This window comes from Sphingobacterium sp. JUb20 (assembly GCF_004342035.1).
Classification (GTDB): domain Bacteria; phylum Bacteroidota; class Bacteroidia; order Sphingobacteriales; family Sphingobacteriaceae; genus Sphingobacterium; species Sphingobacterium anhuiense.
This window is the reverse complement of the sequence record NZ_SLYV01000013.1, coordinates 115,343-168,691: the sequence shown is the minus strand read 5'-3', so window position 1 is coordinate 168,691 and position 53,349 is coordinate 115,343. Positions and strand designations below refer to the sequence as shown.

Below are 53,349 nucleotides of genomic sequence, written 5' to 3'. Positions count from 1 at the left end.
TTCACACCAAAAGATGCGGCCTTTTTTTAATTTTAGCTAATGTAATGGTGAATTACTTTTGCTAAAATCTGTTGATACAAAGTTGCTACTTACAACTTTTCACCAGAGTATGAGTTATGAGGATTTTGTCGAGGGGATTAAGCCCCTTAAACCAATGCCTAGTGATACATTTGTGAAATATGACGTGCAACCAGGCATTTTTAGAAACATATGCAAGGCAGCTGAAACAAATATTACATTAAACTTATCTATTAATAGATTAAAAAAACCATTTGAAGAAGTATTTGATAAATTGAAACTAGACTGGGAAGATGATAACACGATCGCTTTTCCATTAAAGACAGCAGGGTACGATTATTCAATCATTGGATTTACGAATACCTCCATCCAATTTAAGAAAGCGAGTGGAGGCACAGGTCATACTTTGAGTATAAAAACTCTTGAAGATCTTTATTACGGGAAGAAATACGACTTTAAAGCTGGCGTAGGTATATACTATCCCGCAATTTTAAACAGATTACAAACCTATAATGATTTAAAAGTAGAACGGGGCGTAAATAAAGTTGCGCAGGAACAAAACTATGTACTTATAATTGACGAAATCAATCGTGGTAACGTGTCAGCTATATTTGGAGAGCTTATTACTTTGATAGAGGAATCTAAACGATCAGGAAAGTATGAAGCTCTTGAAGTTACTTTACCCTATAGCAAAGAAACTTTATCGGTGCCAAGCAACCTCTATATAATAGGTACGATGAATACAGCAGATCGATCTGTTGAAGCATTAGATAATGCTCTTCGCAGGCGATTTGCCTTCACAGAGCTGATGCCGGATCCAATATTAATACGTACAGATGGAGCTTTGAAAGACTGCGAGGGTATTTTAAAAACTGATGAAGGTCAATTGATAGATTTAGCTTCTATATTAACGCTTATTAATATGCGTATTGTAGCCTTATTAGATGTTAATCATCAGATAGGTCACTCATACTTCATCAATGTTAAAACTTTAGAGGATCTAGCGAGTGCTTTTAAAAATTGTATTGTTCCTTTATTGCAGGAATACTTTTACCACGATGAAGAAAAGATCGCATTAGTATTGGGTGAAGGCTTTATCAGTTTAGATAACAAGGATATTCAAGCAGACGAATTGTTTCCTAGTTTGTCTTTTGTAAATCGATTACCTAATTTGAAGCCAACTTATCAATTTAACGAAATTACAGCTGATACAATAGTTGAAGCAGTGAATAAACTCCTCCGTTAAAGTGCATCAAGTCATTCAAGTATATGAGCACGACGTGCTTTTATTAAACCACGTTTATAAAAATATAGGTGGACAGCTATTTCGTTTTGAAAAGCATTATTTTGATGCTTTACTTAAATTCAATGAATTGCATGGCGCAAAGTATTTTATACCCATTTATGACGGTGTGAAATTCAAGAGTTATGTTGGTGTTCTTCAGATAGATAATCTTATCATTGAGGTGTTGCCAAAAATAGAACGTGTCACAGTACAGGTTAAGTGGCGAGATGTATTGATCCAGATGCTTCAGCAAACAGAGCATCTTCGTGTAGAGCAAGTGGGTAATGCTTTCGTTGATAAACAGGACATCCATCTTTTGGATATCTATTTTGACTGGTTTCTTTCTGAAGTAGAGCATTTACAGCATCGTGGCCTAATCAAAAAATACTATTCCGAGACTAAAAATACTTTAGCACTGAAAGGTAAATTAAAATTTTCAGGCCATATTCAGCGTAATAACGTTCATCAAGAACGTTTTTATACAACACATCAAGTTTATGGCACAGACCATTTGCTCCATCAAATTATAAATATCGCGTTAAAAGTTGTCGGAAAACTATCTAAGGGCACCTACCGCTATGGACGTTGTAAAACTGTTCAATTACACTTCCCTGAAGTTAAAGATGTAAATATTACCAAGAAGACCTTTGAATCGTTGAGTTATTCACGTAAAAACGAATCTTACCGAAGAGTTATTGAAATCGCTCGTTTGATTATCCTTAATTATGCTCCTAATGTAAATTCAGGTTCTGAAAATATGCTAGCACTTATGTTTAACATGAACAATCTATGGGAGCAATATTTGTTGGTGAAAATTCAGCAAGCATCGAAAGACTGGCTGGTTACAAGTCAAGTGGAAAGGAAGTTTTGGAAGAACAAAATCATTCGACCCGATATCATCTTACAACATAAAGAAACTAAGCAAGTTTATATTATTGATAGCAAATGGAAGAATTATAGCTATGAAAGTATATCTTCGCAAGATTTAAGACAAATCTATGTCTACTCAGATTATTGGCAAGCAACAGGAGGAATGTTACTCTACCCGCACCATATAACCTTAGATGATACAAATCTACATGCTGTTTATAACGCAAGACAGTTTCACGCTAAGATCGGTTTGTTTTCTATCTTAGATGAAGCAGGTGAATTGAATCAGTATATTGGAACCGAAATATTAAAATCAATTTAGTCTGAAATTGAGAGAGTAATTTAAAATGGATAAGCAGGTTCGCAAGACTATTTACCGCACTTCTCCTATTGAAGGAATGCACCGTCAGGTCCGTAAAATTACGTAACCGAGCATAGCGAGCTCATGAATACCTATAAAAACAAATACGAATGAATAAACTAAAAGTACATTCAGTTCTGAGCAGGCTCTTATGAAGTTGATGTTCTTGATAATAAAGGACATCTCTAAAAAGTGGACAATGCCGATGCAAAACTGGGGTTTGAAGATATCTCAACTTTATATTAAATTTGGAGATAGGCTCAAGCTGGATAGAGGCTTTTAGAATTAGGTTAATTATCCAATGACACAGTTTAAGTTACACAACCGAGAATATCAATTTTATTTATTGTCTGGATGTTTTTATTTTTGTTTCATCTACCGTATGCTTAAGTAAACTATCTGTAGCTTCAAATTCTAATTTACTTTTAATTCTTTTTTTTATCAGTGCATCAACAGATCTATTTTCAAAATTCACTAAGGAATATGCTGTTACAATGAAAATAAAAGTGATGACAAATGCTATCATTTTATTTCTAAATGAAGAATATATTTCACCAAAACCTCGCGTGAAACCGAAAATTACTATTATAAATAAGCCTAAGGACGCTGCCAATGCTAACATGAATAATGATGCCTGGTGAACAGTTTCAACGAATTTAAATGCTGGTATGGATGAGAGTACAAAAGTTATTATTGCAGTAAATAAGCTAATAATTTCAATTGATTTCAAATCTTTTTTATCAAATTCTTTATTTAAGTGTGCAAGATCTTTCAAATCAGTTTTGAGATTTTTTATAACATTTGAAAGGGACTTTACTTCTCTAAATTTTTGTCTAATTTTAGAATAATCGTGCTCAATAGTATCTTTGTAATCTGGAAGAACAAAACTTGTGAAAAACAAAACTTTAGGTAGATCCTGATCTAATTCTGAAAGATCAACAAATGACTCTGCTGAGGGTAAAATAAAAATGTAGTTGTTATGTACTTTTGACCATTCTTTATTATTCCAATATTCGTCTAAAATTTGATTACATTCATCATTTATTACTTTTGAATAGTCTTCATATGTTTTAATTATTGTATCACTTGATGATTTTTCAAATTCTTTGTCAATTTTATCCAATACGTATTCTAAATATTTTTTTTGAAGAAAATAATTATTGCTGAAATGATTTAGTTTAGCCTTGCATTTGTGATAAATGTCGCGATATGCTTCTAGATTTAATTTTTTTGTTTCCGTAATTAATGAGAAATAATTATTTATTGCATAATTTCTTATTATTTCGATACAATATTGGTCATATTTATTTTTCGATTTATCAAATAATAAAAGATGATCTAAAATTTCTTTCAAATCCTCTTCACTGGGGACAATATCTTTATAAAATTTTATTAGCGAGTGGATTTCTAAAAAGCTTAATTTAACAAGTGACTTTCTCTTTTTTAGCACGATATCATGAATGTACTTTTTGTATCTATTTTTATCAGTACAAAAATCGTAGTGAAAGTGAATTTTTTCTTGCCAATCTTTGAGTTTAGTAATTTTTTTACTCGTATCACTAGAAGATTTAAGTTTATTTCCCACTCTAAATTGTATATCACCTTCTGGATTTTTTCTTTTATAACGTTGATTCCACTTATAAATTAAGAAATTAAGCTTGGTGTCTAAAGCAAGAGCTATAGATTTATGAACATGAGAGAGTTTTTCAAGCTGATGAGAAAGAGCTGCTAATCTTTTTAAATCAGATATGTCACTATTAATTTGAAGATCTTCCCTGGTTATGGCTAACAGAAGAAGAAAGAGATTGACAAAATCTCTTATTTTAGGTATTAATAAATTTAATTGATCAACTATTTCATCTTCAATATGAAAAAAATCTTCAATTCTGTCTTTAGTGAAATTAGCTGCAAAGAATACGTGGAAACTTTTGTAGGATGTTAAACAATGTGTTAATGGAATTATAAATTTTATTACTTGATCATTAACAGCTTCTGTTTCATCAGTTATTGATAGTATTTCTTCTAACTTTTTGATTAATTTTTCAATTTCTAATTCAGGATTATCGAGATTTAGAAATTCACCAGAGAAAATACTGTAACATAAATATGTTATTGCATCTATAACTAAATTCTGACCGTTTTCAGCAAAAATTGCAACATCGACTTCAGTTGGTGATGTTTGAAGATTTGGGCCAATAGCAATATTCTTTGTTTTTGTACTGACAGAAATAAATGATCCGTCATCAGCAATTAATGTGTCTTTAGTATCAATTATTGATTTTGCTGGTATCTGTTCTAATAGAGTGGGAGCTTGTGACTTTAAATCCTCTTTTATTAAATTATTTTCCTCTGTGGGAATTTTGTGAATTCCATCTGTGTCTTGAATATTTGGATTTGTAGAATTATCACCCTCTATATCCGGATTTAAAATGTACGAAAGCTTTGAGATAAACTTTTTTATAGTATCATCTACAAGATCTAAATATTCAGCCATACTTATTAAAACAAATAGATTTTATTCTCTGTTTTAACAACCTCTGTAGGAATTTTCATTTTTAATAGTGAATTTTTTTTAGCTTCACTATAAAAATATCGCCATGAAAACCATTGATGACTTAGTTCAACAAGATCATATGCAGACATAAAAAGTAAATTTGGATTCTTTGTTAGGAGAATTTGAAATTTTCTATCTACAATAATTTTAATCTCTTGATCAAAATTATCAAATGATAAACGGTCAACTTTAAGACTTGTTTTTACTCTGTCAAATGAAAAAAATCTATAATTATCATTTTTCATAGCACTGTATATTGATGCCTCTACATGACCTAAAGGCATTGCATATATGTCGTTGAATGTTTCAAGTAATGAGTCACCTTCTTCATCTTCAACTGTTGAGAAAAAGAAACATAATTTGACGCATTTTAAAATACTCAAATCATTATCTTTTCCATTTGTTTGTAAATGAATTAAAGATTTAAAAATAAAGTATTCAAAGATATCAAATTTCATATTTTCCTAAGTCCTTTTAAAGGTGCGCAAAAGTACATAATTAGCTTTATAAATATAGTAAAATATTTATATATTTTTACTAAAATTATTTTTTTTGTTTCTTTGATAGTTGTTTAGGATTTTTCTAATTTTTTTGGAAAATTAATCCAAAATGAAACTTCTATTTCAAAGTTAGAATCTGGTAAATTAGGAATTGTAAATTTATGTTTCATATAACTTTAACCTTCTCTCGACCTATTAACCAGTAGAAAAGACATCCAAAAATATTCAAGAGTAGTACTGCCGCCATCCATATAATCTTTTTACTACCAGACAAATCATCTTGGTTTATGATATGATAAATAGTATATATGACTACTAGAAGAGGAGGGATAACAAGAAGTGCCATTTTGACCTCCTCCCAAAAAACTGGACATTTTAAAAGTATAGAATTCGGACCAGAATTACTAATTTTAAATAGGAGGAAAAACGATGAAAAGATCGAAGTTTACCGAGGCACAGATTGCTTTTGCTATCAAGCAGTCCGAGACCGGGACCCGAGTGGAGGAAGTATGTCGCAAGCTGGGTATCAGCGAGGCAACATTCTACAATTGGAAGAAGAAATACGGTGGTTTAGGGGTTTCTGAACTACGAAAGTTACGTCAGTTAGAAGAGGAGAACGCACAACTTAAGAAACTTGTTGCAGATCTGAGCTTGGATAAGCAGATGTTGCAGGATGTATTAAAAAAAAAAGTATTGAAGCCTTTCCTGCGTCGTAAAATAGTCAAAGGCTTGATTTCCGATTATCGAGTCTCCTTAAGCAGGGCCTGCCATATCTCACTTTTGAACAGATCCATGTGGTATTACAAAAGTTGTAAGCGTGCAGATACTTCCCTACGTTTAAGAATACGAGATATTGCTGAGACTCGAGTACGTTATGGGCTTTGGCGGATTTATATACTTTTACGGCGTGAGGGATGGCCAGATAATCATAAAAGGATTTATCGCATCTATAAAGAAGAAGGGTTGAACTTGAGAAGTAAACGGCCCAGACGCTGTCGGGCTGCTTCGCATCGCTCTGAAAGACCTTCATTTTCCAATTTACATGACTGCTGGAGCATGGACTTTGTCTCCGACGCACTGTTTGATGGGAAGAAAATCCGTTGCTTAACTATAGTGGATAATTATAGCCGTAAATGTATTGCAATCCATGTTGGACAGGGTATAAAGGGCTATCAGGTTGTAGAAGTTCTTGAAGAACTGAGGTTGTTTAAAGGAGCTAAGCCAAAGAAAATTCAAGTGGATAATGGATCAGAATTACAAAGTAATCATGAACACCAATAAAAAATAAAAAAAAGTGAATAATTTATCTCAAAAGAAATGGACAGGTGGGCCTACGAACAAAAAGTTGAACTCGTTTTCTCCAGACCTGGAAAACCAACGGATAATGCGTATATTGAGTCGTTCAACGGAAGCTTCCGAGACGAATGTTTAAATACCAATTGGTTCCTTTCATTGGAGGATGCCAAGCAGAAAATTGAAGACTGGAGACACGAATATAATACCTTCAGACCCCATAGCTGTTTAGGGGATTTAACGCCTGAAATGTTTATTGAAAATCAGGTCAAAACAGCAAATTTTTCTACTTTACAATGCTCCTAAAATTGGGAGGAGATCAGTAAATTAGAAAAGTCCAATTCTAGCTGTAGGAAAAATGGGGTACTTACAATTTCCGTTGTTCCTATGTTAATAAAGGATAGATCCATTTGTTTTTTGGTTATATAATTGATTATTGTAATTCTTTAAATTTGGTCAGCTTGCAGATCAAACAATCTTATACTTCTTTTTGTAGGACTCGCTATTGTGAATTCTATTTACATTTCTATCTAGCCACTTTTCAATATGTGGTTTAAATAAAGTAAACTTATACTCATCTATTTTAAACTGCTCTATGGGAAAATCCCATACATTTTTTTTAATAAAACTAGACACATATGTTAGGTCTTGATTAACATCAAAAAGCTCAACTGTACCATTTTCATGATTGCCTTTTATTAAAAGAAAAGGAGATTTTTCCCAACGATTAATTAGGCTATTGGATTTATTACTAATCGATACGATCATATAAAAAGGAAGATCAGGTTCAAAAAATCTAGTACTATTTTTTATATGCGATTCGGTTCTTATCACAATTTTTTTTTCCAGAAGAGGTTTTTTTAAACTACTCGCTAGTTTTTCTACATCAGTTAGGATTAGTCTCTCAAAATCTGCTTTAAATTTCTTGAATTTAGCCCAGTAGATTTCATACTTTAGATATTCCTTTTGTTTTTTTTCTTTTACTGTTAGCTTCCTCTTAATGCTTTCCCTATCAAGTTCTAAAAGATTTTTTTCCAGTGATTTAATAAGGTATTCCATATTAGTATAATATTTTATTGTGTATTTCCCAGCCTACTAATCGCAAAGTAAATGTCGTATATCCAGCTACTCAAGCCACTTATTGCTCCTTATAAGATGTATTTGTTGATATTTTCTTCATTTATAATTGTTAATTTGATCTTCTAAATTTTATTACCATTTTGTAGAATGTAATAGCTCTCTAATGTCTATTTTTAAGTATTCAGCTATTTTGTAAAATTTTAAAAGATCTGGTTGTTGCTTATTATTAACCCATCTAGACACAGTGGATTCTGATACATTGAACAATTCAACAATAGTTAGGTTAGAGATACCCTGTTCAATAAAAACTTCCTTAAGACGATTAATTTTTATCATAAAAAAATATTTGGAAATAACTTGCTGTTTAAAATCAATTATTGTATATTTGTGTTAATAATAATAGCGAAGCTTAATTAACAGGTAACTGTTAATTGAACGAGTCTCTCTATTTGGGAATAAATCCGGCTAGAAATAATCCCTAGAGAGTACACGTGGATCGTCTATGTAATGCTGGAATATTGTATCTTTATCGATCATATGCCGGCAAGACGGTCCTTGCGTTTGTACTTCTGTGGGTAAGAATATTAATTTATTAATATTCCAAGGTTTTTCTTTAGCCGGATTTTCCTCCAAAACAGAAGGAGTGAGGACCAGTCTTCTGGTAATTCATTTATCTCTTCTCTAGACGGCTTGTTCACATAACCAAAACAATTATGATTGAACAAAAAGTAACCACCAACAGAACCACCACTCACCAGATCCAGGATCATGGTTATCGGTTCGCCTTTTTAAAACTTTTAAAGAACGTTATACGAGCACCACAATAGCTCGCTAATAAAAAACATACTGCCAATATAGGTTAGGGGAAACTAGTACCAAATCAAAAGGTGCGCAGATAGTAGAAAGCATGGTGTGATGACCATACCTGATACTAAAAAATGCGAGCTCTTGATCGGTTATTATCAGCTTCTTACCATTCCTGAATGGTTTTATGTTACCGACTTTTATTTTATTAGTGCACAATTATATATGCTCCAAAAAAAACAGGATCGGAGGCCTACTTTTCTTTTTCCACTTTAAAAGTACAATCTTTCCTTTAGTAAAGCAAATAATGTGCGTTAATATTTTATCGTAATACATTAATATTATAAAAGTCGGTTTTGTTCTTTAATCCAAATTATGCAATAGCGGAGACTACAAATAACCAATTGACGAAGACTATATAATTGCATTTTCATTCTTTATTTTTTTAACCTGGTTTCCTTAATGCCCAAGTTATGTCCAATCGGGTAGGGTATAAGGGAACCAATTTAAACCTTAAAATAATGCAAAAAACTTGCAAAGGGGACGGCTATGCGCTATCCCGAGAGGAAGAAATGTTTTCGTATTTGAGTGAAAATCCGGTCGACGTTATCAAAAAACGAACTATGATAACACTTTTACCAGAACGATTTTTTAAGAAGCCTGAGTCATCATCTACTAAGAGCTCCAAGCAGTCGGCGATGAAATATCTGATGCAGGAAAGACCGCCACAGCGCTATTACTCGTTGATGATACGCTTGTTAGAACCGTCGGATTCCTTTAGCTCAGTGGTTCGAAATGACAGTACCGATGTGCTTCGGATATCACTGGTCAATATGGCCATTTATGAGATCTATCTATTTGCACTGGGACTTCCTGCAAACTTTCCGACCGATCAGATACTGATATTAGGGGAGCATACTGAGCAGTTTTTACCAAAGTATAAAGGTGACCCCATATCCACATACTGTTATGAACTGACTGTACCTGCTCGAACAGAACGGGAAGAATACTGCCAAAGGATATTGAACGATCTGAATGAGCACTTTGGGATTGATGTACGGGTTGAAAAACTGACTATTGTCAAAGACAGTAGAAAAGTACTGACCATCCGTGGCGAGTCTGTCGAATTGCTGTGGGAAGAACAGCTTATGATGATCATAAAAGCTAAAGCTGCAGTAGAAAAGAATCAAGAACTCATATTAGAAAAAAAATAAATAAAGTTTCACTACCTGTGGATTCCGATTCTGCCGAGGGATAGCATTGACAAGCATGTCAACCCTCGGTAAGGAACGGGGATAGGGGAAGCTTTATCCAAAAATTAACAACAATGAACACATATATATTATATATAAACAAGCTCTGGGGATATCTCCGGAAGCAATGCAAGCCACGAGGAGCAGACATACTGCTGATCAGTAAGGTGCTCTTACTGTGCTTATTCATGACCTTTCATATGTTGAGTAGTGCTCAGAAGCCCCGCAAGGACAGCGGGGCTGATGGGCCTATGAATCATGTGTTGCGTGGTACGGTTGTATCTGCAGTAGACAACAAACCATTAGATGGCGTATCGGTCCGAGTCGAAGCCGAAAAGGCTAGAACCTCCACCAAGAAAGATGGAACTTTCAGCCTTTCTGTCGGGAGTCTGAAAGGACTGGTAAAGTTTACCTATGTTGGCTTCAAAAGCCAAGAAATCAATTATACCTCAGGAGTATCAATTATTGTAAAATTGATACCTGATGATAATAAACTTGAAGAAGTAGAAGTTGTGTCGACTGGATACCAGAAGATTCCAAAAGAACGCGCTACCGGAAGTTTTGAGTTTGTCGATAACAAGCTTTTTAATAGAAAGGTGTCTACCGATTTTGTGAGTAGGCTAGAGGATGTGGTGCCGAGTATTTCTGTTTACAAAGGTTTCTCAAATTCAAAAGGTGCTATTATGAATATGAATATTCGTGGAATGAGTTCTTTTAAGATTGATAACAGTGTTCCTTTAATAGTTATAGATGGAATTCCTTATGATAGCAAATTAGCTGATTATGGATTGGGAAATTTTAATAATATCAATCCAAATGATATTGAAAATATTACAGTATTAAAAGATGCTGCCGCAGCCTCCATATGGGGGGCACAATCCGGTAATGGTGTAATTGTCATTACTACAAAAAGAGGTAAGTTTGCGAATAAAGCTGAAGTCCTTTTCAATACGAATATCAGTGTAACTGATAAGCCAAATCTATATTACTTTCCACAAATTAATACATCGGATTATATTGATCTTCAAAAGTTAATCTTTGATAAAGGAAAGTACAATACAGGTTTCAATAGATGGAATACGAGCTTACAGCCAATCCTATGGATGATGAAAAACCAAAGAGACGGAAAAATTTCAGAGGAACAGTTAAATGCTGAATTGGATAAGTTAAGGGGAATTGATATGCGTGATGATTTTACGAAGTACATCTATCGGAAGGCTATTAACCAGCAATATAATGTGCAATTGAGAGCAGGTGGTGAGAAGGTAAATACATTATTCTCTGCTGGATATGATAAGAATAAAAATGATGTTGTGACATCATCTTACGAGCGTCTCGTGTTGAAATCTGTTTCGCAATTTAAACCAGTAAAACGTCTCCAATTGGAGATGGGAATAACTTATACTGAAGCTAAAGGAAAAGAAAGTGCTATTCCAGTTGAATATAATCAGCTTGGGGCTGGCCTTGCTAATTTTCCTTATTTACGCTTAGCAGATGACAATGGAAGTCCACTTAATGTAGGCATTGGACAGAAACACCCTGTATTTCAGGATACCGTAGCGGGAGGTAAACTGCTTGACTGGACTTATAATCCGCTTAATGAATTATATGAATCCCAAGAGGTCCAAAAGATTAATGAAACACTTCTTAACTTATCTGCCAATTATTCATTTGATTTTGGATTGAGTTTGCATGGGTTATATGGCTATCAACGAAATTTTAACCCTATAAGTAATTGGAAAGGAATTGGAACTTTTGCAGTCAGGGATGAAATCAATTACTACTCCAATTGGAATTCAAACACTGTTACTTGGAACCTTCCCGTCGGTGATCAGTTGGTGAATACGGACTGGAACAGTCTTGTTCATCAAGGACGGCTGAATGCCCAATACAATAAAAGCTGGAAGGAAAAACATGAATTAAATGCTCTAGTGGGATTTGATATTAGAGAGATGAACAAAGAACTGAAAGTATCACAATACTATGGATTTGATCCAGAGACAGGTTCTTTTCAATCTGTTCAATACGGTAAGGAAGTACGTGTATGGAACGGTAAGCAGGGCGTCAATAATCTTATTGACCGTAATAGCTATCAATCTTACACTAATAGATTTCTTTCATCCTACGGAAATTTCTCCTATTCCTATTTACAGCGATATATTGTGAGTGGCAGTTTTAGAAAGGATGCTTCAAATCTTTTTGGCGTAAAAAGTAATGATCGAGGCCAACCTTTTTGGTCCGTTGGAGGTGCTTGGCTTATGAGCAAAGAAAATTTTTTAAAAAGCACTGTCCTGAACCTGCTGAAATTGCGTGTCACATATGGTTATAATGGCAATGTAAATAATTCAGTTTCTGCCTATCCAATAATGAATATATCCAGTAATGCAAATAATATAACGGGACAAAATTATGCAACTATTGGAACACCACCCAATCCAAAATTAAGGTGGGAGCGGGTTGCTAATACCAATTTCGGAGCTGATTTTGGTATTTGGAATAATCGTTTAAGTGGAAGTATTGAATATTATAAGAAGTTATCAAAAGATCTAGTTTCTCCATCTCCGATAGATCCTACTTCGGGATATAATTTATTAAGCATTAATTATGGTAATATACGTTCGAGAGGTTGGGATGTCTCATTACATGCCATACCATTGATATCCAAAGATTGGGAATGGCGTAATGATCTTGTATTTTCTTATTGCCGCACTATTGTGACCAAGTCTTATATCGATCCCAGTGCTTCTTCTTCTTTATATATGGTCAGTGCGGATGCAAGATTGACCACACCAGTGGAAGGAGCCGATATCTTTAGTTTATTGACTTACAAGTGGGCCGGATTAGACCCTGTAGACGGAAGCCCAAGGGCGTATTTAAATAATGAGATTTCAAAAGATTATGTTTCTATTATTAATAGTAAAATTCAAGATCTCCAAAACAATGGGTCTACTGTTCCGCTTTATTTTGGATCATTCCGCAATAGCGTAAGATATAAAATAGCCGAATTGTCTTGGAATATTTCTTACCAGTTGGGACATAAGTTTTTACGGTCGACTTTTAGTAATGACCAATTTTTAACTAATGGATCAAGTCATTCGGATTATGCCCTGAGGTGGCAAAATCCAGGTGATGAATTGCTTACGGATGTTCCTGCTTTTATGTATCCAAATAATGCCTTTTCCAGCCAGGTCTATTATAGATCGTCAGCTCTTGTAGAGAACGCTGGACAAATCAAACTTCGGGATATACAGTTTAGTCTAGAATTACCATGGGCAAAGCGTATTGGACTTAAAGATATGCGTGTTTACGGATATTTTCAAAATGTATGTACTATTTGGAAAGCAAATAAAAAGGGAATTGATCCAGAATTTGGAAATAGTTTTCCTAGTCCATTTATGACTTCTTTCGGTCTTAATTTTAAAATTTAATCTGATCAATTATGAAACTGACTTTCGTGCCTTTGTTGGCCTCATTTATAACATTGGGTTCTTGTAATAATTTCTTAGATAAAAAGCCTGACATCCATATGGTTGTTCCTAAATCTTTAAATGACGCTCGGCTTTTGTTAAATGATTATGCAAATCTCAATACTTCCTATCCACTTTATGGTGAGTTGGGAACTGATGATTACTATGTAACAAAGGAAAATTGGGAAGGTGCTTCTTCACCGGATCAAAGAAATGCCTATATCTGGAAAGATGAACCTTACACAGATGTGGTACAATGGCAACGTCCCTATAAGACAATCTATATTGCTAATCAGGTGTTAGATATTTTAAAAGAGATTAACCAAGATCTAAATTCTGAAGAATATAAACGAAATTTAGGGGGAGCTTTTTTTTATAGAGCTTTTGCGCTACATCTTCTAACTGAAGTACATTGCTCTGCCTATTCAGAATCCACAGCAGATAATGATCAAGGGTTGCCACTTCGTTTAAATTCTGGAATTGACCAGATTTCGCAACGTAGCAGTTTAAAAGATACCTATCGGCAGATAATAGATGATTTTAAAAATTCTGCAAATAGCCTTCCATCATTAGAAGCCATAAAAGGAAGACCATCAAAAGCATCTGCATTTGCTGGATTAGCACGTGTATATCTCAACATGGGCAATTTTCAGTTAGCTTATGCTTATGCAGATTCGTGTTTAAAGATAAATTCCGATCTTTTAGATTATAACTCTCTTAAACCATCGGATGCTTTGCCTGTTCCTCGTTTTAACACCGAAGTGTTGTTTCCAGCGTTGAGTGTCAATTTGGGCATTATGGGTGAAAATTTTGCCATTATAGACACGACATTGCTATCAAATTATAATGATGATGATTTACGAAAGGAAATATTCTTTAATCCTAATACTACTGTGGCCAACTCGTTCCGTTTCAAGGGAAGCTACGACCAATCTTTATCCAATCTTTTTGTAGGTATCACAAAAAGTGAAATTTATTTGATCAAAGCAGAGTCTGCATGTCGAATTGGTAGAATATCGGATGCTTTGGTATCCTTAAATACACTTCTAAAAATGCGCTACAAAACAGGGACATATAAAGTGGTTACAGAAAATGACAAAGAGGCATTGTTACAATATATTTTAGAGGAGCGACGAAAAGAATTGATCTTTAGAGGTAGACGTTGGTCAGATCTTAAGCGACTAAATTTGGAAGCCTCTTATAAAAGAACTTTGATAAGGAACATTGGCGGAGAGATTTATATGTTAGAACCAAATAGTCCTAAGTATGCTTTTCGATTATCGGAAACATTGATTAATATTTCTGGCATGACACAAAATAAACGATAATAATAACACATCATGAAAATAACATATTTATATACTCTATTTTTCTCTGCTTTAACATTAGTTGGTAATGCACAGGATAAAAAATCCAATACAATGGATGTACTTGGACCTCTACAGATCGGGGATCACTTTACTGGACCCGAGAATATTTCAGTTATGAGGGGGGATGTCAAGTCAATTAAATGGAACACACTTCAAGATAAGGTGGTAATTCTAGATTTTTTCGACACTTTCTGTAGTACTTGTATTCAGTCGATGCCACATTTACAGAAATTACAAGAACAGTACGGTAATAAAATTCAAGTAATTAATGTAACCTGGCAAGATCAAAATACGCTGGAAAAGTTTTTTGCAGGTAATCAATTTGTAAAAGAGAATAATGTTAATCTTCCTGTGATATATCAGGATACAGAGCTCAGAAAAATGTTTCCTTATAAAGCAGCTCCACACTTAGTTATGATCTATAAGGGAAAAGTTCAGGCCATTACCTTTAATAGGATGTTGACAGTTGAGAACTTAAATAAACTTTTGGAACAGGGATGGATTAAATTACCTTTGAAAAATGATTTTGGAAAATTGGATTTGAATCAAGGTACTACAAATATTAAAGTGGGAGTTTGGTTATCAAAATATCAAGAAGGTGTACCAAGCCAATCTTTAAAAATAAAACATGATTCGCTTACGAACCACTATCAGAGTACTATTACTAACCGTTCAATTTTACGGACACTACTAAATGTTTGGAGCAGTATTCAAAAACCTGATTTTTTAGTAAACTCATATCGAATACATTGGAAAGTAAAGGATTCAACACGTTTTGATGATCTGTTGGGAGAAGGTGAGAGGTGGTTGGTAGAAAATGCAATATCTTATGAACGATGGGATAAAATTAAAAGATCTGATTCTCTTCAGGCACGAATCATTTTAAATGATATTGATAATTTATTGGGTATTAAATCATATTGGAAAAAGGAAAAGAGATCTTGCCTGATTTTACAAAAATGTGCCCCTATGAAAAATAATCAAATTATTGAGAAAAAACAAAGTATAGCAGGAACTTCTGTGTTGGCAGGTCTCATGGCTTTTTCTGGAAAATATAAACCCGTAATTGATCACGTACGTAATGAAGCGTTATTAGAGATAGGTTCATATGACAATTTGGAAGATCTTAATAAACAGCTTCGTACTTATGGGATGGAAATTGTAGATGGGACTGATATGGTTGAAATGTTTGTGGTAGAAGAAAAAAACTAACAGAAAGGGTACGGAAATATCCGTACCCTTTTACCAATAGGCATATGCCTATTGAATAGAGAATAATAATCCACTAAACCCTATCTTTTAACTTTACATTAGTCGTTGCAGCACCATCGTGTAACGCTTCCACCATTTCTGCTAGTAAAGCAGTTGTGATTTCTGGTTGCGTACCATTTTGATTTGCTTGTATAGCACAGATTTGTTCTGCACCTGGACAAGAAGGTTGGCTACCTTGTAATGTATAGTTAGTAGGATCAGTTGGATTACCACTTGCGTTTAAAATAAACCAAGCCATAATGACCTCCGTTTTTTTACTATATTTATATTAGGTTTATGAATTGATCACAATACGTTATCAGCGTATTGGCCCCCTGCAGTTGCCAAATGGGAACTGCTTTTTTTGGCTTTAGGACTCCTTATTCGACCAAAAACTTTTTCCCCGTACCATTTTCTGGGGAATAAGGTATATCTACGTCCATGTGCATCACGCACTGGACCTGCGCAACAGCAGCTCCCCAGTAAAGACCTGCGATTTACCGCAATCTGTCCAGCAGTCCTGCAGCTCATAGCTGTAGACCCGTAGCTCATCATAGAGCTAGCAAAGCGTCTTCCTTTTGGCTGCCTTCCAGATTGTCCTGTACTATTTTTCTGCTGTCGCTTCATGTTTAAAAATCTAGTTTATAATTTCAGATGCTTTGGGTGAACTGGGTTCTGCTTGTTTCATATTGGTATCGCTCTCGTTGGCGTCCACCCGTTGCATCTTTTATTTTGATCAATCTGCTAACCACCAATGGGAGAGGAGACATCCGTAATTATTGTACCGATCAACTAAAGTAAAGTTAGGGGCAGAAAGGGCGGTTTGAATCTTTAAGATTCGAGATATGCAACATGAAATTATGAGATTTGCATCATTAAATTTGATGAAATAAATCTTTGAATTTCTCACAAGTCATGAATTGATAATCCTTAACGTGAGTCTATTTTGCTATTCAGATTGATGAAATGCGTGGTTGATCAATCTGAATAGCGCTAATAGCTGCGTATCGTTTAAATGTTAATATTGCTATAGTATGCAGCGGTCATTCCTAAAAAGGAACTTTTATCATTGACACTACAGTGCTTGTAGGCTTCGGGATAATCCTCTTTAAATTTCAAGATCCGTTCCCTGGCCGTGAGGTGAATGAGTTTGCCTCGGTAACTGCGTCTTAACAATACTTCGCCAAATAAATGTTCGAGATGGTTGAGAAATATTGGGTGCTTCTCTAAGACTTTGGACAGGTTACTGTTCCTGATCAAAATAACCGTCGAGTCGACATCTGCTTCAAATTGGCTATGATCCATCTTTTCGATATGATAGATCAATTGGTTGGTGCTGATAAAATCGACGACCTCTTCGTGTGGTTCACTGGCATTTTCAATGCGCTTGATGATCATACCATCCAAGATAAAATGCAGATCAAATTGCTCCGCAGTGAGGTATCTATTTTTCTTGATTTTTTTAATTTCCAACACGGTTTTAAGTTCCTGCCACAACTGTGGTGGGATCGGGTAATTTTGACTCATAAATTCAAAAAAATGCTGCTCATGATCAGATATATTCATAATGGCTTTAATGGTTTTAAAGGGCTTAAACTTTTAAATATATAAAGATTGCGTCCGGGTATTGAAAATAATCGCACACAGGCATTTTTTTGGTATCAATCTCGCTTTTTTTGGTATGAGCGGCTTCAGGGATAAGCTTTTGGCGTTCAATCTCCTTTATTGCCTATGTAGGGTTTTATTTGGTTTAGTCTCAATTTCATACCCATTTTTGACATGTGAATTCACAATAAACATTGTCTTTCCGCTATGGCCAGGGGAAGACTATTTTAAAAATTTAAACGACTAATATTATGAAATTGAAAAATATAGAAATCAGAGATGTGCGTCAGATGAATGGGTTGACATGCATGGAATGGACAGAATTATCAGCTATGCTAAGCAAAGATAAAGATGATGAGATGGAGTTAAAATGTCCAATCTTATTTTAAGAAACGATAACACTTGCGCTTTGCCTCAGTTCTGAGGCAAAGTGCTTAAATAAAACCGTTATGAACAATACACTGAATACTTGGGGTTTTGCATTATTCTCTTCGCATCTGCATCATTTTATACCGGATATAGCTTGGGAACAGCATATTGTTATTTTTCAGGAATGGCAGCACTATCACAGCCCAAAAAATAAACTTCTTGATTTACAAAGTATGCGTCTATCTGATCAGATCGATTGGTATGGATTGCCGGCTGGCATTTTGGTACTTTTCCATTTGGGCGATCACTTGTTCTGGCCACAGAAATTGGCAGATGAGGGTATTGCATTTGATCTTGTGATGGATCGGGCTGTATGGGAGAAAAACACAGCTGTTCTGACAGCTTTGCAAAGAAAATGCACCGTAAATGGAGCGAAATGCTGTTATTTTTTTAGTGACGATCCGATGCTGATCTTTAAAATCAAAGCGAGTCTGAAACAGCATCGTCACGTGTTGATATTTGCCGATGGTACCAGCGCTGCTTCTGCGGTTGACAAACGTGTTGAAGTTGATTTTCTTGCTGGGAAACTAGCCGTGAAGCCAGGCATTGCTGTGATCAGCTATCTGCTCAAATGCCCGATTTATGCCTTGCATTCTCATATGATAGAAGATGTATTGATACTGGATCTTATGCATATTTCTCTTCCTAATACTCCAATATCAAGAGAAAGTTACGTCATGCAAACCATGCAGAGCCTGTTTGCTGGTTTCGCCGCAGTGATGCAACAGCAACCTTACCGTTGGGAATGTTGGGGGTATCTGCACAGGAATGGCATGTGGAATCCTAAAAATGTTAATTTAAGCGAAGATGAAAAGATCCTCGTTCATTTCGTGAAATTGCCTATTCAGGATGGCTGGGCCTACTTTGATCGTGTAAATTATATGCTGTATCATTAATATTATTTTCTAAATTGATTTTTAGGAAATATTTTATAAATTGCTTATTGATCAACGACCAAAGAACTTAATGAAATTTATACTCCCTAAATGGATAAGTTTTACTTTTATTTTTATCGGGATAACCTTCTTTTTTTCGACTTTGAACTGGTCGGTGAAATTGAAAGATATTCAAGAGAGTAAATTTATCATCATTGGCTTGCTGTATACGGGTTATGGATTTGGGTTTTACCGCATATTTGATGGTCTTTTCCAAGCAGAGCATTGGAATAAAAAGAAGTTATTTTTGTGGGCTTGGCTGAAGCTCATGTTATCCATCCCATTATTGGTATATGTATTGGTTTATATCTTGCTACCACAGATCGGGATTTATTTTGATAGCGGTAAATATCCTTTTTCTTTCATTCAATTTTTATTCCGGTTATTATTTTCCTCGATTTTAGTCAATATAGTTCCGTTAGCGATATGTGGAATAAAATCTTTTTTTCATTTTCAAGCTTCCAGACACAGGGAAAAAAAGTTGCAAAATAAAATTGAGCGCTATGTACTTCAATTGGAATCAAGACATATTGCTCCTCATTTTGTCAAAAACTTTGTGGCTTTGAGCTACCAACAAAATCTAAAGAATGATCCCAAATTGATGGAAGCATATTTTATGGAATTTACTAGTTTGATGGGTTATATGTTGGACTCCGATAACCTCAATGATGGAGTTGCGGCGGAGGAAGAATGTGATATGTTCTTAAGCTTTACAAAATTAATCTGTTTGGTGTACGGAGACCAGGCAGTTCAATTTAATAAACCGTTGCAGGGATGGGCGGGGCGCTTACCAGCTGGCTTATTGCTCTTACCAATAGAGAATGCACTCAAATATGGGATATGGAGAAAAGGACACTGTGGTTTACAGGTCAATTGGGAGCAAGATGGAAATCATTTAATCATGACATTTACAAATCCATATGATGCTGTTAAAAGGAATAGCATACAATCGCTCGGGACCGGGTTTTCTTTGATGCAGCATAAAATAGAGGCCGATGATTGGCCCATATCCATCAGCTATCGGGATCAGAAAGGCGTATTTATTTTTCAGATTAATATACAGAATAGATGAAACAGGAGTTATATCAGGTGCTACTTGTAGATGATCTGCCAGATGCTGTAAGGGTATTGCGCGATCGGCTAAAAGCCTTTGATTTTTTAAACGTTTTGCCTATCCAGTCGGATCCATTTGAAGCACGATCTTTTATCACGCAGAATAAGGTCGACATTCTTTTTTTGGATATGGATATGCCGGGAATGGACGGGTACACCTTGATACAATCATTACCCGATCCACCGGTGGTGATCATCTGTTCAGGGCATAACAGTTATGCGTATGAATCATACGATATGCAGGCCGTGGGGTATGTGGATAAGATGGTCGGCCATGAGAAATTGGTAAGAACTTTAAATCTTGCAGTCGCAGAGGTGGATAAATGTGCTGCTTTGCGCGTCCGAAAATCCACCACGATATCTTTGCGCTGTATGGAAACAAAAGTGATGAAGATCATTGATAAAGCACATATTTATATAGCCGAAATTAATGGGAAGGAATTGACTGTTTATTTGAAAGGTGCGGATAATCAAATTGAAAAGTTGCAATCCAATATTACGTTAACAGAACTGTACAACCAGTTGCCGTTACAAGATTTTATGAGAATAGGGCGAAGCTATGTCATCCATCGTAAGGCCATTGAGGGCTATACACATTCGAAAATTTTAATAAAGGATCTCAAGATGAAGATCCCTGTTTCAGCGTTGGATTATCAGGAGTTGTTATCTTTTATAAATCAACCGGAATAGATTGATCAATTTTTGTTTAGAAACAGTCCTCTCCAGCTGTTATTTAATTGCATTTTCTCGATTTATTTTTTTAACCTGGTTTCCTAAATGCCCAAGCTATGTCCAATCGGATAGGGTAAAAAGGACCCAATTTAAACAAAAAAAATGAAAAAAACTTGCAAAGGGGACAACTATTCGCTGTCTCCAGGAGAAGGACTGTCCTCGTATTTGAGTAAAAATCCGGTCGACGTTATCAAAAAATTTCCAATATTAATTTTTATTATTCTCATCATTTCGTGTGAAAAGTCCTTTATATCTAAAGAGACTCAAATAGAAAGTAGGCTTAAATTGACTCGAACTGAACTTTATGATATAACATCAAAATTTTGAATATTTTAAACGGGTTCAAGAAAACAATTCATATAACCCGCTGTTAAACTTGAAATCGATCAGTGGGCCTGTGGAATTTGTTTAATGGCAGGAGTGGCCACATTCGCAGGATGTGGAGCAGGTCTTATTGAACTTGCAGCCTGTATATCTTGTTATTATAGTTTAAAGGAATATCATGCTTGTAAAGAAGAACAATCAGCACCAAATGAATAAAATAATTTTTAAACCGAATTTTAAAATAAATGCCTTAGTTATAATTATTGCTATAATAGCACTAATTATTATAATTGTTATGGCAATCATGTTTTAGAGCATTATGTATTTTTACGTTGTTATTTAAATACTTGGGAAGTTTCGGCCGATCGATTTGTCAGTGATCGATAAAATCGTATAAATCGGAAGATCTGGGCCGAAAAACCTGTCACTTTTTCTTATGTGCGTTTCGATTTTAAGCAGGATATTTTTTTCTAAAAGAGGGACTGTAAAACTATCCGAAAGTTTTTTACCATCATTGAAGATTAGTCTCTCGAAATCTGCTTTAAACTTCTTGAATTTTGAAAAAATACTCTATTTGCTAAAATGTTAGTTCTTCTTGTCATTCTTTTAATTTTCTAACCAATCCGTTCATTAATAATCATTGCCAATAAAAAATATATTGCAAATGCAGCACATGTTACACTAATTACTTTTAGATATTTACCAATTCCAGATCTATTATCTCTTAACAGTTGCATGTTATATAATGATGCTACTGCACCGATGCCACCGCCTATTCCACCACCAGAGAATACTAATAACATGGGTAGGAGTGAAAATACTGTATGGTGCCAAGGAAGTTTCTCTACGATGTTGTATTTATGATTATCGATTTCTTATTCAGGTGGAATGTCAGGGTATGAGGGTTTAGGGTGAATCGGGAAAACTAGGCAGTGTAAATTGATGTTTCATTTATTGGCACTATTGATATTTGTTGGGATCGCTTACTTTAGCTCCTCAGCTATTGGAATTCTTTCATTTAGGATGTTATCTATCCATTGTGTATTAGATATACTGCTTAATTTTTTTGTGTAGTCATATGCTCTTGTCTTTAAATTAAAGGTGGAAAGTCTTTCAGGCTGCCTGTAAGATTCAAAATAGAAGTCAAATGAACCGCCCACTATACCTTTGCCTGGTATATATATAAAACGATCTATACCGCGGGGGTAATTCCATCCGTCCACAATATTCCATGACGCATATGTCCAAAATTTATAAGCTTTCTCTTTTCCAATTGTAAATATATCTGACAGATACATCCTCATATATTGTTCGTTTGTTCCAAACGGTACCATTGAGCTTACTTTTTGGTTATAAAAGAATTCTGTCATGATATAAGGTTGTTTAGGGAAATCTTTCTTATAAATTTTCTCCATATCACGGATTGAAAGCATACTTTGTCCGATATTGATTACATTAATAGGTGTATTAAAAACGCTACTGTGGTTCGCAAGACCGAAATACTGAGTAAAACAAAAGTTAGCTAAATAAAAACCATCTTTTTCCTTCTTGACTATAAGTATATCAATGCGCGGTTCAAGGTTTAAGTAAAGCGCAAAAGGTCTTTTAAAATATTTAGTATAATCGGCAGGTTTTATGAAATCGTCTGATGCAATATTTTCAATATTAATTTTTGTCCATAAACCTTTGTCATTTAGATTTGGGGGTAAAACAGATATTAATACCAAACCTTCTTGTTCTGGCAATATAATATTGAAAAGTTCAACTGTACTCGCAACACGATATAATGAATCCATCTTTAAAGTGTACCTTTCTACATTATAGGAGTGTTTCAGACTATCTAATAGGAGGTATTTCTTCTTTCCATACGATGAATGTCCTATTGCACAAATAAAACATACAACTATTATAATTTTCTTTATGATAATTTGACTATAATTCATCCCTTTTTTTCTTCCCTTTTTTGAATTTTCTACCTTGTAAAAGCAAAATAAATCACATAAAACCAGCTTAAGATACCCTGTGAAATGGCCCATAGGATTGATTTGTTGCGATCCCATGAGGCTACAACAGCGATAACCGATCCTAAACCTACCCTTGAATGGGTTATTGTTTTTGTATTACTTTGCGTAAACTCTTGTACAAAAAAAATTGTTATTATTGATACAATAATTCCTCTTTAGCTCTTTTATCAACATTTTTTTCATTCTAGCTTGGTCAGCAAATAGACTTCTCAAAGATTGAGTAACATCAGGCTCCAAATTTTCAAGAAAACATATTACTTCATCCGCAATAATATCCTTAATATCTTCGCTGATTTTCAGACTATTGGTGCCTTCTGAGGCCATAATTTTTTGTGTAAAAAGTACCCGATCTTTCATGATAGCCGCCATACTATCGATTACTTTATTCTCTATTTCCTGCCTCCGTTTATGCTCTAACTCTTTTCTAGCAGTTTCTTTTTTGTCCTGTAAGCTTCGAGATTTTATATTATTTACGTAAATAATAATAATTAGAACCAACGTAAAGATGATTGGGATTAAGTTTTCTATCATAACTTTAGATTATAATTGTTAGCATTATTTCTTTTTCCTTGTTTCCTTAATAGTAGTTTTAGGATTTTTTGAATTATATTCTTTCGTAGTATAGCGACCCGTATCAGCTCTTCTATATTTTATAGTTTTTTTTGGTTTTTGAGCAAAACAACTAAATATCACAGTTGTCATAATTATGAATGATAATAACTTTTTCATTTTATTTTTTTTATAGTTGTGAGTGAAGAAGCGAAATCCTTTAATGGGCGCAGAATTATTAAACTCATTTGATTTGCTATCTTCTTGATTTGTCGTTTAAAAATTAGGTAATGTAAATTGGTGTTTCATATGGCTTTAGTCTTCTCTTTACCTAACAACCAGTAGAAAAGGCATCCAAAAATATTCAAGAGTAGTACTGACGACAGCCATAGGATTCTTTTGCTACTAGACAGATTATCATTGTTTATAATATGATAAATTGTATAAATGACTACTAGAAGAGGAGGGATAACAAGAAGTGCCATCTCCGTTGTTCCTATGTTAATAAAGGATAAATTCATTAGTTCTTTTGGTTATAGAATCGATTATAGTAATTCTTTAATTGGTTAGCTTTTCAGATCAAACAATCTTATTATTCATTTTGTAAGACGTGCTGTCAAGAATTCTGTCTACAGTTTTATCTAGCCAGTTTTCAATATGTGGTTTTAATAAGGCGAACTTATACTCATCTATTTTAAAATGCTCTATTGGAGTACCCCATATATTTTTTCTAATAAAATTAGACACATATGCTAGATCTTGATTGCAATCATACAGCTCAATTGTACCTTTTTCATGATTACCCTTTATTAAAAGAAAAGGTGATTTTTTCCAACGCTTATCTATGATGATCGCTTTGTCACCAATCGATATAATTATATAAAAAGAAATATCTGGGTTAAAATATCTGGGACTATTTTTTTTATGCGTTTCGGTTTTTAGCACAATGTTTTTTTCCAGAAGAGGGGTTTTTAAACGACTCGCTAGTTCATTAAAATCAGTGAACATTAACCTCTCGAAATCTGCTTTAAATTTCTTGAACTTAGCCCAATAGATTTCATACTTTAGATATTCCTTTTCCTTCTTTTCTCTTTTTGTTAAGTCTTTTTCAATACTTTCTTTATCAAAGTTTAAAAGACTTTTTTCTAGTGATTTAATAAGGTCTTCCATATCAGTCTAATATTTTATTTTATCCCAAAATCTTTCTCGTTTTCTTAGGATTGTAATCCTCTAGCAGAGATTAATGTCTAAATTCTGTCAGCTCTACTGTTAATAAACGTTCCCCCTGAAGATAAACTTTCCAGTCACCAACGAAATTTCATGTTGTGTAAGTAACACTTTTAGGGTCAAATAATGTTGTTATTCGATTTGTAATTTTCAGTCTTAAGAATTCTGTCCAAATTGCGATCTAACCACTTTTCAATATGAGGTTTCAATAAAGTAAACTTATAATCCTCGATCAGAAACTGCTCTAATGGGTTATCGAGTACATTGTTCTCAAAAAAAATAGATATATATTCTAAGTCCTGATTACAATCATAAAGTGAAATCGTATTTTTTACATGATCACCTTTTAATAAAATAAAGGCTTGTTTATTCCACCTATCACTCACACATAGTGATCGGTCACTAAGTGAGATCAATGCGTAAGTATAAAACTTTAAATCAAAATATTTGCGACCAATATTTCTATGCGATTCGTTTCTAATTACGATATTTCTTTGCATGAGAGGGCCTTTCAAAGCACTATAGAGTTTCTTGAAGTCAGTACAGACTAATTTTTCGAACTCTTCTTGAAATTTTTTGAAATTACTCCAATAGTTATCATTTTCTATTTTTTCTTTTTCTTTTTTAGCTTTTATAATAAGGTCTCTTTCAATACTTTCTTGATCAAATATCATAAGCTTTTGCTCAAAGGATTTAATTAAATCATTCATATCTATTTATCCATTTTATTTTATACCTTTTAAGAATGCCTTAAAGCGAGCATTCAATTTTCTGCACATTGTGGAGAAAATGTTTTATATCCAAGTTTATGTGCTTTTAAACTATTCTGATCTGTTTTCGCTTCGATATGATTTAATATCAATTTCAATGCGTTAGTCATCAAACTTTCCCCCTGAAACGCCGTAAATATTTTCTAGCTCAGCATATTCATTATCAATTACTGATGTGATCGTATTATGATCACCCCACTAATAAAAATATTTTCCACTAAGATTTATTTTCGGCTCAGCAAATGGTAAATTGATGTTATGTGCTTTCATATAGGGTAGGAGCTCGGCTTTAAATTTCGTTAGCGCTTCTTCAGCAGATGCTGCAAAGCAATAATAGTTGAAACCCGGCTCTTGACCTGTCGGATCACCGTCGATATCTAAATAGTTCAGATTATCAGGAAATATATGGTCAGAGGTTTTATCGACCTGTATTTGGTAGAAATCATCTTCATAGTATGCAGCTAAAAAGTAATAATTTAGTTTATTAAGTATCTGATTTTCATATGGGTCCAAATCAAATTCATATATTTCTCTAGTGGTGTTCACTGTATTTGGGAATAGCTGATTAATGTGGTTCTCCGCCTTTTCATACGTTGAAAATACAGCTTCCAAATTAGTAACATACGCTATGCTTTTCTCATTTGTCATAACTGCATATATTTTTGTTGCTTTCATAATCATAACTTTTTAGCTTATGTTTTTTTATGATCTAGTTAAGTGCTGCTTATTTAGAATTTCATAAAAAACTAAGCGAATTAAACAATCTTATTCTTCTTGTTGAAAGATTCACTTTTTTGAATTCTGTCTACATTCTTTTTTAACCACTTTTCAATATGCGGTTTGAATGGGGTAAACTTAAACTCATCTATTTTAAGCTGCTTTAGTGGACTACCCCATATATTCTTTTTAACATAATCAGATACGTATTCTAAATCTTGATTGCAATCATACAACTCAATTGTTCCTTCTTCATGATTGCCTTTTATTAAAAGGAAAGGCGATTTTTCCCAACGATTAATTAGGCTATTGGATTTATCACTAATTGATATGATCATATAAAAAGGAAAATCAGGTTCAAAAAATCTAGTACTATTTTTTATATGCGATTCGGTTCTTAATACGATGTTTTTTTCCAGAAGAGGGGCTTTTAAACTATTCGCTAGTTTTTCTACATCAGTTAGGATTAGTCTCTCAAAATTTGCTTTAAATTTCTTGAATTTAGCCCAGTAGATTTCATACTTTAGATTTTCTTTTTCCTTCTTCTCTCTTCTTGTTAAGTCTCTTTCAATGCTTTCTTTATCAAACTCTAAAAGTTTTTTTTCCAGTGATTTAATAAGGTCTTCCATATCAGTCTAATATTTTATTTTTATCCCAAATTTTTTCAATTTTCTAACTAATCCACCCCCAGATCACTGTGCTAATCAAGAAATAAATTGCAAATGCAGCGATAGTAACACCGATTGCTTTTAAATATTTAAGGTTGCCGTTATCCTCACTTCTTACTAATTGTAGATTGAGCATAAAAGCAACAGCTCCAATGCCGCCACCTAGTGCGCCACCGCCAATAAATACTATAGAAAAGGGCATTACAGCTAAGACCGCTTGATACCACTTTAGTTTTTCTACTATATTGTATTTAAGGTTATTGATGATATATAATCCTTATACGGTTAATAGTTAAATAAAAGCTCTTCAAGCATAACTATTCTGGTTTAGGATTTTTTACTTATTATTCAATTTCCATCACTTATTTTTTTATTCAAACTTTGAAAAGCTACTCCTAAATCAAAGTTGCGCATATAGTAGAAAGCATGGTGTGCTGACCATAACTGATACTAAAACATGTGAGCTCTTGATAGGTTATTATCAGCTTTTTACCATTCCTTAATGGCTGTATGTTACCGACTTTTATTTTATTAGTGGACAGTTGTATATGCTCCAACAAAAAGAGGATCGGAGGCCTACTTTTCTAATTTCCACTTTAAAAATACAATGTTTCCTTTAGTAAAGCAAATAATTTGCGTTAATATTTTATCGTAATACATTAATATTATAAAGGTCGGTTTTGTTCTTCAATCCAAATTATACAATAGCGGAGACCATTACATAACCATTTGAAGAAGACTATTTGATCACATTTTCATTCTTTGTTTTTTTAACCTGGTTTCCTTAATGCCCAAGTTATGTCCAATAGGATAGGGAATAAGGGAACCAATTTAAACCTTATAAAAATGCAAAAAAAACTTGCAAAGGGGACAACTATGCGCTGTCTTCAGGAAAAGGACTGTGCTCGTATTTGAGTGAAAATCAGGTCGACGTTATCAAAAAACCAATTATGATAACACTTTTACCCGCACGATTATTTAAAAAGCTCGATCTAGATTCCGTCGATTGATTTACGCAGATGGGTATGCGGTATGTAACGCGAGAAAGACCTTTTGAACGATACTATATGTCTGCTGAAGACATTACTTCCATGTTGACTTTTGGAAAAGGTATATCGGATAAAAATATTAAAGCTTTATGGGAACGCAGGAATACCCTTGTGCATGATGGCTGGGATAGCTGGATTCCGATAAGGAAATAACATTTTAATATTGGACTCTATTTTTGATAGAAACAGTCCTCTCCAGCTGTTTCTATTTAAAGCTAATTAGAGCAGTAGCTTTCTAATTTCTTCTTCCGGTAATCCAGTATACTCCGCAAATATACTGATGCTGACATACTGGTTTGCTTTCAGTCCGTAGCAATCGCGTATAGACTGGAAGATTTTGTAGGTGTGTTTTTCTGTACGTCCTAATATAATCGCCGCTTCTTTGGGGTATATGCATAATCGATATTTATTTTTCATGTTATCCTGGTTTTTAGAGGGATGATCTTGTGATAATCAGATCATCTGGATTGTTCGTGATTGTTATTCCCGCAGACAAACATATCCTATCAAACCACCTGTTAAGCTGGTATAAAGCATAAATTAAGCACGCATAAAGCTTATTTTGCTATGTACAGTATACGCACAGGTTAAGTGCGTGGTAAGTGCGTTGTAAGTGAGTGAAACATACTGTTTTTACACTGTATCTATGCTCTATCTACGCTTTATATACGCTTATGCCCTGCTTTATCACTAGGTAACGTCCAAGTTTAAAGCATACTTTATTCCTTAAGCTTTGCAGATTAGGTTTGATTCCTCTCCAGAAAAATGATGTTATTGGTTATTCATTTACTAAGATAAGTTTTTTCTATAAAAAATAGTTTTATTCTCATTTCGGTACATTTTCGTCAATTTATTACGCCAATTCAGTATCATTTTTCCGCATTTTTCCTCTTTTCCACGCTTCTGATCCCAGTGCTTTTGTACTGATGATCATCTTAGCAGTGTCAAAACAATAATGTCATGGCAAGAGTAGAAAGTTTAATCAAATTAAATGGAACGATCGGGGATCTTTCCTTTTACAAATCAAAAAGTGTGGGTTATCAGGCTCGTATGAAAACCGGTGTATCGGGCGACCGTATTGCCAATGATCCAGCATTTGCACGTACCCGTGAGAACGGCAGTGAATTTGGCAGAGCCCAGCAGGAAGGCAAAAAGCTGCGTGATCTGTTGCGCGATGTGCTGTTTGAAAATGCGGACAATAGATTCAGCACCAGGCTGGCGAGCCGGATGTTAAAAGTCATCCAGATGGATCCGGTCAGTGTCCGTGGGGAGCGCGTTTTAGTAACGCAGAACATGGTATTGCTGAATGGTCTGGAATGTAATCAGCGCGCCAGTTTAAAAAACATCACCTTAAAACCGCTGTCGGTTTCCTTCGACAATTTTAGCGGTGAAGGTTTTTTAACATGCGAGCAATTGATTCCGAATCTGCATATCGCCAAGCTGAGTGGGGCAACGCATGTGCAGTACACGCTGGTGCTGCAGGAATTCTCGGGAGATGAAACAGATCAGCGTCCTGTGATCCAGCGATCTGCTTATATCATGCTTGGTGAAATGCAGCCCATGGATCTGGATATTGCGGCTACTATTGTTCATGACCCTGATAAAAGTGTGATGGTACTGGTGGGAACAGGGTATTATCAGCTCGTGAACGGTGCTTATTATCCATTGGCAAATGGGCAGTACAATGCGCTGACTATTCATCAGGTCGTGATACCGTAACCTAATTTAATCGTGTATTGATGGGATATCTTCAGGAGGCCGTTCGTTATTGATGAACTTGTGCCTCCTGATATATCCTTTCATCTAAAAAGAACTTCTTATTCTTTTTAATCAATCAAAAAATGTCAACAAAAAAAATCTTGCATCTCCAACGGATTTATGGGGAGCAGGGAACAAACGGTACCCTTACTTTTGAAGGTGAGGTCATCTGCCGTACTATCGAATTACCCTGGCGCAATAACCTGCCAAGGCTCAGCTGTATCCCGGTAGGGAGTTATAAACTGGAAAAACGAAAGTATACCAGACATGGGGAGCAGATCGGAATTCCTGCTGTACTGGAACGCGAAGCGATATTGATCCATGCGGCCAACGATGCACAGAAGCAGTTATTGGGATGCATCGCTCCGGTCACTACACTGACAGGGGAAGGTTGCGGTACGGAAAGTAAAAAGGCGCTTGCAAAATTGAAGTCGCTGGTTTATTCCCTTTGGGATATGGAGCAGGACGTGTTTTTACATATAAAATAGTGACGTAGTGAAGGAGTAACGAAGTAACGAGTGATGTGGTAACGGAGTTAAGAGTAATAGTTTCTAACCTGCTAACTATCTCACCTCATAACCTTCTTTCTAACCTATTAACAATTAAACAAATGAAAAATATAATTCAAAAAATAAGTCGTGCGCTACAGGTAGTGCTTATGGCGCCGATTAAGTTGCCGGGAAAGGTATTAAATATTATAAAATATATTGCGTTGGGTCTTGGTGTGGTGGAGACCGTAATGGATGATGAAGACAAAAAAGGAGCGGAGGAGTGGCCACCACTGATGGAGGATTCTTCACAAAAAGAAAAGGAGGTTCAGGATGAAATGGAATGATATCCGGATTGGCACTATCGGGGGTACGTTGTGTTCGATCTGGGCTAGCTTTTCTTTAGGGGATTTATTCCAAACAGCCTTGATGGCTGTGGTGGGTACAGTTGTGAGTTTTGTGACCAGTAGAATGCTTGGAAGGATAAAACGTAAATAGCAAGAAAGGAAATAGGCTTATACCTGGTGGGATAAGCCTATTTTTTGTTTGTAACATTTAATTAGTTGACGAATATGCTCATCTAACTACTATTGTAAAAGCAATCTAAAAAAGTAGTATCTAACTCAATGAATTATCTCCGTAATGGAATGATAATCGACTTTTCCATTATTGGTCCTTAAAATTGTTTGAATTTGTTTAAAACGGATTATTTGTGGAAGGATATGTACTTTTTTAAATAGAAGCTCTTTGATCTCTTCTTGATTTATTGAGGCTTCAGTGAAACATATGGTCATAAATTTATCTGCTATTCCGATACAGACACAGTCTGTGGCAGGAAAATGAACCTTTAAAAGCTGTTCTATTTCATCGAGATTAATTCTGATGCCAAACAGTTTCACTATACGTTTTGATCGTCCAGTAATGTAATAAAAACCATCTTCATCCCTTTCTGCCAGATCGCCAGTTGTCAGTTGAGTTGGAGGTGAAAAAAAGATTAGATCTGCTGGTCCTTCGGCGTAGCCTCCAAATACATTTGGTCCTTTATAATGAAGTTCTGTCGTTTCCGGGTCAATATGGAAAATCCCATTTTTGATGGGCTTTCCTATTGATCCCATTTTTTTTATAAGTTGATCTGGAGCTAGAAAAGACATCCGAGCAGTTGCTTCTGTCTGACCGTACATGACGAAGAATTCATGTTTTTTTTCTTTAGCATATTGCGCAAATAAGGTTAATGTTTCGTTATTCAATTTTCCTCCAGCCTGTGTTAAATAGCGCAGATGCGGATATTCTTTTTTTAGGAAACCAAGACGATCCAATAGTTCATAAAGGTATGGCACACCTGCTAAACTCGTGTACTGAAATTTGTCCCATTCTGACCAAAATTCTTTTTGCATAACGTCACTGTTGCTGCACACGATCTTACCTCCTCCAATTGAATTGCTAGTAAAAACGGATAACCCATAAGAATAAAAGATGGGCAGATTGAGCGGTGTAACATCGCTTGACTGTACGGGCAGATAATCTAAAATGGATAATGCATTTTCAATGAGATTCTGCTCCGAAAGCTTAACGAACTTTGGAGAGCCTGTAGTTCCGGATGTACTGAGCAACAGTTTTAATTTGGGATGCAGTTTACAATCCTGTTGTTCATGGGCATAAAACAATCCGTCTCTTTTTCGCCATAATCCTTTGGTATGATTTTTTATCCGAGTGCGGCCAGGATCGTAAATTAAATGCGGGTGATACTGTGATTCTAGCCGTTCTTTAAAGGCTAAATCTAATTTTGGACTTAAGAGCGCAATCGCCCAATCTTCCTGAATAAAACGTAAAAGTAAACTGATGGAGTCAATTGAATTGTCCAGGTATAAAAATGCAAGACCTCTTTTCTTTGGTAGGGAAATCGGGGCTGCTAAATCAGTGAGCGAGTAGCTTTCGCCTGCATTGTCAAGATAGCGCAGTCCCGTATTGTTGCTGAAATGTTGATAGAGACTATCTGTAGCTAAAAGTGTCATGTTATGATTAAAGTAATTTAGAATAGGATGTCGTATTTTTTTAAAACTTCAATGATTTTCGAGTAGCTTGACATTTCTAAGATATCTTCTGTTTCTAAACGAATATGGAATGTTTCCTCTAATGTGGTGATCAGAAATATATGGGACATAGAATCCCAAGCGGCGATTCTCTGGTACGCTAATTCGGGATGAACTTCGTTTTCGGAGATGGATAGACCATTAATAAAAGCTTGGTGTAGTTTTTCTGTATTATTCATTTTTCTAGATTTTAATTTTTTTCCATGTGCCTTTTTTAAAGACCAGCACACAGGCAGTTGCCAGTACTATTTCAGAGATGGTAATGGCGATGAAAATTCCTGTTGATTTTAGATCCAGTTTAATAGCGAGTAAATATGCTAATGGTAACTGGACAATGTAAAACATAAGCACATTCAATAAGGTAACTGTATTTACTGCCCCCGAAGCATTCAGTGAACGTGAAATAACCATGGTATACCCAAAGAAAAAGTAGGCGACTGCCATATATTTTAGATAGGTGTAGGTATTGTTCAGTACAACAGGGTCCTTAGTAAAAATGGTTGCTAAATGGTTACCATAAAAGAATAAGAAGATGGCCATCAGACCCAGATAGTAAAGATTGGCCCGACCGGTTTTCCAAACAGATTCTTCTGCTCTTTCGGGTTGTGAAGCTCCTAGATTTTGTCCGGTCAGAACAGCGGCCGCATTTGCAATACCCCATGCAGGCAATACGGTAAACATAATGATCCGATTGGCCAATATATAACCTGCTAAGGTACTTTCTCCAAGTTTGGCTACGATGATAATCATCAAAAAACGGCTGGACGATGGAATCAGAAACTGCATTGTTCCAGCTGAACCTAATTTCAGAATTTGACGGATAAGTGCCGGTACGATTTGAAACTGTTGTTTTGTTATCGTGAATCGCTTGTTATTGAATAATAGATGCCAGATCTGATAGCCAATGACAACTGTATTGGATACGATCATCGCAATACCTACTCCAATAATACCAAATGCAGGAATAGGACCAAAACCATAGATCAGTAATGCGCATAAAATAAGATTTAATGCATTGGCAATTAAAAGAGCACGCATTGCACGGGAAGGATCTCCGGCTCCACGGAAGATACCGTTTAAAATAATTCGCATGATCACCAAAAATGCCCCGGCAAAAGTAATTTTTGTATATAACCAGCCATATGCCGCCAGTTGGACACTTGCACCTGAAAAGCGAATGATCTCTTCACTGAATAAGCTTGTGATCACACTGCAGGTGCCCCCAATGAGCAGACCGATGAAAATAATCTGAATAGCAATAAGTGCCGCTTCTGATGGTTTTTGTTGGCCGATGCGCCTGGAAATCATGGCAATAGCGGCAATACTTAATCCTGTTGCAATAGACTGCATCAGGATGAGGACTGTATTGTTGATCCCGACAATCGTAATTGCTTTTTCCCCCAGACTACTGACAAAAAGAAGGTCAACGATGACGAACAGCGACTCTAGCGCGAGTTCGAGCATCGTGGGGATGGCAAGCAAAAAAGTAGCTCTGTTGACATTTCCGCTCGTAAAATTCTGCTCTGTGCCACGGAGGGATAACCAAAATAGATCTATAAATGCTTTAATTTTAAATAACATTTTAACAGCATTAGCTTTTTTCAACAAGTGCTTCGGCAATTCCGCTCTCCGTGTTTTTAAATGATGGAGTGGATGAAAACCGTTCCTCAATTCCAAATGACTGGAAAGCTATTTTTTGCTCTACAGGATAAACTTCACGGCCAAGGATTTCGCGGAGAATGTAAGAGTTGCGATATGCGCCCATTCCAAGATCGGGTGTCGCAATGCCATGCGTCTGCAGTTCTGCATTCTGAACAAAAATTTCCTGCTGGTTCTTATCGATCGTGTAATTGCGCTGTACTTGAAAAGCTCCTGTGTCCGTACGTGCTATACGATCCTGGATATGACTTAAAAAGGTGGGTTCATTGTATTTATAGCCTGTAGCCATAATGACAAAATCGGATGCGATGGCGTAATCTTTATCTTGCTCTTTAAGCCGGAAATTCAATTGATAACTTCCGTGATTCTGAACAGTCAGATCCTGTAATTCACTGTTCGCAATTAAAGTCACATTGACTTTTCCGTCTGCGGCTTCCATATTATAAAGCGCATTGAAAATTTCGTTGATGAGCTCATAATTAATTCCCTTGTACAGAATGCTTTGTTCTTTAAGCAATTGATCGCGTTTGGAACTTGGTAGTGAATAAAAATAATCTACATATTCAGGAGATGTCATTTCGAGCGTGAGCCTTGCATGATTTTCCAATGGAAAGAATCTTTCTGAACGCGTGATCCAGTTGAGATGCAATCCTGTTCTAGTAAGAGGGAGGAGATCACGGACAATTTCTGCGGCGCTCTGTCCAGAACCAACAACCGTGACAGTTGTTTTTTGTGTTAATTCGTCCTTGCGGTAGAGATAGGACGAAGTATGGAGCAGATTGGGTAGGTCTCTGTTTTTAAGAAATTTTGGGATAAAGGGTTCCGTCCCGGTACCCAGTACTATTTTTTTCGTCATATATTGGTTCGTTTCCTGTGTACCCTTATTCCGCACAGTGATCTGATAGATCGGATCTATGTATACGATATCTAATACTTCATGACCAAACTTGCATTGTTCCAATTGATTTACAACCCACTGGCAATACGCATTATATTCACGGCGCAGGATGAAGAAATTTTCCCGTATGTAGAATTTATAGATCTTTCCTGTCTGTTTTATATAATTGAGGAATGAGTAGGGGCTACTTGGATCTGCCATAGTGACCAGATCTGCCATAAAAGGAACCTGTAGTGTCGCGTCGTCCAGCATGAGACCCAGATGCCAGTTAAATTGCTCCTGGCGGTCAAAAAAAATTGATTTACAATCGGCTATCGGTTGGGTCAATGCCGCAAGGCCAAGATTAAAGGGGCCGATACCGATCCCTATAAAATCATATACATCGTTATTTTTAATATCCATTTTTAGTTTTTAATTGATGTTACAGTTCAGTTTTAGTGTAATTCTGGCTCGAGTTCATGAGGTTTGTTTTGCGGAAACTTTTCCCAGTACCATTCGCGATAACAGAAATTGAGATGCGCTTTCTTATGGGGCATTTCTATGATACCTTGAAGTTTGAAACCAGCCTGCACTTTATTCATGAGCGCAGCCATAGATTCAATAGCGCCTTCCCCGACCAGTCGGCCAATTTTTTGGTAATCAAACAACCAACTGACAATACTTTGCATGGTCAGCGATGGAAATTTCTTATCTTTATCTGTTGGGGCAATGAAAAGATGTGTGCCATAATCAGTAGGTAAAACATCGAAATAGTTGCCAACAATATCCCGGGTGGCCCAATAGATCTCCATATTAAATGTTGGAATGCCATTGATTTCTCCGATAAAGGCATGCCCCCATTTGTTCGCTAATAGGCATCGGTAGAAATGCTCCAGTTGGGATAGATTCCAATTCATCTGCCAGATGGGTTTGGCATGTTCGCGGTGAAACCAGCGATGCACCATTTCGAGATCACGATCTAAATCAAATGGCCGGATTGTTACCGTAACCTCTTCTTCCGCGTATGTTTTGGAAAAAATAGGATCGAGTTTCTTTGGCTGGAAGAGGTCTGCTTCCCAATAGGTTTCATGCAGCACATTTTGGATATGGCAATTTGGTTTTGAAAAGTTGCTGTGAGTTTTGAAATGACGTTGTGTGATGATGAATGACGCGAGAGAATCTTGTTGATCTTGAGCGCGATCACGATATAATTGGTAGGTCATGCTGATCAGTTGATCTTCATCGTGCAATTGAAGTTTTCCGATGATCCCGATCAATTTAAAAATATGACCTATTAATACCGACCGAATCCATTCTTCGATTAAGGTTGGGTCGTTTGCAGGTGTTGTTATTGTATTTATTTTGCTGATGTGAAGCGGAAACCCGGTTTCATCGACTGTTATAATGCTTTCCAGTGGATGATAATGCAGGAGCTGGAGATATTGATAGAACCATTGCCCGACGGCTTCTGTATTGTTTGTCTGGCTGTTCGCTATATATTTCTGGATGTAAAAAATGGCTGCAGGCAGTTCAGGATTATAAATAGAACTATCCAGTATCTTGCTCAAAGGAATTGTCTCGAACGAAGGTGATGCGTGAAAATTTTGAGCAGGTGAATTCTGAGCAGCATGTACAGCAAGTGATTCCGTCCCTAGCTCTTGACTATGTGAAGTAATGGGGGTAGGTGTAATTACTTTGGCCGTCAGTTCATAGACTCGCTCAGCCGTTAATTCGCTAAAGGTTTTTGTGTGGAGATTGCGTGCATGGACCGGAAATTGAAATTGATGTTCACCGACAGTAGAGTAATAGGACAAGGGTAGGTAAACTTCTGTATCCGCTTCAGAAAAAGTAATGCAAATATGAAGTTTGGCACTTGTTTTCTTTAAATATTGTGCAAGCTGCAGATCATATTTTGGAATACCGCGGTAGAGGCTCCAGTTCGAAAATTCACGACAATAAGCTTGCAGCAAATCTGTCATTTTATCCTGATATTTTTCCATATAGCCTTCCTGTTTCTTTAATTTTGCTAAAAATATTGTTGAGGTCTTCTAATGTAGTGAGGGGATTGAAAATAGTAAACTTTAGGTAAAACTTCCCATCGACTTTTGTACTGGCTACCAGTACTTCTCCGCTATGGAACAGATGTTTTTTTATCTGCTGGTTAAGCGTACAAAGTTGCTTTTCCTCAACTTGAGGAGGAGCGTAGCGGAAAAGCAGAATACTGATATCCGAGTCACTTAGCAATTCCAATGCAGGATCATTTCTCACTATTGTCGCAGCCTGCTTGCAGCTATAAATTAAGGTTTCAATGTATTCACCAAGCTTAGCGCGCCCCATAAGGCGAAGTGTAAACCACAATTTAAGGGCATCAAAGCGTCGGGTAGTCTGTGTAATTGATTTGTTGACTTGTGCGGGGTATTCTTCATAATCCTGATCTTCGGGATTTAGGTAATCTGCATGGTGTTTAATAATGTGCAATAGTCTTTTATCGCGCACAATGAAGGCACTTCCACTGATGGGCTGAAAGAACGATTTATGGTAGTCAATGGTTACCGACTGCGATCGTTCGATGCCGCTCAACAGGTATTTATATTTATCGGTCAATAGGAGCCCGCAACCATATGCCGCATCTACATGCATCCACAGGCTGTATTGTTCGGCCAGGGTGGCGATATCATTGAGGGGGTCTACATTTCCAAAGTCTGTTGTTCCGGCTGTAGCCACAATAGCAATTGGTATATTACCCTGTTCTATTTCATTCTGAATGGCAGTTTCTAATGCATCTATACACATACGAAAGCGGCTGTCGGTAGCCACTGGCACGATACTTTGTTCACCGAGACCGATCAGTGCTGCATTTTTTTGATTGCTAAAATGTGATTTTTCGGAAACGAAAATGCGGAAACGGTGCGCAGTAGTTGGATTACCGTCTTTTTTGATGTTATGGTCATAGTGGTTTAATGCAAAATGATCACGGGCCAAAAGCAGTCCCATCAGGTTACTTTGCGATCCACCCGCCGTAAATATACCATCAGCATCTGCCGTATAACCAATTTGTTCCGCAGTCCAATCAATCAACCTGCGTTCCATCAGGGTTCCTCCAGCACTCTGGTCATAGGTATCCTGTGAGGAATTAATGGCGCTGATCAATACTTCAGCAGCCAGGGCAGGAATAACTACCGGACAGTTGAGATGTGCAATATAATGCGGTAAATGAAAAGCTGTTGCATGCTTTACGTATAAATGATCTACTTCGTTAAACAGTTCTTGATAAGATGATAAAGGTATATCAAGATCGATCTGTTCATGCAAGAGGCTAAGTTGCTTGGGCGAGATGCCACTAAAGGGATGTTTTTGTCGATCTAAAAATTTGATTACCAGACCTTTTGCCTGATTAATAGCTTCGTTGTAACTTTTACTGGAATGTTGACTGAAAACATCAGGAAAGGATGATTCAGGCGATATATTTGCTAACGGCTCTTCTAAAAGGGGGCGCTGAAGTGTGCTGTTTTCCATCATTGATTTTTTTAATGAAAGTTTCTATTTGAAATTGCTAGTTGATAAGATTTATTGCTGTTCTGGTAAGCAGAAACATGCACTTGGTAGAAAATTATAGTGGGGGTGGAGGGGTTATTGAAAAGATTTTTTTTGAGGAATTCGCTCTTGTTGTCTTGCGCTATGAATCTGTCGGGATAATGATCTTTGTCGTATTTGTGCGAGTACAATTTGAGGTCAGCTTGGTCTTCCGGTTTAAGCATAACCAGACGCCGGAGGTCGGTTATTTTGAGCGTATATGGCCAAGTATTATTTTTTAGAGTTTCGGTCATTTTTTTCATGCTAAATCCCTTTTAAGGTGTTTTTCTGTTAAATAATTTTTCTACCTGCTTTAAAATTTTGTGGTCAATAGAATTTTGTTGTCATGTTGCGTTAATTTTTATTTAAGTTTTTTTTGTAAATATTTGCTGTTATCAATTTTAGATGATACATTTGTTTCACTGTTATTATTTAGACCAATTACAAATAAAGACAAAACAAAGATAGAGGAACAAAGTTATAATGCAAGAAAAAAATAAAAATTTATTTTCTTTGACTTGTGAATATTGTATAAGTAATTATTATGTAGTGTATTATGTGTTTTTACAAACTTGTTTCAATAGATTTAGTGTGATTTATAAAAATAAACGAGTCCTATGATTAAATTCCGAACCTATGATGGTCGACCCTGTTTAGGCGATATAAGCCAAAGTTTTATCACGGAGATATTAGGTAAGTTTTATGCTTCTGATATTAATCCTGAAGAAAAAATGGTCGTGGTGAAATTGAGAGCACAATTTGATCATGATCTAGATCGAAAATCACTCCAAATTATATCTTTATTTCAATTTCCTCGTCGACAAACCCTCATCTTTCTAATCCAATTTTTCTCAAGTTTTTTACCTAGTCTATACCACCACTTTTTTGTCCCTTTATTTTATTATCGAAGACCATTTTAGAAAAATGGCATCATTGTAAATTTAAAAATCAATACTTATGAATACGTTATTTTATCAACCTGACCTTGCTACTGAACATCTTTCACCAGATCTATGGCAAAAAGTAAATCTGCAGCTTTTACAAAAAATGCTCAGTGAGTTTTCGCATGAGATGCTATTAGAACCTCAATTGATTGCACAGCGGGGAGAATGGAGTGTTTATGCCGTCGAGCATGTAGAGAAAGACGTGCAATATCACTTTTTAGCACGGGTACTGAGTTTGGATCATTGGGATATAGATGCCCTATCTATCATTAAAATACACAAAGGTTCACAGATGCCTTTAGATGCGGTACAATTTGTCGTTGAGTTTGCTGAGCAGTTGGGTTTAGAGCAGGAAAATATTGGAACCTATATTGAAGAGGTTATCAGTGTGCTTTTTACGTATTGCTATATGCACAATAAAAATACTACAGCCGTCGAAGACCTGGTACATGCGGATTACCAGGATATAGAACATAGTATGTCTGCCGGTCATCCCTGTTTTGTGGCGAATAGTGCACGTATCGGTTTTGATGCGATCGATTATCAAAACTATGCTCCGGAGGCAGCCGATCCGTTGGCTATTGTGTGGTTGGCCGGGCATTGTGACTGTACCGAATTTTCAAGTATTGCCGACTCTTCTTACGAAAAAATGATCAAGCAGGAATTGGACGAGGAAAGAATAGGCTCATTCAATCAGAATTTATTAAGTAAAGATTTAGACCCAAAAGATTATTATTATTTCCCGGTACACCCATGGCAGTGGTTTAATAAACTCGCTCACATTTTTGCCGCTGATATTGCCAATCAAAAATTAATTTGTTTGGGATATGCTGATGATTTATATCTGCCTCAACAATCTGTACGTACATTATTCAATGTGGATAATCGTTCGCGTTCTTATGTCAAGTCGGCACTTTCTATTTTGAATATGGGATTTATGCGTGGATTGTCACCCAATTTTATGCGGACTACTCCAGCCATCAATACCTGGGTCTATGACCTGGTTATCCATGATGATTATCTTCAGCGTAAGGGGTTTACGGTGCTGCGCGAATTTGCGACAGTAGGGTATACCAACTTCTATTTTGAAGAAGCGCTTCATATCGATACTCCGTATAAGAAAATGCTGTCTACACTTTGGCGCGAAAGCCCATTTTTATATGTCAATGAGGAACAGCAAATGATGACAATGGCGGCATTGCTGCATATTGATGTTTATGGTAACGCATTTCTGCCTACGTTGATCAAAGCATCGGGATTATCGGTACAGGATTGGTTAAGACATTACCTGAACTGTTACTTAAGTCCACTTTTGCACTGCTATTATTTCCATGATATGCGATTTATGCCACATGGTGAAAATCTTATTTTGGTCATGGAAAATCATATACCGGTCAAGGTTATCATGAAAGATATAGGTGAAGAAGTGGCTGTACTGTCCCCGGATGTTTCTTTGCCTCTTGATGTTGAACGTATCCGTATTCCGGTGCCTGAAGATCTGAAGATTCTATCCATATTTACGCAGGCTTTTGATTGCTTCTTCCGTTTTTTAAATCAGGTATTGGTGTCTTATGCCGATTTTCCGGAAGAACAGTTTTGGCAAACAGTATCCGAGTGTATTCTGGCTTATCAGCAGGAATTTCCTTCACTTGAAGACCGGTTTAACCGTTATGATCTTTTTGCTGCAGAGATTCCAAAAACTTGTTTGAATAGATTACAGCTTAGAAATAATAAAAAAATGATTGATGGTGCAAACCCGTTCAAACACCAGCAATTTGCTGGAAACCTCAAGAATCCATTAGCTGTCTATAAAACAACTCTTATCTAATTTCTGCTCTTAATATTAAATCAATATGAAAATAGTATATCCGATTACGCCACAACAAGCTGTTGATCATCTGAAAACAGACCTCTGGAAGGGAATCAACACAAAACACATCAGAAAAATAATTGCAGAATTTGCGCATGAAGGTATTATAACTCCTGAGCTTATAGCATCTGACTCCGACTGGGGACACTATAGGTTACAAGTACCATTAAAAACCGATACCGTTTATTTTTTTTATGCTAAAATTCTCGCTCTTAACCACTGGTCTATCAAGTCTGATTCCATTATGAAACAAGAGAAGGGACAACAGATACCCTTGGACAGTCTATCTTTTATTGTCGAATTTAATCGGGAAATGGGAATCGATCAGGAAATTTTGCCTGTTTATATGGAAGAGATCAGCAGCACTTTATCGGGCAGTGCATATACTCATTTTAAGGGTAAGATGTCGGCCAACGAACTTGTAGAGGCTTCTTATCAGGAAATTGAAGGTGCCATGACAGGACATCCGCGTTTCGCGGCAAATAATGGACGCGTAGGTTTCGATGCTGCAGATTACCAATATTATGCACCTGAAGCAGCAGATCCTTTTGCACTTTTGTGGCTCGCGGGACATGTAAGTTCTGGTGAATTTGTTGGCATTGAGGGCTTAGATTATGAGTCTGTGATTAAACAGGAGCTGGGTGATCAATTGCTCCATCAGTTTAATGAAAAATTAATAGACAAAGGTTTAGATCCAAAAGATTATTATTTTTTTCCGGTACATCCTTGGCAATGGTTTAATAAATTGGCCAATATATTCTCTCCGGCAATTGCGACAAATCGACTGCTGTGTCTGGGATATAGTGAAGATCGTTACTTACCCCAGCAATCCATCAGAACATTTTACAATGTGAGCAGTCCGACAAAATTTTATGCGAAGACTGCCTTATCCATCTTAAATATGGGATACGTAAGAGGTCTTTCGCCATTTTTTATGCGTACCAATCCTGGTATCAATCAATGGATCTACGAACTGACTATGCATGATCCCTATTTGACAGCTACAGGTTTTTGTATCTTGAGAGAGGTAGCCAGTGTGAGTTATATGCATGATTATTTTGAAGGAGCGCTGACGATCGATAGCTCCTATAAAAAAATGTTGGCATGCCTATGGCGTGAAAGTCCCGCTTCGGTCGTTAAAAAAGGGCAGCAATTGATGACGATGGCCGCATTATTACATGTCGATAATGATGGTAAAGCGCTTTTGCCAGCACTTATTAAAGCATCAGGTCTTTCTACTGATGAATGGCTTGACGCTTATTTTAAATGCTACCTGAGCCCGTTGCTTCACTGTTTTTATAAATGGGATATGGTATTTATGCCACATGGTGAAAATCTGATTCTAGTTCTTGAAAACCACATTCCCGTCCGGGCGATTATGAAAGATATCGGTGAAGAAGTTTCGCTATTAAATACGAAGTTAAATGTGCCCGAAGTTGCGGAAAGGCTTAAAGTTCACGTGACAGAGGAGAATAAAACTTTGCCTGTATTTACGCAGGTGTTTGATTCCTTTTTCCGTTTTATTGCCGCGATGCTGGTGGAGCACGATGCTTATCCTGAGCATAAATTTTGGCGAAATGTGGCAAATTGTGTGCACAGTTACCAAAATGCCCATCCTGAATTTGAACCAAGTTATGAGAAATATGATTTTTTTACAGCTTCTTTCCGTTCTGATGCCCTAAACCGTATGCAGTTACGCAACAATAGACAGTTGCGGGATCGTAAAGACCCTTACAATGGGCAAACAAATGTCGGAATGTTAATCAATCCAATTGCTCAATTTAAAAATAATAAATAATCTAAAACAGATGTATCAATCTTTGAAACAAAGTAAAACGCTTATCGTTTTATCCTATCTTTTGTACGTATTTGTCTATACAAATGATGTGATGGCTCAAAAAGTAAAAGGTGGTTTTATAACCGGTCTGGTAATGACAAGTGATGGGCGCCCAGCCACCTATAGTACCGTGAAAATTTCAGGAAATAAGAGTGCACGTGTCAATAAAGAGGGACGTTATATACTAGAAGAAGTTCCAGAGGGTATGCATACGGTTACCGTAAGTTTTGTAGGTCTGGTCGATCAATCCAAAACCGTAACGATCAATGCTGGAGAAAGTGGAGCTGTCGATTTTGTCTTATCGGCCGATGGGAAAACGCTGGATGAAATTCTGATCATCGGACAAAAGTATGCCATTACTTCCAAAAAAGAGAGTGAGTATGTGGCGAGGTTACCGCTTAAAAATCTGGAAAACCCACAGGTATATAGTGTTGTGGATAAAGAACTGATCAAGGAGCAGATGGCATTAACATTGGAAGAATCTTTTCGAAATGTACCTGGAGCAGCCCCATCAAAAACAGGTGCTGGTATGCCTTCATTTTTCTCACGTGGCTTTCAAACCAGTGAAAACTTTAGAAATGGAATGGCCACCTACTTAAGAACCGGTATTGATCTGGCCCAGGTAGAGCGTGTCGAAACGATTAAAGGACCAACTTCCACTTTATTCGGTGCACAGATGACTTCATTTGGAGGTATTGTGAACTACGTCACCAAGAAGCCATACGATACCTTTGGAGGAGAAGCGAGTTACACCATGGGAAGCTGGGATATGAACCGCCTCACGGCAGATATCAATACTCCGATAGCGGCAGCAGAGGGCCTGCTTTTTCGTGTCAATCTTGCCCGTCAAAAGGAAAACACTTTTCAGGATCAAGGAAATAGTGGCACTATACTTATTGCTCCCAGTCTTTCTTATCAGGTCAATGACAAGTTTAAACTGTCATTAGATGCTGATTTTTATTCGGTTCGTGGTATCACACCAGCGGGCTGGATGATCGATTCAAAACTGGGAAAAACCAGTTTTGATCAACTGCACTTAGATTATAAACAGTCTTTAAATGATAATTCATTAATAAGCAGACAGTCTTCTAGTAACATCCTATTTCAGGCCGATTATAAGCTATCGGACAAATGGCTTTCACAAACAAAATATGCATGGGGAGGTGGGGGGTATGACGATCTCTATATCTTCGATATGATCTGGAAGACGGACAGTCTAGTTGATAGAACCCTACGTGTGTTCACGGATGAAGAATCTGCCCGAAAAAATTTCCAGCAGAATTTTATTGGAGATTTTTATATCGGTCAATTTCGAAATAGAGTAGTGGTCGGGCTGGATTATATGTCAAATTATAGAAAAACACGTTACGATGGACTTGGTTATGGTAAAGTGCCTGGATTTCCACCCGCGCAACTCTATAATCTCCCTGGTACTCCTGTCATTCGTATGGAGGCTGTGAGTGCAGTCCTGGCCACGCAAAATACGGGTCAGAATGTGACTAAAGAAGCGAGCTATAGTGCCTACATATCGGATGTATTTAATGTGACAGATCAATTATCGGCCATGGCTAGTCTGCGTGTAGATCGCTTTATCAGTGAGGGTACGACCAACACGTTAACAAGAATCCAGACGGGTAAATATAATCAGACAGCCTTATCTCCGAAATTTGGGCTGGTGTATGAAGTTTTAAAAGAAAAGGTCTCTTTATTTGCCAATTACATGAACGGTTTTAAGAATGTTCCGGGGCGGATTCAGCCGGATGGTGTTTATTCGGTATTTAAACCACAGCGCGGCAACCAGCTTGAAGGTGGTCTTAAGGTGGAGCTATCCGATGTTTTTAATGCTACGGTGAGTTATTATGATATCGATGTTACCAATAGCTTACGTACAGAAACTCGTGATAAGCAGAATTATACCATACAGGATGGTACTCAAAACAGTAAAGGATTTGAAATTGAGCTGATCGGTAAACCGTTTAGAGGCTTTAATTATGTAGCAAGTTACGGCTATAATGACAATGAGTTCGTGAGCGGTACTAATGCCGGTAAGCGTGCTGTTGGTACTCCGGATCATGTTTTTAATATTTGGGCAAGCTATGCTTTAACAACTGGTCAGGCAAAGGGACTGGGTTTGGGAATAGGGAACTCTTACATTTCGAAAGCTTATCTGGATGGCGCTAATACTTTTGTCCTTGGTGCTTACAATCTGCTGGATGCAACAGTTTTTTATAACCGCCCAAAATACAGTATCCGTATGAAAGCAAATAATCTACTGGATGAAAAATATTGGGTTAGTGATGGTTACTATGCCCGTCCACAGAAACCATTTAATTTTATGGCGAGTGTAGCCTATAAATTTTAGGTATGAAACGAGACTACAGTAAAATCTCCTTTACTGTAGTTTCGTTTTAATTCTACTTATAAAAACACTTTTTTACTCAAAGAATCTATGTTTATCAAGCTTTCTTATCCGAAACAGGAGTCACGTAATGTGCTGCTGGGACTAATATTGGTCTTTGCAATTTTGGATCATACACGTATGTTTTTTTATTACTGGAATGTAAACCCGGTCGATATCAGTAACACCTCCATTGCAGTATTCTTAACCCGTTTTCTTTCTCATTTTTTTGCTCCTGCTGTTTTTTTTCTTGTTGGAATCGAGGTATTTCTCTATGCAAAGCAATTTGGACGGGCGAAGCTAAATTTTACTTTACTTCGTACAGCCGGTATATTATTGCTGATCGAATTATTCATTAATAATTTTCTGTATACATTCGATGTGCACTATCGGACGATAGGGCTGTTTATCCTTGGTCTTTTGGGGCTTTGTTTACTGTGCATGATCGGGTTACAGTATTTAGGAAGAAAAGTTTTATTAGGACTCGGTATAGTTTTGATCTTAGGTCACAATCTGCTGGACCGGATTCAATTTGATGATCACTCATTTTTATCAATTTGCTGGTATATTTTGCATCAGCAAAAATTTATATTAATCGATGAACATCTGTTTATTGTGAATTATACTTTGGTACCCTGGCTGGCAGTGCTGTTATTGGGTTATTATTTCGGAAAATATTATCAATCAGATTATGATGTTTTGAAAAGAAAGAAGATATTGGTCACGACGGGGTGGTTATGTTTGGGATTATTTTTATTGTTGCGTGTTTTCAATCAATATGGTGATCCTTTCATGTGGCATAATTATGCGGATCCGAGTAAAACCGCGATGTCATTTTTAAATCTAACAAAATATCCGGCGTCATTAGATTTTCTTGCCATGACATTAAGTATTATATTTCTTTTTTTTGGATATACGACAGAAATCAAATCGCGCTATTATACTTTTTTTTCGATCATTGCCCAAAGGCCTCTATTTATCTATTTGTTCAGTACTTTTCTGATTCATTTACTTGCTGTGATTTTTCTTTGGATCGCTGGTGACGATCCAAAAGCAATGATCATCACATCAGCTTCATATAGCAAAGGCAGTTCTTTATCTCTATATGGATATTCGATTGAAGTGGTCTATGGAATCTGGATCGGGCTTCTTCTGGTTTTATATTATATAGCGAGCAGAAATTATTTAGCTAAATGACGGAAAATTAATGAGGAATATTCAGTTATATAATAGACTGGTATACAAAAAATAGGGTCTAGAATTTTTAAGTTAATAGACTATAACATATCATGATCTAATTTGAGTATTCCAGGCAGTGCTCATTAAGCCGGTTATGGCATAGAATATTATTAAATACATCGCACTGGGTCTTGGTCAGGTTCGACGGCATAATGGGAAATAGGCATTTTTTCTCTTTAATAAACTTGCAGGAGGTTTACTTTGGAGGTACACAATCTAAAGGGGTAGCTTTTTACTATCCCCTTTTATTATAAATAATGCTCATCGTCCTTTCTATGTTCATGACATCAGATCGTTAATTCTTTTTCACACTTTACTTAGGATTGCTTTTTCATATTTTTGTGCCTAAACTCGACCAGCCTAATTCACTTTTTTTGTCTTGATTATACAATATCCTTATGTTGATTGATTCACATTAGATTTTCGCTGCTCTTGTTTTCGTCTGGAATTTTGTCGATAAAGCTGAAAAAATTCTATATGCTCAAGTTCAGTTCGTTTTAAAATCTAAAAATTCTTACTGATGCACTGTTCTTAAAACATTCGATATTTTGGAATTTTTTATTTCGTATGCTCTATTAGAAATATTGTAGGACGCTCTATGGTCACAATATCTACAACTCGATCTTGTCCGTAAAGGCTATACTGCTGTATCCTGCTGTCTTCCAGCGCACCAATATCGCTATAAATCTGTAAAGCGGTCTTAGCCTTTAAAAAATTTAAATACATACCTTCCAGTATTTGATGAATGATGATTCCGTCATAATCTGCATTGAATTTTACAGTTTTAACATCCGCTTCCTGGGTTAACATTCCATCTCTCATCTCAAAAGCAATAAAGCTAGGGAAAGAAAATTTATATGAAAGGTCACGATTTGAATAATGTTCTAACACAAAGGAGATATTTTCTCCTTTTCTTTTTTTAAGGTTAGTCATTGTAATAATAAATTCGCTGGAGTTTGTTTTTTCTCCAAATCTTTTTTGGATATCATTTTTTAGTGTAACTATATCTACTTTATATTTCATTTTCGATCATTAATTCTTAAAATTCTAATATGTCTTGTTTTTTCTTTATAGTATTCATACCGATACTTTCGGTTTTGTATAATTGCTACGCGTATCTATTCTTGCAATAAATCTAATTTTGATGCCATCATTAATATATGCAACTTATTCAAAATGCAATATTATTCCATAATCGTATCATCTTTCTGAATGACCGGAACAGATAGGACAAGGAACAAGTTGAGTGAAGAACGACATCGAGTATAAGAAACGGCCGAAAGGTATAATTGTCCCTTTAATTTGATTTTTTTAGCGAGTGACAAAGTGACCGGTGACGGAGTAACCAGGTGTTTAAGAGTACTCATTGAGTAACAAAATAGTAACGAAGTGATGGAGATTGACGAAGTAACAGAACGCCGAGAGATTAGTTTCATAAAATAAAAATCGAAAGAAATAACTTAAACTGCTTGGTATACATTATAGAAAAATATACGAGCATTGATCAATTAAAATGAATTGTCTTTTTCGGAAAGATTTCCGTTTAAGGGACAATTTCTCTTGCGAGAAGTCTTTACTTACTAATTACCATAGCATACACTCAAAGGATTAATTTACTCTGGTTTACGCTATGATTTTTATGTGAGATTTGTATCTCAAAATTTATTTAAATCTAGGTCGATAATTTTTTTTAAAATGATGAAGATAATTTCGTTTTTTGCTTGTGTTTTATTACCATCAGTACTTTATTGTCAGAGTAATCAATTTAAAATAACTGGTAATATTGTCGGTTTGGAGAGTGCTATTTTATACCTATATAAGGTTAATGTTTTCTATGGTATAGGAAATATGAATGAATTGGTTGATTCAGCTAGGGCGATTAAAGGGAGTTTCAAAATTGAAGGTAAGAGACATTTACCAGGTTTATATGTTTTAGAGTATTCAATAAAAAATAGACGTTCTCCGCTTTTTATTTTAGAAAATGGAAGTACGCATATTAATGGGAATCTCAATGATATTCGAAAAATCGCAATTAAATCTGGAAGACAGCAGAATGCATATTTGGCATACAGAAAATTAGTCAATAGCAATGATAATATAGAAATTTCAAAATTGGTTGATAGTATCATCAAATATGATCGATCTGATCTTAAAAAAAGTCAATATTATGAAAATAAACACACTATACTTGAAGACAGAAGTACATCTGCATATTTAGTTTTCGTCAAAGCACACCCCTACGCTTATGCGTCTTTATTAGTTTTGAACAGCTTATTAAGAGGTGGTGTAAATAAAGTCATCTTATTAGAACACTATAACAATCTGAATGCAGCGATTAAGGAAAGTGTGGACGGAAAATTCATTTATGAAAAGCTAAATGGAGTTGATACGAAATTCTTAAAGAGTCATATTCCGATCTTTAAATCGAAAAACTTAAATGGGGATAGTGTGGAGATATCACCGGATCATCGGTTTTTGTTAATTGAATTCTCGGCATCTTGGTGTAAGCCTTGTATGGAGCATTTGCCAGAGCTTATAAAGTTGTATAATATTAAAAGTGAAAAACTTAAAATTATATCGATATCCCTAGACAGAAAAGTCAACGACTGGAAGACTGTCGTCGCAAAAAATCAAATTAAATGGGATAACATTTGTGATGGACAAGGGGGAGCAAATAAAGTTGCTAAATATTTTCGGGTGAATTCTATTCCCCGGCAAATTCTCATATCTCCAAAGGGTGTAGTTGTTTTCGATTCTTATGAATCTAATTCTGAGGTGAAAATTGAAAATTTTCTACAATAAGTAAAACTTATTTTAAACAAATAAGGTCATGAATTATTGGTGATGGATAATAACATTACCAAATAATTTAAGGTATTACGGGACAATTTTCTTTTTGAGTCGTCTTATAACTAGTTTGAAATAGGTAGGTTGAGGGCCGCAGAGAAGCTACATATCTCGCGGCCCTTTTTGATAATTTGGATCAAAATTCTTGGTCTTTAAAGATTTAGATATAAGCTACATTGAATTATGTTCTTTTTGGGCCCCTTTAATAAACGCTTCTCCTGCTAAAGATGCTAAAGAGTACCTTTAGTTATATTGAGGTGACCAATCGTGGTATTTAAATCTGCTATGGTTTGTTGAAAAGCTGTATTTTCAGCAGCTCTAGCTACTTCAGAAGCAATTCGGGCAGAGGATTCCCTTTCTAATAATTCAGGTAATTTCTGAAAGGAATGATTATCCATCTCTTGTCTTCTGTATGTAGCTTAGGTCTGGAATGTGTTCGCACTTTTTAAAAATTAGCCTTTGTAAAATCAAAGTTATGGTGGAGGGGTAGTGAGATCTTTTTCTTGTAATGTATTTGTTATCACAATACGGATAGAATTTTTTTTAAAATCCATTGGCCCCGTTTTATCGGGGCCTTTGAACTTTTCTACTATGAAATGATATTAAGAAAGGTTTGTTATAAAAAATCTGCCAAATGCTGTTCAGATCGTACCATAATGGACCTAAACGAACATTTTTCAAACAAACAACAAATAAATCTAAAATTTGGCAAGGACATCTCCAGATCCATAATTTTTTATAATTAAACCTTACATAGTACTAAAGACGGTCCTAATCATAAAATGTCCCTTAAAAAAATAATTTAATTCGTGCAACTGATACTCTATCGATCTTTTTACGACTCCTTATGGAATAAAGTGGCTTCGAGAATCAATCTATTACTTTGTAAAAATATAAGAAGTACTGCTGAACATAGTGAAAATAATTCAATGATGTTTGCCACAAGCTAAGGCGTAGAAATATGCTCGGGATGAACTGAACCGCAAAGAGACCATAGAATTTTTCCATTATAGTTTAAGTAGTGTTTATGTGATCAACGTTTATTTCGATATTTTGAGGGACAATTATATTTTTTAGTCGTCTTTAATTGTGTGAATATTGGTTAAGGCCGTTGAGAATCTCCCGTTCTCGCGGTCTTTTTTTATTTATAGGGTTAGCAATTTTTTTGATCTTTAAGAATTTGGACATCATCTAAATGACTGGGGATATGTGGCTGGTACATTTTCAGGAGCGATTTGAAACTTTTTTGATTCTCCTGTAAATCTGCCGAATAAGATTGCTATTTCTCATCATACTTTTTGGTCTTAGTTACTGGATATAGGAAAAGATATAATGCCGTAATCACTGCTTGCGTAAGTGCACTTTTGGTTTAAATGATAATTAATTATTTAAATAATCGGCGGGACAATTTGATCTCTTAGCCGTCTATATCAAAATAACGGTTAGCAAATTTTTGATCGCTGGAGCAGCTTGCTCTAATGTTCTTTTTTAATGTACATGCATTACATTGATTATCGTAAACCAATTCTTATCATAGAAATAGACGTTTTGATTTTTAGTACACTTTTTACTCTTTAAATAACCAATTATAAAATACTTCAAAATTATGAGGTTAAAAACACTTAAACTAGATAGAGCCGTGTGCACAGCTTTACTGCTCGTTCATTGCACTGTTGCAACGGCAGGTCCGGGACTATTCACGCTCAAAGAGCAATCAATCAAAGCGGGAGAGCTTATTAAAATCATTAATAAGCAGACAGGATATACTATCCTATATTCCAATCAGGTTTTCAATGGCCAAAAAGAAATAAACGTCTTTTTTAACCAGGCTACAATTCATCAGGTAATGGACAAATTGCTAGATGGAAGTGATCTGCAGTATAATGTTAAGGACGAGACTATTCTTATAAACCGTAATAGTGAAAAGATAGAAATGCCTTCGTCAAACAGTACAGATGACCAAAAACAGGGTGTTTCCGGTAAAGTGACCGATGTGGAAGGTAAACCGCTAAAAGGAGCAACTGTATCCTTGAAGAATAAGAATTTCAGCACTGATACTGATCAAAACGGAAATTTTACCCTTCCCCAAGCTAAAGTAAATGATGTGATCGAAGTTCGGTTTGTCGGTTATCAGACAAAAGAATATACCATTTCTTTACTATCGGATCCGGTGACGATTTCACTTGCTAGGGAAGACAATGTATTGGATGCGGTCGTTGTTACTGCCCTGGGTATAAAAAAGTCAACTCGTTCATTGACTTATAATATACAGAACGTAAAAGGGGAAGAACTTACCCGTAACCGTGATGCCAATTTTGTCAATAGTTTGACCGGTAAAATTGCAGGTGTTACTATCAATTCCAGTTCTTCGGGAATCGGCGGAGCGACACGGGTTGTGATGCGTGGTACCAAATCCATAACGGGAAATAATAATGCGCTATACGTTATTGACGGAGTGCCCGTGCTCAATACGACAGATTTAAAGACCAACATGCCAGCAGGGCAGATCAATGATCTTTTTTCAGCAAATACAAGCAGTGATATTATTTCCATGATCAATCCGGACGATATTGAAAGCATCTCGACATTGACAGGGGCTGCTGCTGCGGCACTTTATGGAAGCCAGGGACAAAACGGTGTTATTATTATTAATACCAAGTCGGGACAGAAAGGGAGGACCAGCCTTAGTCTAACGAATAACACCAATTTTTTGACACCTTTTATCATGCCCAAATTTCAGAATACTTATGGTCGCAGTGATGAAGGAAGCTACTTTAGCTGGGGTCAAAAATTGAACGAACCGTCAAGCTACCGCCCGGAAGACTTTTTCCAGACCGGGGTCACATCAATGACTGGTTTTACTTTCGATACCGGTAAAGAAAATAATCAGACCTTTGTCTCGGGAGGTATGACCCAGGGAAGAGGTATAATCCCAAACAACAACCTGAAACGCTATAATTTTTCCTTCCGGAATACCTCAAATTTTTTAGACGATAAGTTACAGCTGGATGTGAACGGGATGTACCTGTCACAGATGGAACGCAACATGGTCGCACAGGGGCTGTATCATAATCCGATCGTTCCTGTTTACCTTTTTCCTCCAGGGGGAAATTTTGAAACCATAAAAGCCTTCGAGCGTTATAATCCGGACCGCCTGTTTCCAACACAATACTGGCCTTTTGGAGGAGCACCTTTTCAGATGCAGAATCCATATTGGACAGCATATCGCATTCCTCTGGAAAACAATACAACAAGATTGTTGTTAGGTGGCTCGCTAAAATATAAGGTGAATGACTGGCTTAACATTACGGGAAGGGCCAAGCTGGACCATACCCAACTGAGATCAAACAGAAAGATGTATGCAAGTACAGATCTGCTATTTTCAGGATATGGAGGTGGTTTTAATATAAATGAGAACAATACCCAGGCCCTTTATGGCGATCTCTTGGCAAACATCAATAAGACCTTTGGCGATTATACATTGACAGCCAACATCGGTGGCTCACGTGTAGAGTCATCTT

Annotated in this window: 50 protein-coding genes and 1 pseudogene (1 of these 51 running past the window's edge); 23 read left to right on the top strand and 28 right to left on the bottom strand. The window is 36.1% G+C overall.

Annotated features, from left to right (window positions below):
• Positions 1-109 precede the first annotated feature (109 nt).
• The gene (locus tag EDF66_RS21010) at positions 110-1,264 is read left to right on the top strand and encodes an McrB family protein (RefSeq protein ID WP_132844862.1); all 1,155 of its coding nucleotides are present in this window, start codon (positions 110-112) and stop codon (positions 1,262-1,264) included.
• Position 1,265: 1 nt separating this feature from the next.
• Positions 1,266-2,495 carry an McrC family protein gene (locus EDF66_RS21005; protein WP_165902484.1) on the top strand — a complete coding sequence of 410 codons (1,230 nt, stop codon included), beginning with the start codon at positions 1,266-1,268 and terminating at the stop codon, positions 2,493-2,495.
• A gap of 382 nt (positions 2,496-2,877) precedes the next feature.
• Here EDF66_RS21005 and EDF66_RS21000 read toward each other — a convergent pair whose 3' ends face one another.
• From EDF66_RS21000 to EDF66_RS26635, 3 genes are all read right to left on the bottom strand, one after another.
• A complete protein-coding gene (locus tag EDF66_RS21000; protein ID WP_132844859.1) occupies positions 2,878-5,028 on the bottom strand; it encodes a hypothetical protein in 2,151 nt (716 codons plus the stop codon).
• Between the two features lie 5 nt (positions 5,029-5,033).
• Positions 5,034-5,546 carry a hypothetical protein gene (locus EDF66_RS20995; protein ID WP_132844857.1) on the bottom strand — a complete coding sequence of 171 codons (513 nt, stop codon included), beginning with the start codon at positions 5,544-5,546 and terminating at the stop codon, positions 5,034-5,036.
• A 208-nt stretch (positions 5,547-5,754) separates the two neighbouring features.
• Positions 5,755-5,934 (bottom strand): PLDc N-terminal domain-containing protein, encoded by a 180-nt coding sequence (locus EDF66_RS26635; RefSeq protein ID WP_132844856.1) that lies wholly within the window; start codon positions 5,932-5,934, stop codon positions 5,755-5,757.
• An 83-nt stretch (positions 5,935-6,017) separates the two neighbouring features.
• On the opposite strand from EDF66_RS26635, the pseudogene EDF66_RS20985 reads away from it, so the two are divergent.
• Positions 6,018-7,187, top strand: a pseudogene (locus tag EDF66_RS20985) (IS3 family transposase).
• A 162-nt stretch (positions 7,188-7,349) separates the two neighbouring features.
• Here the strand turns inward: EDF66_RS20985 and EDF66_RS20980 are convergent.
• The gene (locus tag EDF66_RS20980; protein ID WP_132844854.1) at positions 7,350-7,940 is read right to left on the bottom strand and encodes a hypothetical protein; all 591 of its coding nucleotides are present in this window, start codon (positions 7,938-7,940) and stop codon (positions 7,350-7,352) included.
• Between the two features lie 153 nt (positions 7,941-8,093).
• Positions 8,094-8,297, bottom strand: coding sequence for a helix-turn-helix transcriptional regulator (locus EDF66_RS26630; protein WP_132844853.1), 204 nt, complete (start codon positions 8,295-8,297; stop codon positions 8,094-8,096).
• A gap of 989 nt (positions 8,298-9,286) precedes the next feature.
• Here EDF66_RS26630 and EDF66_RS20970 point away from each other — a divergent pair.
• The 4 genes from EDF66_RS20970 (at position 9,287) to EDF66_RS20955 (ending at position 16,067) form a co-directional block, all read left to right on the top strand.
• A complete protein-coding gene (locus EDF66_RS20970) occupies positions 9,287-9,979 on the top strand; it encodes a hypothetical protein (RefSeq protein WP_132844851.1) in 693 nt (230 codons plus the stop codon).
• Between the two features lie 113 nt (positions 9,980-10,092).
• A complete protein-coding gene (locus EDF66_RS20965) occupies positions 10,093-13,446 on the top strand; it encodes a SusC/RagA family TonB-linked outer membrane protein (protein WP_132844850.1) in 3,354 nt (1,117 codons plus the stop codon).
• Between the two features lie 11 nt (positions 13,447-13,457).
• Positions 13,458-14,813 (top strand): RagB/SusD family nutrient uptake outer membrane protein, encoded by a 1,356-nt coding sequence (locus tag EDF66_RS20960; RefSeq protein ID WP_132844848.1) that lies wholly within the window; start codon positions 13,458-13,460, stop codon positions 14,811-14,813.
• Between the two features lie 12 nt (positions 14,814-14,825).
• Complete coding sequence (locus EDF66_RS20955; RefSeq protein WP_132844846.1) at positions 14,826-16,067, top strand: TlpA family protein disulfide reductase; 1,242 nt, start codon at positions 14,826-14,828, stop codon at positions 16,065-16,067.
• 73 nt (positions 16,068-16,140) lie between these two features.
• Here the strand turns inward: EDF66_RS20955 and EDF66_RS20950 are convergent, their stop codons facing one another.
• The 3 genes from EDF66_RS20950 to EDF66_RS20940 form a co-directional block, all read right to left on the bottom strand.
• A complete protein-coding gene (locus EDF66_RS20950; protein WP_132844845.1) occupies positions 16,141-16,365 on the bottom strand; it encodes a hypothetical protein in 225 nt (74 codons plus the stop codon).
• 47 nt (positions 16,366-16,412) lie between these two features.
• Complete coding sequence (locus tag EDF66_RS20945) at positions 16,413-16,733, bottom strand: hypothetical protein (RefSeq protein ID WP_132844843.1); 321 nt, start codon at positions 16,731-16,733, stop codon at positions 16,413-16,415.
• Between the two features lie 384 nt (positions 16,734-17,117).
• Complete coding sequence (locus tag EDF66_RS20940) at positions 17,118-17,672, bottom strand: hypothetical protein (RefSeq protein WP_132844842.1); 555 nt, start codon at positions 17,670-17,672, stop codon at positions 17,118-17,120.
• A gap of 290 nt (positions 17,673-17,962) precedes the next feature.
• Here EDF66_RS20940 and EDF66_RS26135 point away from each other — a divergent pair, with 290 nt between their 5' ends.
• The 5 genes from EDF66_RS26135 (at position 17,963) to EDF66_RS26475 (ending at position 21,460) form a co-directional block, all read left to right on the top strand.
• A complete protein-coding gene (locus tag EDF66_RS26135; protein WP_021190927.1) occupies positions 17,963-18,100 on the top strand; it encodes a hypothetical protein in 138 nt (45 codons plus the stop codon).
• Between the two features lie 60 nt (positions 18,101-18,160).
• Positions 18,161-19,036, top strand: a complete 876-nt coding sequence (locus EDF66_RS20935) for a hypothetical protein (protein WP_132844840.1) — start codon at positions 18,161-18,163, stop codon at positions 19,034-19,036.
• Positions 19,037-19,106: 70 nt separating this feature from the next.
• Positions 19,107-20,147 (top strand): hypothetical protein, encoded by a 1,041-nt coding sequence (locus EDF66_RS20930; RefSeq protein WP_132844839.1) that lies wholly within the window; start codon positions 19,107-19,109, stop codon positions 20,145-20,147.
• Positions 20,144-20,878 carry a LytR/AlgR family response regulator transcription factor gene (locus tag EDF66_RS20925; RefSeq protein WP_132844837.1) on the top strand — a complete coding sequence of 245 codons (735 nt, stop codon included), beginning with the start codon at positions 20,144-20,146 and terminating at the stop codon, positions 20,876-20,878. Before EDF66_RS20930 ends, EDF66_RS20925 begins: the two co-directional genes overlap by 4 nt.
• A 453-nt stretch (positions 20,879-21,331) precedes the next feature.
• Complete coding sequence (locus tag EDF66_RS26475) at positions 21,332-21,460, top strand: hypothetical protein (RefSeq protein ID WP_021190932.1); 129 nt, start codon at positions 21,332-21,334, stop codon at positions 21,458-21,460.
• Between the two features lie 398 nt (positions 21,461-21,858).
• On the opposite strand, the gene EDF66_RS20920 is transcribed toward EDF66_RS26475, so the two are convergent.
• From EDF66_RS20920 to EDF66_RS20880, 10 genes are all read right to left on the bottom strand, one after another.
• Complete coding sequence (locus EDF66_RS20920; protein WP_021190934.1) at positions 21,859-22,047, bottom strand: hypothetical protein; 189 nt, start codon at positions 22,045-22,047, stop codon at positions 21,859-21,861.
• A 180-nt stretch (positions 22,048-22,227) separates the two neighbouring features.
• The gene (locus EDF66_RS20915; RefSeq protein ID WP_132844836.1) at positions 22,228-23,040 is read right to left on the bottom strand and encodes a hypothetical protein; all 813 of its coding nucleotides are present in this window, start codon (positions 23,038-23,040) and stop codon (positions 22,228-22,230) included.
• Positions 23,041-23,364: 324 nt separating this feature from the next.
• Positions 23,365-23,799: a hypothetical protein gene (locus tag EDF66_RS20910; RefSeq protein WP_132844834.1), complete on the bottom strand. Its 435-nt coding sequence runs from the start codon at positions 23,797-23,799 to the stop codon at positions 23,365-23,367.
• Positions 23,800-23,823: 24 nt separating this feature from the next.
• Positions 23,824-23,997 carry a hypothetical protein gene (locus tag EDF66_RS26130; RefSeq protein ID WP_021189422.1) on the bottom strand — a complete coding sequence of 58 codons (174 nt, stop codon included), beginning with the start codon at positions 23,995-23,997 and terminating at the stop codon, positions 23,824-23,826.
• Between the two features lie 125 nt (positions 23,998-24,122).
• Positions 24,123-24,302 carry a PLDc N-terminal domain-containing protein gene (locus EDF66_RS26625; protein WP_197086662.1) on the bottom strand — a complete coding sequence of 60 codons (180 nt, stop codon included), beginning with the start codon at positions 24,300-24,302 and terminating at the stop codon, positions 24,123-24,125.
• 94 nt (positions 24,303-24,396) lie between these two features.
• Positions 24,397-24,987, bottom strand: coding sequence for a hypothetical protein (locus EDF66_RS20900; protein ID WP_132844833.1), 591 nt, complete (start codon positions 24,985-24,987; stop codon positions 24,397-24,399).
• A gap of 176 nt (positions 24,988-25,163) precedes the next feature.
• Positions 25,164-25,754, bottom strand: coding sequence for a hypothetical protein (locus EDF66_RS20895; protein ID WP_132844831.1), 591 nt, complete (start codon positions 25,752-25,754; stop codon positions 25,164-25,166).
• 258 nt (positions 25,755-26,012) lie between these two features.
• Complete coding sequence (locus EDF66_RS20890; RefSeq protein ID WP_132844830.1) at positions 26,013-26,489, bottom strand: hypothetical protein; 477 nt, start codon at positions 26,487-26,489, stop codon at positions 26,013-26,015.
• An 80-nt stretch (positions 26,490-26,569) separates the two neighbouring features.
• Positions 26,570-27,160 carry a hypothetical protein gene (locus EDF66_RS20885; RefSeq protein ID WP_132844828.1) on the bottom strand — a complete coding sequence of 197 codons (591 nt, stop codon included), beginning with the start codon at positions 27,158-27,160 and terminating at the stop codon, positions 26,570-26,572.
• Between the two features lie 43 nt (positions 27,161-27,203).
• Positions 27,204-27,401, bottom strand: coding sequence for a hypothetical protein (locus EDF66_RS20880; RefSeq protein WP_132844826.1), 198 nt, complete (start codon positions 27,399-27,401; stop codon positions 27,204-27,206).
• An 823-nt stretch (positions 27,402-28,224) separates the two neighbouring features.
• Between EDF66_RS20880 and EDF66_RS26125 the strand changes: the two genes are divergently transcribed.
• Positions 28,225-28,401: a hypothetical protein gene (locus EDF66_RS26125; protein WP_165902483.1), complete on the top strand. Its 177-nt coding sequence runs from the start codon at positions 28,225-28,227 to the stop codon at positions 28,399-28,401.
• Between the two features lie 66 nt (positions 28,402-28,467).
• Here EDF66_RS26125 and EDF66_RS20875 read toward each other — a convergent pair whose 3' ends face one another.
• Complete coding sequence (locus EDF66_RS20875; protein WP_132844825.1) at positions 28,468-28,665, bottom strand: hypothetical protein; 198 nt, start codon at positions 28,663-28,665, stop codon at positions 28,468-28,470.
• A gap of 543 nt (positions 28,666-29,208) precedes the next feature.
• On the opposite strand from EDF66_RS20875, the gene EDF66_RS20870 reads away from it, so the two are divergent.
• The 3 genes from EDF66_RS20870 (at position 29,209) to EDF66_RS20860 (ending at position 30,841) form a co-directional block, all read left to right on the top strand.
• On the top strand, positions 29,209-29,967 hold the full coding sequence (locus tag EDF66_RS20870) for a hypothetical protein (protein ID WP_132844823.1): 759 nt from the start codon (positions 29,209-29,211) through the stop codon (positions 29,965-29,967).
• A gap of 140 nt (positions 29,968-30,107) precedes the next feature.
• Positions 30,108-30,494: a DUF5675 family protein gene (locus EDF66_RS20865; RefSeq protein ID WP_243656106.1), complete on the top strand. Its 387-nt coding sequence runs from the start codon at positions 30,108-30,110 to the stop codon at positions 30,492-30,494.
• A gap of 122 nt (positions 30,495-30,616) precedes the next feature.
• Positions 30,617-30,841, top strand: a complete 225-nt coding sequence (locus tag EDF66_RS20860) for a hypothetical protein (protein WP_132844819.1) — start codon at positions 30,617-30,619, stop codon at positions 30,839-30,841.
• 276 nt (positions 30,842-31,117) lie between these two features.
• Here EDF66_RS20860 and EDF66_RS20855 read toward each other — a convergent pair whose 3' ends face one another.
• Genes EDF66_RS20855 through EDF66_RS20830 form a run of 6 tightly spaced genes read right to left on the bottom strand, consistent with a single transcriptional unit; the run spans position 31,118 to position 38,639 of the window.
• On the bottom strand, positions 31,118-32,506 hold the full coding sequence (locus tag EDF66_RS20855; RefSeq protein WP_132844817.1) for an AMP-binding protein: 1,389 nt from the start codon (positions 32,504-32,506) through the stop codon (positions 31,118-31,120).
• Positions 32,507-32,523: 17 nt separating this feature from the next.
• Positions 32,524-32,763: an acyl carrier protein gene (locus EDF66_RS20850; protein ID WP_132844816.1), complete on the bottom strand. Its 240-nt coding sequence runs from the start codon at positions 32,761-32,763 to the stop codon at positions 32,524-32,526.
• Positions 32,764-32,767: 4 nt separating this feature from the next.
• Positions 32,768-34,165 carry an MATE family efflux transporter gene (locus EDF66_RS20845; protein ID WP_132844814.1) on the bottom strand — a complete coding sequence of 466 codons (1,398 nt, stop codon included), beginning with the start codon at positions 34,163-34,165 and terminating at the stop codon, positions 32,768-32,770.
• 10 nt (positions 34,166-34,175) lie between these two features.
• Positions 34,176-35,543: a lysine N(6)-hydroxylase/L-ornithine N(5)-oxygenase family protein gene (locus tag EDF66_RS20840; protein ID WP_132844812.1), complete on the bottom strand. Its 1,368-nt coding sequence runs from the start codon at positions 35,541-35,543 to the stop codon at positions 34,176-34,178.
• Positions 35,544-35,575: 32 nt separating this feature from the next.
• Positions 35,576-37,120 (bottom strand): GNAT family N-acetyltransferase, encoded by a 1,545-nt coding sequence (locus EDF66_RS20835; protein ID WP_132844810.1) that lies wholly within the window; start codon positions 37,118-37,120, stop codon positions 35,576-35,578.
• The gene (locus EDF66_RS20830) at positions 37,101-38,639 is read right to left on the bottom strand and encodes a pyridoxal phosphate-dependent decarboxylase family protein (RefSeq protein ID WP_207898708.1); all 1,539 of its coding nucleotides are present in this window, start codon (positions 38,637-38,639) and stop codon (positions 37,101-37,103) included. The genes EDF66_RS20835 and EDF66_RS20830 overlap by 20 nt, the downstream gene beginning before the upstream one ends.
• Positions 38,640-38,713: 74 nt before the next feature.
• Here EDF66_RS20830 and EDF66_RS20825 point away from each other — a divergent pair, with 74 nt between their 5' ends.
• The 5 genes from EDF66_RS20825 (at position 38,714) to EDF66_RS20805 (ending at position 46,939) form a co-directional block, all read left to right on the top strand.
• Positions 38,714-38,935 (top strand): hypothetical protein, encoded by a 222-nt coding sequence (locus EDF66_RS20825; RefSeq protein ID WP_132844809.1) that lies wholly within the window; start codon positions 38,714-38,716, stop codon positions 38,933-38,935.
• A 715-nt stretch (positions 38,936-39,650) separates the two neighbouring features.
• Positions 39,651-41,465 carry an IucA/IucC family protein gene (locus EDF66_RS20820; protein ID WP_132844807.1) on the top strand — a complete coding sequence of 605 codons (1,815 nt, stop codon included), beginning with the start codon at positions 39,651-39,653 and terminating at the stop codon, positions 41,463-41,465.
• A gap of 25 nt (positions 41,466-41,490) precedes the next feature.
• Positions 41,491-43,305, top strand: a complete 1,815-nt coding sequence (locus EDF66_RS20815; protein WP_132844805.1) for an IucA/IucC family protein — start codon at positions 41,491-41,493, stop codon at positions 43,303-43,305.
• Between the two features lie 10 nt (positions 43,306-43,315).
• Entirely contained in the window at positions 43,316-45,706 is a 2,391-nt protein-coding gene (locus tag EDF66_RS20810; RefSeq protein ID WP_132844803.1) for a TonB-dependent siderophore receptor, read from the top strand.
• A gap of 87 nt (positions 45,707-45,793) precedes the next feature.
• Positions 45,794-46,939 carry a hypothetical protein gene (locus EDF66_RS20805; RefSeq protein WP_132844801.1) on the top strand — a complete coding sequence of 382 codons (1,146 nt, stop codon included), beginning with the start codon at positions 45,794-45,796 and terminating at the stop codon, positions 46,937-46,939.
• 600 nt (positions 46,940-47,539) lie between these two features.
• Here EDF66_RS20805 and EDF66_RS20800 read toward each other — a convergent pair.
• Both EDF66_RS20800 and EDF66_RS20795 read right to left on the bottom strand, forming a co-directional pair.
• Complete coding sequence (locus EDF66_RS20800; protein ID WP_132844799.1) at positions 47,540-48,004, bottom strand: hypothetical protein; 465 nt, start codon at positions 48,002-48,004, stop codon at positions 47,540-47,542.
• Positions 48,005-48,165: 161 nt separating this feature from the next.
• Positions 48,166-48,348 (bottom strand): hypothetical protein, encoded by a 183-nt coding sequence (locus EDF66_RS20795; RefSeq protein WP_132844797.1) that lies wholly within the window; start codon positions 48,346-48,348, stop codon positions 48,166-48,168.
• Positions 48,349-48,676: 328 nt separating this feature from the next.
• On the opposite strand from EDF66_RS20795, the gene EDF66_RS20790 reads away from it, so the two are divergent.
• Positions 48,677-49,783 carry a thioredoxin-like domain-containing protein gene (locus EDF66_RS20790; RefSeq protein WP_132844795.1) on the top strand — a complete coding sequence of 369 codons (1,107 nt, stop codon included), beginning with the start codon at positions 48,677-48,679 and terminating at the stop codon, positions 49,781-49,783.
• Positions 49,784-50,058: 275 nt separating this feature from the next.
• On the opposite strand, the gene EDF66_RS26120 is transcribed toward EDF66_RS20790, so the two are convergent.
• Positions 50,059-50,226, bottom strand: a complete 168-nt coding sequence (locus tag EDF66_RS26120) for a hypothetical protein (protein WP_165902482.1) — start codon at positions 50,224-50,226, stop codon at positions 50,059-50,061.
• A 1,208-nt stretch (positions 50,227-51,434) separates the two neighbouring features.
• On the opposite strand from EDF66_RS26120, the gene EDF66_RS20785 reads away from it, so the two are divergent.
• On the top strand, positions 51,435-53,349 hold the 5' portion of the coding sequence (locus EDF66_RS20785) for a SusC/RagA family TonB-linked outer membrane protein (RefSeq protein WP_132844794.1). 1,442 nt of this gene lie beyond the right edge of the window; 1,915 of the gene's 3,357 nt are visible here — the first part of the coding sequence; its start codon is at positions 51,435-51,437; the stop codon falls past the right edge of the window.

What these genes read in the sequence shown, in the direction of transcription:
- EDF66_RS21010 (WP_132844862.1), top strand. Translation starts at nt 110, where the DNA reads ATGAGTTATGAGGATTTTGTCGAGGGGATTAAGCCCCTTAAACCAATG.
- EDF66_RS21000 (WP_132844859.1), bottom strand. Translation starts at nt 5,028, where the DNA reads ATGGCTGAATATTTAGATCTTGTAGATGATACTATAAAAAAGTTTATC.
- EDF66_RS20995 (WP_132844857.1), bottom strand. Translation starts at nt 5,546, where the DNA reads ATGAAATTTGATATCTTTGAATACTTTATTTTTAAATCTTTAATTCAT.
- EDF66_RS26635 (WP_132844856.1), bottom strand. Translation starts at nt 5,934, where the DNA reads ATGGCACTTCTTGTTATCCCTCCTCTTCTAGTAGTCATATATACTATT.
- EDF66_RS20980 (WP_132844854.1), bottom strand. Translation starts at nt 7,940, where the DNA reads ATGGAATACCTTATTAAATCACTGGAAAAAAATCTTTTAGAACTTGAT.
- EDF66_RS26630 (WP_132844853.1), bottom strand. Translation starts at nt 8,297, where the DNA reads ATGATAAAAATTAATCGTCTTAAGGAAGTTTTTATTGAACAGGGTATC.
- EDF66_RS20970 (WP_132844851.1), top strand. Translation starts at nt 9,287, where the DNA reads ATGCAAAAAACTTGCAAAGGGGACGGCTATGCGCTATCCCGAGAGGAA.
- EDF66_RS20965 (WP_132844850.1), top strand. Translation starts at nt 10,093, where the DNA reads ATGAACACATATATATTATATATAAACAAGCTCTGGGGATATCTCCGG.
- EDF66_RS20960 (WP_132844848.1), top strand. Translation starts at nt 13,458, where the DNA reads ATGAAACTGACTTTCGTGCCTTTGTTGGCCTCATTTATAACATTGGGT.
- EDF66_RS20955 (WP_132844846.1), top strand. Translation starts at nt 14,826, where the DNA reads ATGAAAATAACATATTTATATACTCTATTTTTCTCTGCTTTAACATTA.
- EDF66_RS20950 (WP_132844845.1), bottom strand. Translation starts at nt 16,365, where the DNA reads ATGGCTTGGTTTATTTTAAACGCAAGTGGTAATCCAACTGATCCTACT.
- EDF66_RS20945 (WP_132844843.1), bottom strand. Translation starts at nt 16,733, where the DNA reads ATGAAGCGACAGCAGAAAAATAGTACAGGACAATCTGGAAGGCAGCCA.
- EDF66_RS20940 (WP_132844842.1), bottom strand. Translation starts at nt 17,672, where the DNA reads ATGAATATATCTGATCATGAGCAGCATTTTTTTGAATTTATGAGTCAA.
- EDF66_RS26135 (WP_021190927.1), top strand. Translation starts at nt 17,963, where the DNA reads ATGAAATTGAAAAATATAGAAATCAGAGATGTGCGTCAGATGAATGGG.
- EDF66_RS20935 (WP_132844840.1), top strand. Translation starts at nt 18,161, where the DNA reads ATGAACAATACACTGAATACTTGGGGTTTTGCATTATTCTCTTCGCAT.
- EDF66_RS20930 (WP_132844839.1), top strand. Translation starts at nt 19,107, where the DNA reads ATGAAATTTATACTCCCTAAATGGATAAGTTTTACTTTTATTTTTATC.
- EDF66_RS20925 (WP_132844837.1), top strand. Translation starts at nt 20,144, where the DNA reads ATGAAACAGGAGTTATATCAGGTGCTACTTGTAGATGATCTGCCAGAT.
- EDF66_RS26475 (WP_021190932.1), top strand. Translation starts at nt 21,332, where the DNA reads ATGGCAGGAGTGGCCACATTCGCAGGATGTGGAGCAGGTCTTATTGAA.
- EDF66_RS20920 (WP_021190934.1), bottom strand. Translation starts at nt 22,047, where the DNA reads ATGTTATTAGTATTCTCTGGTGGTGGAATAGGCGGTGGCATCGGTGCA.
- EDF66_RS20915 (WP_132844836.1), bottom strand. Translation starts at nt 23,040, where the DNA reads ATGGATTCATTATATCGTGTTGCGAGTACAGTTGAACTTTTCAATATT.
- EDF66_RS20910 (WP_132844834.1), bottom strand. Translation starts at nt 23,799, where the DNA reads ATGATAGAAAACTTAATCCCAATCATCTTTACGTTGGTTCTAATTATT.
- EDF66_RS26130 (WP_021189422.1), bottom strand. Translation starts at nt 23,997, where the DNA reads ATGAAAAAGTTATTATCATTCATAATTATGACAACTGTGATATTTAGT.
- EDF66_RS26625 (WP_197086662.1), bottom strand. Translation starts at nt 24,302, where the DNA reads ATGGCACTTCTTGTTATCCCTCCTCTTCTAGTAGTCATTTATACAATT.
- EDF66_RS20900 (WP_132844833.1), bottom strand. Translation starts at nt 24,987, where the DNA reads ATGGAAGACCTTATTAAATCACTAGAAAAAAGTCTTTTAAACTTTGAT.
- EDF66_RS20895 (WP_132844831.1), bottom strand. Translation starts at nt 25,754, where the DNA reads ATGAATGATTTAATTAAATCCTTTGAGCAAAAGCTTATGATATTTGAT.
- EDF66_RS20890 (WP_132844830.1), bottom strand. Translation starts at nt 26,489, where the DNA reads ATGAAAGCAACAAAAATATATGCAGTTATGACAAATGAGAAAAGCATA.
- EDF66_RS20885 (WP_132844828.1), bottom strand. Translation starts at nt 27,160, where the DNA reads ATGGAAGACCTTATTAAATCACTGGAAAAAAAACTTTTAGAGTTTGAT.
- EDF66_RS20880 (WP_132844826.1), bottom strand. Translation starts at nt 27,401, where the DNA reads ATGCCCTTTTCTATAGTATTTATTGGCGGTGGCGCACTAGGTGGCGGC.
- EDF66_RS26125 (WP_165902483.1), top strand. Translation starts at nt 28,225, where the DNA reads ATGCGGTATGTAACGCGAGAAAGACCTTTTGAACGATACTATATGTCT.
- EDF66_RS20875 (WP_132844825.1), bottom strand. Translation starts at nt 28,665, where the DNA reads ATGAAAAATAAATATCGATTATGCATATACCCCAAAGAAGCGGCGATT.
- EDF66_RS20870 (WP_132844823.1), top strand. Translation starts at nt 29,209, where the DNA reads ATGGCAAGAGTAGAAAGTTTAATCAAATTAAATGGAACGATCGGGGAT.
- EDF66_RS20860 (WP_132844819.1), top strand. Translation starts at nt 30,617, where the DNA reads ATGAAAAATATAATTCAAAAAATAAGTCGTGCGCTACAGGTAGTGCTT.
- EDF66_RS20855 (WP_132844817.1), bottom strand. Translation starts at nt 32,506, where the DNA reads ATGACACTTTTAGCTACAGATAGTCTCTATCAACATTTCAGCAACAAT.
- EDF66_RS20850 (WP_132844816.1), bottom strand. Translation starts at nt 32,763, where the DNA reads ATGAATAATACAGAAAAACTACACCAAGCTTTTATTAATGGTCTATCC.
- EDF66_RS20845 (WP_132844814.1), bottom strand. Translation starts at nt 34,165, where the DNA reads ATGTTATTTAAAATTAAAGCATTTATAGATCTATTTTGGTTATCCCTC.
- EDF66_RS20840 (WP_132844812.1), bottom strand. Translation starts at nt 35,543, where the DNA reads ATGGATATTAAAAATAACGATGTATATGATTTTATAGGGATCGGTATC.
- EDF66_RS20835 (WP_132844810.1), bottom strand. Translation starts at nt 37,120, where the DNA reads ATGGAAAAATATCAGGATAAAATGACAGATTTGCTGCAAGCTTATTGT.
- EDF66_RS20830 (WP_207898708.1), bottom strand. Translation starts at nt 38,639, where the DNA reads ATGATGGAAAACAGCACACTTCAGCGCCCCCTTTTAGAAGAGCCGTTA.
- EDF66_RS20825 (WP_132844809.1), top strand. Translation starts at nt 38,714, where the DNA reads ATGCACTTGGTAGAAAATTATAGTGGGGGTGGAGGGGTTATTGAAAAG.
- EDF66_RS20820 (WP_132844807.1), top strand. Translation starts at nt 39,651, where the DNA reads ATGAATACGTTATTTTATCAACCTGACCTTGCTACTGAACATCTTTCA.
- EDF66_RS20815 (WP_132844805.1), top strand. Translation starts at nt 41,491, where the DNA reads ATGAAAATAGTATATCCGATTACGCCACAACAAGCTGTTGATCATCTG.
- EDF66_RS20810 (WP_132844803.1), top strand. Translation starts at nt 43,316, where the DNA reads ATGTATCAATCTTTGAAACAAAGTAAAACGCTTATCGTTTTATCCTAT.
- EDF66_RS20805 (WP_132844801.1), top strand. Translation starts at nt 45,794, where the DNA reads ATGTTTATCAAGCTTTCTTATCCGAAACAGGAGTCACGTAATGTGCTG.
- EDF66_RS20800 (WP_132844799.1), bottom strand. Translation starts at nt 48,004, where the DNA reads ATGAAATATAAAGTAGATATAGTTACACTAAAAAATGATATCCAAAAA.
- EDF66_RS20795 (WP_132844797.1), bottom strand. Translation starts at nt 48,348, where the DNA reads ATGAGTACTCTTAAACACCTGGTTACTCCGTCACCGGTCACTTTGTCA.
- EDF66_RS20790 (WP_132844795.1), top strand. Translation starts at nt 48,677, where the DNA reads ATGATGAAGATAATTTCGTTTTTTGCTTGTGTTTTATTACCATCAGTA.
- EDF66_RS26120 (WP_165902482.1), bottom strand. Translation starts at nt 50,226, where the DNA reads ATGGATAATCATTCCTTTCAGAAATTACCTGAATTATTAGAAAGGGAA.